Below are 54,580 nucleotides of genomic sequence, written 5' to 3'. Positions count from 1 at the left end.
AACGTGATGACACCATTTATAATAAGCCGCACGAGAAATTTCAGCCAAGCGGCATAAATTACTGACAGTATATAGATTCTGGGTGTCTGGATTAATGATCTTTGTCAATTCTTTGATGGCTAAGTATACTTCCTGTGGGATCTTTCGCTCCTTTCCAACTCTGCGAATTTTTTTAACAAGGCATTCTCCGTTGAAACATATTCCAATCTTGCTTTAAGACGTTTGATCTCTAATGATTGGCGTTCATTGGCAGATAGATGGCCATCGTCTGACTTAGCTTTACCACGACGGTCGACCAAGGCCTCTGGGCCTCCTTGTTTAAACTTCTTGACCCAAGCATAGACTTGTCCATAGGAGATATCGTACTGTTTTGTGGCACCTGTATAGTCCATGTCATTTGCGATGACCCACTCGGCAATCTCAATGCGTTCAAGTTGTGTTGTCTTGCGTCCGTTCTTCATGGCTAGATTCCTCCTAGCAGATACTAGTGATTTACCACTAGTATACCGAGAAAGCCACTGAAAAATAACTCCGGGATTTGAGACCTCGAATTTATCACAAAGTTGAGGCATTGAAATACCGCCTGCTAGATACTCTTGAACGACTTGTTCCTTTAATTCGATAGTATAACTTTTACATGTATGTTTGGGTTTTAGTGCGACTATACCTCCATGATGAAATAAATAATTCCAATGACTGATCGTTGTCGCTTTGATACCAAACTCCCGTTCAATAGAATTGGCCGATCGGCCGTTTTTAAGTAGGCCAATGAAATGAAGTTTCTCATCAATAGAATATCTGGAACCTTTTCGGCCCATAAAAAATACTCCTTCCTAAGCAAACAGGTTTTAATTATTTACCTGTCTACTTAAGTAGGAGTATAGCCTGTTTTCAGGCTCTTTTTTGTTGCTTTGGCAAAAGTAAGCTGATTGCCATAACGTTCGTTATCCGCGCAAAGTTTTGATAGCAAGGCTTTGAACAGCCTCCTTGTATTGAAATATTTATATATTGATATAATTAAAATGGGTAAAAATAAAACAAGGGAATAAATAAACGCTGGCAATGAAACAGAAAGGAGCAGAAACCTTGAAGAATCGTGAACAATTGATTATTTTGATAAGCCTCTGCCTAGGTCTGGTACTGGCTGGTTTCACGACAAATCAGGCCTCTGCACAGATTTCGCGCAATGTTCAAAATAATTTAACGACCACGCCAATCGATGATATGCGTGTCAATCCAGATACTGGGCGGCAATACCAACGTAATGAAGGTATTCTGACAGCTACGGGTGTCTATGATGCTGAAAAGCAGGGGACGAATAATAAAGATCTGGTGACTACTAATAATGATGAGATTACAGGTGGTGAGTCACCAATGCTGATTCGCCCATATACTAGCGGCGGTGGTTTCGGTAAAGCACCTTGGTTTAGTTGGAATTACCTGGAATCACCCTCGGGAAAAGCACCAGGTTTCATAGGCTTTGATAATGCCACCCAGGCGAACAATTTTACACCGACTTTTAATGGAAATAACTTCGTAAATAAAATGGATCGTACTGGGACAATGCCTGTTTTAGACAACGATAAAAGCTATGATAATGGTTACCTGAATGTTTCTGGAAATGTACCCGTATCTGTGAAAATAAGAAAGCAGAAAAATGCAGCATTACATTTAATGGCTGGTAATTGGGGCGTGATGATCCGAGTTAAAGTCCCCAAAGATATCGATCGAGTTTCTTTAGCCAATGCCATTGACTGGGAACGTGCCTATTTTAATTTATCGCTACAGACTGTTACGGGCGGTGACTGGACCGGCACTTATAATTTTCCACTACAGTTTGACCATCACGTTTATTTAGATCCAGATGATGAAACTGCCTTTTACTTGAAAGTTAAGGGTGTTCCTTACAAAATTACTCATACGGATAGTTTATTGTTGAATCCTAAAGCGACCTTTAATCTATTAAATTATGCCAGTGATGCGGTGGATTATAAAAATAATTTAACCGTTAACCAAAATGGCACCGGAACTCAAAGTTATCTCGAAGAAAATGGAAAAACAGCATCAGCACTTGGGTTTCAGAAGGCTTGGGCCTTAGGATCGGCGGTTAATAACCTTGGTAATATTGGTTCAGCTAGTGCACTGATTAATTTGGCCAGTGGTGAATTGTTTAATTACGAATTTGACCCTGGTTTATCGCAAACTTTTACTTGGTTAACTCAATTTTTTATTGAGCAAGGTTTCCAAGGCAATGCTAACATCAATTTCAATTTTGATTTATCAAAGTATAATGGCAATTTAACGGATGCTTATAAGGGCTTGACCAAGGCGCGCTTATTCCCATCGCCTAATTCTGACGGGCTTTTTAACCAGGATAATGGTTTGGGTGGCAATCGACGCGACATTGGAATTGATTTATACGGTACCGATCAATTAACGGACCCCTATAGTGTCGGTGAGTCAGCAATCACGCAAAATAATATTATTCATAACACCGGCACATTCAAGGGCAATACGCCGATGGATTACGCGGTCGTGAAGCGCGATCAGGTTGAGCATGGGACGAAATATCCAGTATACACTAACTTCTCATCTTGGAATGTTTTTATTGCCCCATTTGATAATATTATCGACCGAAAAAATGTGGGGCCTGATCAATCCGCTTTACCAACAGACTATGTATCCGGCTTTAATATTCGTAATCGTGTGGCTAACCCTGATCCAGCGATTGATGGTGTCGTTGTTAACCCAGCTTCCGATACGCCTTATACAACCACGGGGGATACCACTAGTACAGATTCCAACAGTCCTTATCGGCTGACGGATAACGGCTTGGCTGGTGTGGTGACGCCACAACGCTATACTAAAGCCTTTAGTTATTTTAACTTTGCCACGGGGCAAGTGGACCCGCAAGAAATTGTCAATGACCCTGATTTGAGACTACAGGCAACCCCAACAAATGCTAGTTCTGCGAACCCTGCCGGTGGTACTGTTGATGCTTTGCCAAGTGGAAATGTGACCTGGGCGTTGAACGGCACATATGGACCTTATAATGTACCAGTGGCGGGTAGCCAATTAAACGTGAATCAATTACTTGATCCAATATTGACTTCGGCAGTGCCAAATACCATTGTGGTAAGCCGGCAGAATTTACTCAATGGGCAAGCTCATGTCATTAATGCGGCGGGCTCATGGGTAGATGGTTTTCCGGGGCCGGATAGTTTAACGATCACTTCAAACGATACACCAAGTGTCACAACAACTACGGGTGATATCTTGAATCAGACCCAGGACAATCAGTTGAATTTAAGAATCGAAAATGATACGACCAATACACCTGGCGGCACTTTAGCAGTGACGACGGAAAACGAGCAGCACGTGGTCAATGCAACGATTGGATTGAACTTACAGAATACAAGTGGTATTTATACCTATCAGTTGACGCTGGCTCGGCCAAATGGCATTATCGCACAGGACAAAGCTGGCAACCGTTGGACAACGGCTTCTGGTTCAGACCAGGCGATGAAAGAAATTAGAATTTTGGTCGTCGATGATGCCCAAAGTTCGCTGCGGTTAGAGAAAGGTTTTGTGATTGGAACCCACACGACGACGACGGATACAAAATATGTCAGTCAAAATGGTGACAAAGTCATTGTCAATGTTAAGGGCAAGCAAACGAGTGATCAAGCATTGAATGGCGATATTTATTTGCAGGTTCCAACGATCAATGGTGCCACTCTTAATACGGCGACTGGCGTGACCGTGAATTACAATGGTCAAACTTATCCAACAACCTATAATTCGTTCGTAAGTTACCCAGGATTCAATGCTTACCAATGGACCTTGCCCAATGGCGGCAGCTTACCAGTAGATGCTGAATTTACGTACACCTATACGTATGACGTCACTGATATTAGCCAAGTGCCTGATCAGTCTGATATTTTAGATATGGCTTTTACGCTAGATGGGTTCACTTCTCGTTATTTGGGACAATCCAATCAAGTGACATTACTTAAAGCCAGTGGACCACAGCTATTAAGTGTCCCAGAGCTGGACTTTGGCACTAATCAGTTAGAAAGTGGCTCGCAGCCGCGTCAGCTTGAAAATAAAAATGGCACCCCAACTATTGAACTCTATGATAACTCAATAACCGATAGTTGGACTTTGAGTGCGGTCATGACACCGTTTACCAATCCGGACACCCAAAAACAATTAGCGGCAGACCAGTCGGCTGTTAATATTGAACTTGGCCAGGCGACAACAACAAATAACGGTAATCAAGACCCAAATTTGATTGTAAATCACACGGCGCAAAAACTGTTTGCAGATGGGAGCACACCAAGTATTTTATATGTTCTCGATCGCAGTCTGGAAGAAAGTAGTCAAAATCAGATCAGTCTGGCGTACCGAGATAATGCTAAACTAAATATCCCCGACAATGTCTGGCAGCAGATCATTCCGGGGAAATATGAAGCGTATATTAATTATCATGTGACGTTGGGACCTTAGAAATTTTGACGGTAGAAGTCATACTTGCGTTTAATTTCAAGAATGGGAGCACTTAACACATGTTCTTTGCCCACGGTATCTAATTTGAACGCCTGGTGAATCTGGGCCATTAAGTGGGCATCAGCTTCAAAAAAGTGGGTTGGCAGCGGTGTATTTAAGGGTTCAATACTTACTTGCTGCAACTTGCTTAAAGTAGCTTGATATAAGTCTTGTAAAACATCAGCATAGGCTTGGTCCACATACTTGAGTTCAACATGTTCCATTTGGTCGTAATAGTCTTGATCGGTTAGGCCACGTAGCTGCTTAACTAATTCTTGCTCGTCATAATAATGTGCATAGTATTGGTCCCAGTCCCGGGTGGCATAGCGGTTAAGGCGCGTCAATACTTGTTGACCTTCAGAAGTCAGGTTAGCCGCTGCTGACCAATGCAGCGCTGGGTCACGCAAATAAGGATGCAGTAAGATTTGAAATAATTGATCATAAAAGGAATTTGGTTGGATCTCAGGTTCAATTTCAGGTTCATAATCAGGACCAATGCTTTGTTTTTCCGGTAAATCAGCAAGGCTTAAGTCAGCAGATTGTAGTGCCTGTAAGAATTCACGCTCTAAATCAGCCGGCTGACCATTGCTTAGCAGGGCTTTCATGAGTGCTTGGTCAGGGTCAATATGATATTGACCGATGATTTTAGCAAGTTGTTGATATTGGCTTCGCAAACCATTCAATAGTGGCTTTTGATTGGCATAATAAAAACCTTGTTCTGCCAGCATTTCTGTTACTTTTTGTAATTTATGTTCTAGCAAACTGACATTTTGCACCAGATCAGCATCTTCTTTTGGAAAAAAGAAAAGGTGCAGTACCATATTATTTTGTTGGATCTCAATTTCTAAAGCCTTACGTAATAGCGGCCGCCAAGACTCGAAATAAGTTTGTTCATATATATTAAAAACTTTGGGTGTAAAGTCGTGGTCACTTTCAGAGTTATAAATTTGCACCATCTGCTCACCTTCCTACTATAATAGAATATAGGAGTTGTGATCATATGACCATTAGGTATTATCCTAAAAAGATATTTTTTTAGGCTGACAAATCTCAATTGATGGTATATAATCATCAATCCATTCTAATTTCACCTGTTTGGAGGTTGACTGCTATGTTAAACGACCATCAATTAAGTTCAAATGATCATTTATTATATTTAGGTGAAGATAATGAAATCAGTGTTTCAGTCGTATTTTATGATTTGACGACCGTTGAATTTGAACGCCAAATCAAACGACTTTTTCAGGCTTATCAACGACTATTACCTGCTGATGCAACTTCGGGTCAGGAACAAACGACACTCGCACAGGTACTAGGACATTTAAATTTAAGATTAGAACCCAAGATTCGGGGGATCAGTACGGCAAATGATATTCATTTACCAATTCTAAAGAAGCATTTGATGGCGCTAAGCATTGACCACTTACATCGTGAATTAGCCAGAGTAGGCGTAGCCATCAATAAGTTTGCCTTTTATAATCAAACAATGGCTTATTATTTTGATTTTGGTAAAAATAAATTATTGCCATTCCATACAAAATCACTAACACTTTCAGCATAATCAAGTCAAGGAGGTCAGGTATTATTTTAGATCAAACATGGTTGGCACAGTTACCCGTTCACGATATTCAACAAGTAACACCAGTGGGCGGCGGTGATATTAATGATGCGTATCATTTGCAGACTAGAGACGCAGATTACTTTTTGCTAGTGCAGCCTGGTCAACCTCAATCCTTTTATAATCATGAGATCGATGGATTAAATTTATTGGGCGCGGTGGTCAATGTGCCCCACGTGATTGCCAGTGGTCAGATTGAAAGCGATGCTTATCTTTTGATTGACTATATTCCTAGTGGGCAAGGTGACCAAGCTCAATTAGGCCAGATGGTTGCCCATTTGCATCAAACGATAAGTCCTAATGCCCGTTTTGGCTACAAAACAAGTTTTTACTCGGGAAACTTTGAGGTCCGTAATGATTGGTCTGATAATTGGTGCGACTTTTTCCTACAGACGCGTTTACAACCGTTGGCTCAAAATTTACAGCAAAAAGGGTTATTTCTACCAGAATGGCAAGTTGAATTTCAGCACGTCGTGGTTAAATTTCAAAAATTAATGCAACAGCATCAGTCTAAGCCAGCTTTGTTGCATGGCGATTTGTGGGCAGGTAATTATCTATTTGCCGATGATGGAACGCCGTATTTGATTGATCCATCAGTTTGGTATGGGGACCGTGAATTTGATCTAGCACTAACAACGGTTTTTGGAGGGTATAATGAGAGATTCTATGAAGGGTATCAGCAAGTTTATCCCTTAGCAAGCGGTTGGCAAGCACGCATTGAATTTTATCGGTTGTATTATTTGATGTTGCATACTTATTTGTTTGGCGCTGATTATCAACCTAGTGTTAGCGCAATTTTACAACAGTATTAGGCAGATTAAATCGTGATTAGATATGATAGACTAATTATCATTGTATTATTGGTTTACATGCCGTACGTATATGTTATGCTGACATTAGCAAAAAAAAAAAGGAAGATATTTATGAAGCGGGTTTTGTTCGTTTGTTTAGGTAATATCTGTCGTTCGCCTATGGCAGAAATGATGTTCAAGCAATTGATCAGACAACGTCATCTGGAAAAACAGATCAGTGTGGATTCTGTGGCAACTTCACGTTATGAAGCGGGCAATCCAATTCATTTAGGTGCACGTAAGGAATTAAAGCAACATCAGATTCCCTGTGAAGCACATCAGGCACGTAAAATTACGTCACGTGATTTTGATGAAGCCGATTTGATCATTGGTATGGATTATCAGAACATCAGCACTTTGAAACGTCTGGCGCCCAATACGGTGGATACAAAAAAAATTCACCTAGCAGCTGATGTCTTGCCAGATGATGCGTCATTTGAAATTGCTGATCCTTGGTATACTAATAATTTTGATCAGACTTATACTGATTTGGCGCGTTTATTGCCTAAATGGTTAGATAAGATCGAAACACGGCTGCCACATGGCGATTTGGCACTAGAGTTTTAGGGGTAGAGCTACAGTATATTTGGGGTTGCTGAAACTATCACTTCGTTGGGTGGTCAACGTCGTGATGGTTTTTTTGTTGCCATTCTTTGCGAAGAATACCATATTTCACACTATTCCAATAGCGGTTTTGCCAGAAGCGGACTTGACGAATCTCCGCTTCTTTTTTTAAGCCTAAACTTTCGGCCAGATGAATCATGCGTAGATTGCCTGACCAGGTCGTTAATCCAATATGTGGTAGTGCGATTTGATCAAAAACCTTGGTAAGCCACTGTCTTAATGCTTGCTTGCCAATACCTTGATGCCATTGACTGGGTGCATAAATAACGATGCCTACCTCCAGCCAGCGTTGTAAGCTGCCATCGACATAATGTGCCGAGACTTCACCGACAATTTGGTCGTCAACGCTGATCACTTGACAAAAAGGGTCATGTAAATAACGCTGACTTGTATAAGTCAGAAACTCATTTTTGCTAGGTAAGTGGTCGTGAAAATAAGGGCCATTCCATTGCGTCCATTCAGCTTTAGGATCACTAAAAGCTAATTGCCAGAAGTCTTGCAGTTCACTTGATTTTAGTTGTCGAATTTTAATTTGCATGGCACATACCTCATTTAATCTAAGTTTACGCTTAAGCTTCTACGGCTGAAGGGCGGATCACAATTTCAGCACCATCACGGGTGATCAAGCCAAACACATGTTGCTCTGGATTTTCAGCTAACGTACCAAAATCAATCGCTGGTAAGCCATCGATTTCAGTCAGACCTTGATAACGATTTAAAATAAATTTTTTTAGAATATCTGCTTGATGCGTGAATTCAGTGACTTTAGATGCTGCGGCTTGTAAAGTGTAGCCTTCGTCTAAAAAGTGTTTGATAGAGGTAATGGCAATGACAGTTTTAAAATTGTAAGTTCGTGTTTCGCCTTCTTTTTTTGCTAAGGGTTTAATATAACCGCGCTTTTCCCAATAGCGGAGTTGACGTGTGGAAATGTCGGTCATTCTAGCAATTTCGCCAATACCGAAAATCAAACGGTCAGTGCTTAAGAAAGAAAATTGATGTTTACCATTTAACATACGCACAGAACCTTTCCGAAATTTACTACTGTAATTATAAGTTATTTAACGTCCATGTCAAATTTGTTTATTTATATGTCAATTTGATTGACAATGTTTTCTGAAAGTATTATATTAGTCAGCAGACTTTTAATAAGTAAAGAGGGCATATAAATGGCAAATTCACAAGTAACTGATGTTAATGGCAAGCCTTATAACCGCATGCTGCTATTAATGACGGTCATTGTTGGTACGTTTACAACGGTGCTGACGCAAACACTATTGGCAACAGCCTATCCAACTTTGATGAAGGCTTTTGATATTTCAACATCTACGGTTCAGTGGCTGACAACTGGATTTTTGCTGGTCAATGGGATCATGATTCCAATCAGTGCATTCTTGATCAATCGGTTTAATTCAAAGTATCTTTATATTTCAGCGATGACAATTTTCTTCATTGGCACGGTCATCTGTTATATTGCACCTAGTTTTGCCATTTTATTGACAGGACGTTTGATCGAAGCGATGGGTGTTGGGTTATCTATGCCTTTAATGCAGACCGTATCACTTTCGATTTTTCCACCAGAGCGGCGGGGTGCAGCCATGGGTATGGCCGGCTTAGCCATTGGTTTGGCGCCAGCGATTGGCCCAACTTTATCTGGGTGGGTCATTGATAATTATAGCTGGCGGACTTTATTCGGCATGATTCTACCGATTGCCGGATTAGTTATCTTTGCCGCATTTTTCTTCATGAAAAAAGTATTAGAAACATCAAAACCAACACTAGATGTTTTATCGGCTTTACTATCCACAGTCGGCTTTGGCAGCTTACTATATGGCTTCTCAGAAGTTGGTGATAAAGGTTGGGGCAGTGCCATCGTCATTTCCACCTTGATCATCGGGGTCATTTTTATTGTGCTGTTTGGCTGGCGCCAACTCCGTTTGGAACATCCATTTTTGGAATTGCGGGTCTTTACGAATGGGACATTTACAATTTCCGCAATTTTGAGTTCCGTGGTAAATATGGCCATGGTCGGTGCCGAAATGGTATTGCCCCTATACATGCAGACGGTTCGTGGTGATACGGCGTTACAATCTGGATTGACATTATTACCTGGAGCGTTGATGATCGGTATCATGAGTCCAATTACGGGACAACTATTTGACCGCTTAGGCGCTAAACGTTTAGCTATGACCGGGTTAACACTTTTGACATTAGGGACGATTCCTTTCGTATTCTTAACAGAAAACACCCCAATGATCGAAGTAACGATCCTTTATGCCGTTCGGATGTTTGGGATTTCAATGGTTATGATGCCAGTGACAACTGCTGGTATGAATGCCTTATCTTATGACTTGATCAGTCACGGTACTGCTGTCAATAATACGGTGCGCCAGGTCGCTAGTTCGGTGGGGACCGCTATTTTGATTTCAGTATTGTCCAATGTGACCAACAATCAAATGCCTACAAAACATGTTCTGAAAACCACACCATTACTTTACAAAGACCAGGCTATGGCTTCTGTTTTGAGTGGTTATCATGCTGCCTTTGCCGTAGCTGCTTTATTCTGTGTGGTCGGCTTGGCCATCAGTTTCTTCTTGAAAGAGAAACGCAATCATCAGGAGGTGGCTAAATAATGATTATCTTCCTATTAATACTAAGCGTCATTTTATTCGCAATCTTCATGATTGGTTTTAAACCCGGTATCTTAAAATCAGTTTTAGTGGCTTTATCATTAGTTCTGATGTTGGGGGCTATCACTATGTTTGTCGCTAATGATCAATTCCATTGGGGCATGAAAGAAACCACCGAAGTCGTGGATAAGCCCTTGACTGCCGCGGCCAATATCAATGGCACCAATACAATATTGTATAAACCTCTGGGGAATGGTCACGAAAAGATCTTTATCTATAAAACAAATGCGCAGCAAAAGAAAGTGACCACGACATCAGCGGATGTTAAGGTAACTAATAAACTCGTGCGTAGTGCCCAGATCCAGCACCCCGTGTTAACACAAACCACTTATCGGTATACGTATAAAAATAGTGGCTACCGGTTGCTCTTTGCGGGAACCAGCAGTAATAACCGTTACAAGAAACGGACCAATACATTTAAAGTGCCGCAAACCTGGGTTGTTTTGAGCACGAACCAAACCGCAAAATTGCAAAAACAAGCAAAAAATCAGAAAAAAGTGATGGCCGCAAAAATGAAGCAGGTCATCCAACAGCAAGTGCAGCAAGCTCGGCAGCAAAATCCTAACATGACAGCACAAGAGCAAAAGGTGCTTGTCCAAAAGATCGAAGCCCAGGCTAAAGCACAAGCAGCACAACAAGTTAAAACACAATTAGAACAAATGAGTCTAAAGTAAGTTAAAATATATATATAGAAAAACACCATTATTAAAAATGATTAGTAATGGTGTTTTTTTGTTTTGACAAATAAATCTATGAATGTTAAGTTGTTATTCAATGAATATTTAGATAATAGTTCCAGCAACCATCTTCTATTATTATATTTAAAATATTTAAATATCTATAAGGTGGTATTTTTTTGAAAAAGCATTTTGTATTAAAAGTTTTATTAGCCTCAACTGAAGGAGTTATGTGGGTGATTGGTTAGGAAATTTAATTTTATGATAAAAACTAGTAAGCAGGATCAATATTTGGCAGTTTTGTTGAGTATTGTCGTTAGCCTGATTGCATTTGAATCTCAAAATGTTGGTTTGTTCATTGTTGTTGCTGTTTTTGGCCTTATATGGCTCATTAGTGAGGTTTATTTTTACGCCAAATTAGGCTATATGATTTTACGTTATGGTCGTGAGGGTCAACCAGATCCACCAGCTGATTTTGAAAGTCGAATGCATTTGCCCATGGCATGGTTTGTACCAATGGCGATAGGCCTACTATTATTAAGTGCTTTTTTATTTCAAAATTGGTGGCTTGTTTTGTTAGCTTTTGGCCTAGCCCTATTATTATTTTATCGGTATCGATGGCGTTACCTTTCTGAAAACAGTTAATTTATAAAATTCGATAACATATAAATGCTGATACGTCTATTGGGATAGGCGTATTTTTTGTGCGTGAAACATAGTAGATAGCCGATTATAAGATTGGGCGCATTTTAATTGGTATTGACTAGTATATTAATTAAGACTTATCGTTTGGATTATTCATATTTCTTTAGACCGACTAATGGGGTGGGGATTAATGCCTAGATAAAAGTTAAGTGTTTGTGTTAAATGGTCACGTTTTTGCTAGTAACACAGGCTGGCCTACGCTTAGTTTAAGGGCAATCCCTATATTTTTTGTAAACGCTTACTTTTAACTTATTTTATGATAAGCTTTAGTTGAATTTTGATCCTACTCACTGAGCAATTGATTCAAATGGAGGTGGCGTTTATGGAGGAGCGAATTATTCAAGCAATTGAAGCCATTGTTGGTGCGGAAAATATACAAACAGAGGCGACCGATCTTTATACTTATGGTTATGATGCCAGTCCGGAGTTTCATCATGAGCCCGATCTAGTAGTAGCGCCAGCAAGCAAAGATGAAATTATTCAAATTTTAAGTGTGTGCCGTGATAATAGGGTACCTATCGTTGCTCGGGGAAGCGGCTCTAATTTAAGCGGTGGCACAGTGCCGATTGCTGGGGGCATTGTTTTACTTTTCACTCGGATGAATCGAATTTTAGAATTCGATCAGCAAAATTTAACATTAACGGTTGAGCCTGGCGTGATCACGCAAGAAATTAATCAATATATCGCAGATAGTGGCTTATTTTTCCCACCAGATCCTGGTTCTATGCAGATTTCGACTATTGGCGGTAATATCAGTGAAAATTCGGGGGGCTTACGTGCTTTAAAATATGGGGTTACCAAAGATTATGTTTTGGGGTTAGAAGTCGTGATGGCGAATGGTGATGTTATCGAAACCGGCGGTAAACTAACTAAAGATGTGGCTGGATTAAATTTGACGCAGTTAATGATTGGCTCTGAGGGAACTTTGGGCATTATTACCAAGGCTATCTTGAAATTAATGCCTAAGCCAGAGGCAAATAAGACCATGATTGCGACCTATCGAACGATGACGGCGGCGGCCCAATCGGTCAGTGACATCATTGCGGCTAAAATCACCCCGGCTACGATGGAATTTTTAGATCAAGTGACGATTAAGGCAGTAGAGGATTTTGCCCATGTGGGTTTGCCGACAGATGCGGCTGCGATGCTATTGATTCAACAAGATGGGCATCCGCGTGAGATCGATGCCGATATTGAAACAATGGCCGCAATTTGTCGTGATGGTGCCGCCATTGATGTGCAAGTCGCCAGGGATGAAGCCCACGGCGCACAATTGATGGCGGCGCGCCGGACAGCGCTTTCGGCATTAGCTCGTGTCAAACCAACAACGGTTTTGGAAGATGCCACGGTACCGCGCTCAGAGATTGCGGCCTTGGTCAATTTTATTAATGAAACCGCCCAAAAATATCAACTATACATCGGTACCTTTGGGCATGCTGGTGATGGCAATATGCATCCGACGTGTTTGACGGATCTACGTGACGAAGCGGAAATGAAACGGGTCCACCAAGCGTTTGCTGAAATCTATCAAAAGACGATCGAATTGGGCGGCACCGTTACCGGTGAACATGGGGTCGGTTTAGCTAAATTACCCTATTTACCTTGGAAATTAGGTGCTGGTGGCATGCGTGCCGATCGCGCCATCAAAGCAGCATTAGATCCAGATAATATTTTAAATCCACAAAAGCTTTATTAAACCTAGGGAGGGTTTACTATGACAGTGCGTCAGCCTAAAACTGAGATCCAACAAGCATTTGATGCGCGCATGGATCGAGATAAATTATTGCAGTGTATGCGTTGTGGTTTTTGTCTGCCAACTTGTCCCACGTATATTACATCTGGTTTTAAAGAGTCCCATTCACCTCGGGGGCGGATTGCCTTAATGAAGGCAGTAGCTGACGGTGAAAAAGAACCTGATGAAGATTTCTATCGTAGTATCGAGCTATGTTTGGATTGTCGGTCTTGTGAGGCGGTTTGCCCTTCTGGCGTGGCATATGGTGAATTGATCGAAACTGCCAAGCAAATTTTGATTGATCATCATAAACAATCGATCAAAGAAAAAGTCATTCGCGCTATGACGGTACGCGGCTTGTTTCCCCATCCGGGTCGCTTGAACTTTGTCGCCGATTTTGTCTCATTTTATCAAAGCAGCGGTTTACAGAAATTGACCCACGCCATGCGGATCATGAATTTGTTTCCAGCCAGTTTGAAAGCAATGGAGGCTGTGGTTCCAGATGTTCATACCTACAAGCAGCCGGTTGATGCTGCCAAATATCAAGCGGATCTACCACCAAAGAAATATAAAGTTGCTTTCTTTGAAGGTTGTTTAATGGGTTCCATGTTTAAGCGAACCAATAGCACGTCAAAAATTTTATTAGAACTGGTCGGCTGTGAAGTGGTTTCACCAAAACAGCAGATTTGTTGTGGTGCTTTATCTGATCATAGTGGTGAAAAGGCAATGGCTCGTGATTTGGCTCGTCAAAACATTGCGGCTTTTGAGAATTTAGATGTTGATTTCATCGTTAACAACGCAGGCGGATGTGAAGCCGAATTGATTGAATATCCGCGCTTGCTAGCTGATGATCCTGACTGGTTACCGCGGGCGCAAGCTTTTGCAGCCAAAGTCAAAGACGTCACGCAGATTTTAGCACTGGTAGGCTTAGACCAATTTCATTTGGCATTACCAGAAATGACCGTCACTTTCCAAGATTCCTGCCACCAACAAAATGTGATGAAAGTTGCAGCAGAGCCACGCCAATTATTACGGGCTATCAAGGGTGTTCATTTGGTGGAAATGGAAGCACGGGTGAGCTGCTGTGGTTCTGGAGGTATCTATAATATGGTTGAGCCAGACGCATCCGGTCATATTTTGGAATGGAAAATGGCTAAGGTCGCTGCTATTCCAAAAGTACAGCGCATCATTACAGCCAATCCTGGCTGTTTTATGCAAATGCGTTTAGGTGTCGAACGTGCTGGTTTGGCGGGTCAAGTTCAAGTACAATCTATGACTGATTTCTTATTAGATGCGGTAAATTATACCCGTTACCATCATTAAACCATTTTTATTTTTCTAAAAAGATACTCATATTTTTGGCATCAGTGCGGTAATCCTGTTATGATAGTCCCAGAAAATAAGTAAGGGATAAGGACAATCATGAGGCGAAAAGTATTTTGGGTGATTTTGGCAGTAATTGTGCTGACGTTAGGTGCTTATTTGGGGTACCACAGTCAGGATGAACGTAATTATGCAAGGCAGACACAGTTGGAACGCTTGAATCATCGGGCGGTCTACCAGCATGAAGTGGCATTAGCACAGCTACGTGCGCGGCAAGATCAAGCCAAGGCACGGGCTGAAGCTGATCCAACTCATGGCTGGCAAAAAGTAAACGGCCCCGTACAATTACCAATTTTAATGTATCATAGTATTTCAACGGGTAATTCTTTGCGGATGCCACCAGAACAATTACGTCAGCAAATGACATGGTTAAAGCAAGAGGGTTATGATACACTTACGCCAGAAGAAGCTTATTTGGTATTAACGACCAATAAAAAACCAGCCGATAAAATCGTCTGGATCACTTTTGATGATGGTTATCGTGATAATTTGATTCAAGGACTGCCGATTTTTAAGGCACTGCACATCCATGCCACAATCAACGATGTGACAGGCTATCAAATGTTGGGGGATTCTTTGAGTATCAATGACTTGAAAACATTAAAGGCTAATGGCATTAGCATTGAGAGTCATACTGTTTCACATAAAGAATTGCCAACTTTAGCACCGAATGTGCAGCAGCAAGAATTGACTAATTCTAAACAGGAACTAGATCACGTATTACATCAGCGCACGATGGCTATTGCTTATCCAGTTGGCCGGACAACACCAGAAACACCGGCGATGGCCCAACAAGCGGGCTATCAATTAGGTGTGACAACTAAAGAAGGTTTAGCTCAAGCGAGCCAAGGGTTACTGACACTAGATCGGGTACGCATCAATCCGGGCGTTACCCGGGATCAATATTTAAACTTGTTGCGGACCGGTTTTTAATGTAGCGTTTTTGACAAATAAATCATATCTTTTAATTCATGGCCACCCTCAATAATGGGATGGTCATAATTTTGTTTAAAGAAGTTTTTGATGCGATGACTATATTGGTAGCCGAGTTTTTGATAGAAAGGCAAGGTCAAGGGGCTTTCACCTGTTCCCAGGGTTAAAGTTTGATAGCCTTGATTTTTAGCATAGTTTTCCACTGCCTGCATCAGTTGGCGGCCAAACCCCTGGTGCTGTTTTGCCGGAACAATGGCAATGTTTTTAAGTTCTAATGTTTTTTCTGACTGGGGTACAGCCAGAGCAACGCCAAGCAAACGTTGCTCGTCAAAGAGGGCAAATAATGGGCCTTGATTTAAGTATCTTTGGACCATCTCAGCCTGTTCATCACCAATTAATAAGATATCCATAAAGTCAGCTTGATCTTGGAAAAATATTTTAATTTTCATGAGGGGCTCCTAGTATTAATTTTTTGATAAAAATTTGGTTTTTGCGTAAGATAGGTGTGTGTGCAAGAGGAGGGAAGCTTTGTGTCGAAACGAACCTTACAGATAGGTGTTCTTAATGTCATGCATGATAAGGCGGCAACGAAGTTTGACTTGACGCAGGCTTTATCGCATTTTGAGATACCCGTTCAATTGCACTTTTATTATCCCACATTACACTATCGCGGTCGATCTGTGCCAAATGATGTCAAACAATTATTACAGCCACTAGATCTTAAGGCGGTGGCGCGCTTGGATGCCTTCATTATTACTGGTGCACCGTTGGAAACAATCGATTTTGCGGCCATCACTTATATTCAGGAAATTCGTGAGCTTTTGCAGGTCTTGCAGCAGCTGCCTAACCGGTTATATTTATGTTGGGGCGGCATGGTGGCGTTACATGAATTATATGGGATTCACAAACACAATTTGCCCCATAAGCTGTTTGGCGTTTATCCCCATCATATTGTGACACCCAGTCCGTTATTGGCAGGGTTGCAGGAAGGCTTTTTAGCACCGCATGCGCGCTATGCCGAGATGTCTCCAAGTGAGATTGAGCAACAGCCCCAACTTAAACTACGAGCTGTTTCTAAGCAAGGACAGCTGTTATTGGTTGAAAATCATGATGCCAGTGAGGTTTTTGAGTTTGCGCATCTGGAATACGGGCAAAAAGGGCTATTAGCAGAATATCAACGCGAGACCGCTGCTCATCCAGAGCGTACTTATCGCAAACCGGTTCATTATTTTAAAGATCCAGATCATTTAAGCGGGCCACAATTTCTATGGCGGGATACGCAACGACACTTTTTTTACAATTGGCTGAAATTAGTGCAGGGAAATGTTGGTAGATAACTGTCAGAACGTTTGATAATTGGAGGTTTTAAGTATGGTCAAAGCTGCAAATAATATTACTGAATTGATTGGCAACACACCGTTAGTCAAGCTAAATCAGGTGGTGCCAGCAGAGAGTGCTGATGTCTATGTTAAATTGGAATTCTTTAATCCTGGTGGTTCCGTCAAAGATCGAATCGCGGCGGCCATGATCATGAAGGCAGAACAGACGGGCAACTTAAAAGCGGGTCAAACGATTATTGAGCCAACGTCAGGTAATACGGGTATTGGCTTAGCAATGGTAGCAGCCGCAAAAGGCTATCATTTGATTATCACAATGCCAGAGACAATGAGTATTGAACGCCGTAAGTTGATGCAGGGCTATGGGGCTGAATTAATTTTGACACCAGGGGCTGATGGTATGCCTGGCGCAATCAAAAAAGCTGAAACATTGGCACAAGAACATGGCTACTTCATGCCGATGCAGTTTGACAATCCTGCTAATCCAGATATTCATGAGCAAACAACGGGTCCAGAAATTATCGCCGCTTTTGAAGGTAAAACGCCGGATGCTTTCGTCGCTGGCGTGGGTACTGGTGGAACTTTGACAGGCGTCGGCAAGGCTTTACGCAAAGTCAATCCTAATGTTAAGATCTATGCATTGGAAGCAGCCGAATCGCCCATGCTAAAAGAAGGTCACGGTGGTAAACATAAGATCCAAGGTATTAGTGCGGGCTTTATTCCTAAAGTTCTAGATACCCAGCTTTATGATGATATTGTAGAAGTGACTAGTGAGCAAGCACTTGAAATGGCCCGGAAAGTAAGTCATGAAGAAGGCTTTTTGCCAGGCATCTCTGCTGGTGCTAATATTTTTGGTGCCGTTGAATTGGCTAAAAAATTAGGCGCTGGAAAATCAGTTGTTACCATAGCACCAGATAATGGCGAACGCTATTTGTCCACGGACTTGTTTAACTTTTAGAGCATACATTTAAACCAAAACTGTTCGTAATTAATAGGTGGTGAGAGTGAGACAAAAGGCGCTCAGCACCTGAGCACTAACAAGAATTGCGAAAAATGGTGGGCTTGCCATTTGAGCCATTCGTGGTTAGGTGAGGGTGTTGCCTTTTGGCACACGTTTAAAAATTTAATTGTTCGTAAACACATAGTGGCTGAAAACAAAACGTTAATTTTGTCCCAGCCACGTCACCTTTTTTGAGGACTGATAATATCATGTTCATTCAATCAGGTTCAGAGTAGTGCTGGTAGCTATCATATAATGAATAGGCGAGGTGATAATATGGGTGAAGCCATGGAAAGAGTATTTCAGAAATCAGAAAATATTGATCAAGGAATTCGTAAAGGGCTCATTTTCAATTGGATCAATTTTGTGATTTTAGTCTGTTCGATCGTTATTGCCTGCGTGGGGTTGAATTTAAATTCAACGCCAGCAATTATCGGAGCTATGCTGATTTCTCCGTTAATGGATCCTATTTTAGGTATGGGCTATGGCATTGGCAGCCAAGATTTGAGGTTGACAGCTAAAGCAGTCAAACTTTTTGTCTTAGAAGTTGTTACTGCCCTAGGTGCTTCAATGCTGTATTTTTGGATCTCACCGTTAAACGATGCTGGTCAACAAATTATCAGCCGTAGTAATCCAACAGTCTGGGATATTATGATAGCCATCTTTGGTGGGTTAGCCGGTATCATCGCCAAGGCCAAAAAAGACTCTAATAATATCATTGTTGGTGTTGCTATCGCTACGGCGTTGATGCCGCCACTATGTACAGTTTCATTTGGGTTAGTCTATCAAGATTGGAAAATTGCCATTGGCGCCGGTTATTTATTCTTATTGAATGTATTTTTCATTATGTTCGTGACAATTCTAGCTACGGCGCTTTTTAGTTTATCTCATCGCGATCAAAAAGCGATGTCGCTCAAAAAAAGATTGATTCTATTGGCGATCGCCATGATCATTTCAGTACCAAGTATTTATTCAGGTGCAAGTCTCGTTCAAAAATCATTGAATGAACAGCATTTAAATAGTTTTATTAACGTAGAGTTATCTGACTATGTGGTAACCGATCAAACAATTGATTCGGCAAACCAACAAATTGAGTTAACTGTGATCGGCCCTTATTTGAATTCTAAAAAAATCGATCAATTGGAACATGAATTAAAAAAATTCCAATTAGGCGAACAAAAACTCAAACTGACTCAATTTCAAAGTGATAAATTTGTGACAGCACAGCAAATGAAACAATATGTCAAAGACAATCAGTCGAAATTAAGCGACCAATATGGCACCGTTGTCCAACGAGGTGTCGATTCAGCTTCTAAATTACAAGAATTATTAGATTCAAAATATCCCGATATGATTGATTCAGTTTCCAGGGATCAACAAAATTTAGTTGTGACAGTCAAGCCTCAGACATCTACTGAAGTTAAGCGTCAAATAAAAACGTACACGGAAACGATTATTAGTAAGAAAATGACAGCACAGGTGGCAACGAAACCATAGCAGTACGCTGTGCTAGTTATAAATAAATTTGCAAAACATATTGTGAAACCCCTCCCAAAATGGTTATAATAATTGTTGTGACAGATAATAATTACTATTAATTTATTTAAAGGGGGATTTTTTTATGGAGAAACCTGTTGAAACATTAGAGGGATGGTATTGCATGCATTTATTGTGGTCAATTGAGACCTCAAAGTGGCGGCAACTACCAGCAGATACAAAGCAGGCCAGGGTCCAACAGTTTCAAAAGCTACTGCAGCAATATTCAGATCAGGAAGCTCAGGGACAGGGCAGTCATTATTTATTTAATGTTTCTGGACATAAGGGCGATTTGGGCTTGATGATTTTAAGAGAAACATTAGATGAATTGAATGAAATTGAACTTGAGTTAGCAAAATTGCCATTATTTGATTGTCTCAAACGGGGGCGTTCTTACGTATCTGTCACCGAAGTAGGTACCTACACCGGCAAGCCTAAGTCAGAAAAGGGCTGGGCTTATGTTAATAAACATTTAAAACCAGAATTACCACAGAAACCTTATATTTGCTTTTATCCGATGTCTAAGTTACGTGTTCCGGGGGCTAACTGGTATACCTTAACTTATGAACAGCGGCAACAATATATGCATGACCATGGCGTTGTTGGTAGAACCTATGCTGGTAAAATTTGGCAATATATTACTGGATCTATTGGGTTAGATGATTATGAATGGGGGGTAACTTTGTTTGCTGATACACCATTGATGTTCAAAAAAATTATTGCCGAGATGCGCTATTATGAGGCTAGTTCCGTTTATGGTGAATTTCCTTATTTTGTCATTGGCACGCATTTAGACTTTGAACAATTGGATCATTTCTTTTTATCAGGTTGGGAGGCATGATTTAGTGTGATCAATACAATGGGGAAAATTCGAACGCACTTTTGGATTTATGCAATTGCCGTTTTTATTTCTCAATTAGATGGCGGTACGGTTTCAACACTATTGCCCTCAATTACCAAGGCTTTTGATTTGAGTTCCATCACCGCTTCTTGGATCGCAGGTATTTATACATTAGGGTTGGTGGTCGGGACACCGATTGCATCAAACTTATCCGATATTCATGGGGCAAAAAAAGTATTCCTGGGTGAGCTCATTATTTGGTTTATTGGGACGTTGCTAACTGCTTCTGCACCAATATATCCTGTATTGTTGCTCGGACGTTTCATTCAGGCTTTGGGGGATTGTGGCATTATCGTTTTATCGATCAATATTATGTTACATAGTTCAAATCATCAACGCCAAGGTCGACGTGTGTCCGTTGTTGGCATCGTATCTGGCTTATCTTCAATTTTTGGACCCATTTTCGTGGGTCTGACGCTCGCTATGACCGAAAATTGGCGGACATTTTATTACAGTCTGTTACCGTTCATCGCAATTTTATTTTTACTAGTCTGGTATATTTTGGATAATGAGACTCAAACTAATACTTGGCGAACTGACTTCTTTGGTCTATCTACGTTTACCGTGTTTATGACTTGCATTATGTTAATACTGACTTTTGCCCAGCGCTTCAATCTTTATAGCTATGCAATTTACGCTTTAGTTTTTATAGGCTTGATTAGTTTGGGGTTATTCCTACGTGCTGAACATCATGTCAAAGCTGACCAACTGCCATTTTTACCGATTCAATTATTGAAAAAGTCAGCTTATAGTTTAACACTTTTGCTTGGTCTATTAGGCGGCACTTTGTTTTCTGTTTTTATTTACATTCCAACCTATATCCATACGGTTTTTCAATTACCAATGCGTCTTTCTGGAATGACTTTAGTTATTACCGGATTGGGTAGTGTGATTGGCTCGTGGATCGGCGGTTTATTAGTGGATAAACTAGGTAATAAAAAGACACTGATCGTTGCGGCAAGTATTATCGGATTGTCGGGCTTATTACTTGCGCTTAACTTAGAAAACTTGGGATTCTTTGCTGCCGTTTCATTTTTCTTGGGTATCGGGTTAGGTAGCTTTATGTCGGCACCACTGCAAGTTATCGCTGGTAGAATGGCTGGTCAAGGCAATCATATGCAAGCGATTGGTGGTCTATCTACGACCAAAAAAATTGGTGCGACGATCGCACCTTTGATTTATGCTTCAGTGATTCAACTTAATTTTAATCATGGTCAGACAGGGGCCAAGATGTATCAAGGTATTTTCATTTTATTAGTTGTCATTGCGGTACTAAGTATCCTGATCACAAGTCTTATTCCATTCAAGAAAGAAGAAAAAATATGAATCATAAAAAGGCAATTTTATTGATGGCTTATGGGACACCTTATGACTTAACAGATATTATGGCGTACTATACGAATATTCGGCATAACCATCAACCAACCCCAGAGCTTTATAATGACTTGGTTGCACGCTACAAAGCGATCGGTGGCACATCGCCGTTAGCAAAAATTACTCAAGCTCAGGCTGATGCATTGCAGAAAAAGTTGAACAAGACGTTTCCTGATCAGTACGAGGTTTTTGTTGGCTTGAAATATATTCACCCATTCATCAAAGATGCTGTCGATCAAATCGCAAGTCAAGGCATCCAAACCATCTATGGCATACCACTTGCGCCACATTATTCGACTTTTTCGACAGAAGATTACCATAATCGTGCGAAAGCAGCTCTAGCAGCCTATGATGGCATCAAATATATTCCAGCTAAGAGTTGGTGGGAAAATGATGATTTGATCCATTTTTGGAGTGATCAACTGACTGACTTAGCATCACTGACCGAACAAGAAACCACGCAAGTTATCTTTAGTGCACACAGTTTGCCACTAAAAATTATTGAAACTGGGGATCCTTATAAAGCACAAATTGAAGCAAATATTCATGCGATTGCTGCTGCGGCTGACTTAAAGGCAAATCAATATACGATTGCCTGGCAAAGTGCCGGCCGAACTGGCGACCAGTGGATCGGGCCGGACTTCGTCGAGGTTGCCAAAGATTTGATTCAAAATAAAGGTTTTAAACATATTGTTTCTGCTTCGATCGGTTTTATTAGTGATAATCTTGAGATTCGTTATGACGTAGACATCGAATTGAAAGCTGCGATTGAAAATAGTGGGGGGACGTTAACACGACTACGGATGCCAAATGCTGATGAGCCCTTGATCAATGCGCTAGAATCCGAAGTTGAACGATTGTACACGATGGAATCTTAAATGCTAACTAAAAAACCGTCATTCTCAGATGTTTGATATACCTGAGAATGACGATTTTTTGATTTATTAAATATAATGGGGGCGGGACAAAATCAACGTTTTGTCTACGGCCCTGATTGTTTCAAGGACGCTTGTATCTTAAACGTGTTCCAAAAGGCAACGCCCTCACTCAACGACGAATGGCTCAAACGGAAAGTCCACCATTTTTCGTAATTCTTGATGATGCTTGGGCGCTGGGCACCTTTTGTCTCACTCTAATATAATTCAAATTAGCCGATCACTTGAACTGTAGCTGAAGTCACACCATAACTTGGAATAGCGCTATTTGGCATTGCGACATCCAATTGTTGTGGGTTGCTATAAGCAAAAGTACCAGTATCGTTTACCACTCGGTCTAAGACCGTCCCGTCTGCAAGGGTGATACGTAAATGAGTCCCTCTAGGGAAAACAGATAGGTTCGCAGCGACACCGCCGTAGCCCATGTTTGAGCCTAAAACAGCTGGATCATAAAATGAAATTTTGTAAGTACCAGCATTTTGAGCACTTGTGTTCGCAGTATTTGTTGTTTGCGCTGCTGTGCTTTGAGGAGCTTGTTCAACGGCAGCTGGTTGTGTTTGGGCTGCTTGTGCTTGTGCAGCGCCGGCTACATGAACTAATTCACCTGGGTAAATTAAGTCAAAGCCGCCAACTTCACGGTTGTTCAACTGTTCCAATGCGGAAACTTGCATGCCGTAGTTACCGGCAATGCTCATGTAAGTGTCACCAGCCTCGACCGTTACCGTGCCGTTGCCATTGTCGACTGCAGCTTCTGCTTGGTTTGCACCTAATGCTGTCAATGCAATTGTACCGGCGAATAGTAAACCTACTAGTGCTTGTTTTTTCATGAATATAAAAACTCCTTCTTCTCTTGAGTTGCTAACGACAGTAACCCAATCGACAAACGCGTTCGTCAAAGTTACGAGCTATAGAATAACTGGTTAATGTAACAAGCACGTTACAGAAGCGTTAATATTGAGTAACGCGAACATTTGTTTTGTTACTAAAAAGAAATAAAAAAATTCAAAATCCTGATAAAATAGGATTTTGAATTAAATGGATTGTGCATAAATGTTTAAAGTTTTTCATGAAAGCGGCTTATAAAATACTCGATATAGCGTAATTTTTTTCAAAAAAGTTATTTTTTGGTCAATTGGGTTTCCAAAATTTGATAAATTCGAACAACATCATCTTTTGTGCCGCGAAGTTCATAATCAGTGATGAAAGGGGCATGAAATTCTGCCGCATATTGCTTAGCCGTTAAGCAATATTGGTTATTAAAATTCTTGTTGCCGCTGCCAATGATGCCCAGACAGTGGCTGGCGTTGTTGCCATATTCAATATATTCACGCATGGCGTTTGTCATGATCTCTTCTGTCCCATTGTCAATACCATTGCCGCCTTCAAGATAAGTTGGCACAAAACAGAAAAAATCTTCATTTTCTTGAGTTTCTGGTGAAGCTTCGCTGATCTCTTTCAAATGAATTTCGGGGTGATTTTGATCATGTTGATGTTGTGCTGCCGCGTAGTCTTGTAGGTTTTTAACAAACGCACGCGTATTGCCTGAAATAGATATGTAGAGAATGTTCATCATATAAAATCACACTTTCCTAGGGATAATAAAACTATAGCAGTTATTTTTATAGAAGTTAAGGGTTGTTAAGTTAGATGGCTTGAGGTGAAATACTTGCATCTCTGACCTTAGGCGCATACAATAATGTTAGAAAATGAATTGTATACAATTTATTTTAGTGGTATTTGTCACTTTAGTTTAAGAGGAGGGCGTCAAATGCAAATTAACATTAAAGCAGCTGCTCGAGCTTATTTAGCCGATAAAATTGATTCAGGAAGCTATGTCTTCTTGGCTACAGACGATGGTTCTAGTAAATTTTCCAAATTAGGCGGGTCGTGTGCGATTGGCAATAAGTTTCAGCTAGTTGTTGGAACACATGCCGATGACGACTATCAGACACCTGTTGAAAATAACACTGATTATCAATTATATATTTCTGATGGTGAAAAGCCATATTTAGGTAATGGGTTGAGTTTGGATTATAAAAATGCCGGTTTGGTATTGAAAGATGATGGTGGCTTGATTGATGGTGGGGTGACCGTTACAAAAGTTGATCAGGCAGCGTTAAGTCAAAGCGACGCTCGGCGCAAAGAAATGAACGATCTTGGCGGTAAAATCTGCTAGATGCACAGACATGGTTAAATCACATTAATAATTGTATATGAAAAGTAGCTGAAAACGAATGTATGTTTTCAGCTACTTTTCTTTTACTTTAATCGCATTTAAAAATGCTAAAGTGGTGCCCCTGCCAAGGAACTTTATTATAACATTTTAAATCTAATTTGTTTTGACCTGCTTGCGCGATTGCAGAAATGCTATACTAATTAAGTTAGTAATTTTTGAAAGAAGGATTCTATGGATGCCACACGCCGCACGTCTAAGCAAGGAAACAACAATCGAACTGGAGGCACCAAACACCGTGCATTATTATGGGTATTTACAATTATTTTGATGTTTACCTTTGCAGGTTTTGTGGGGACATACCTAGCACACAAAACGGTGCTAAATGAGTCGTTTACTCAGTCAGTCGTTAACCAGCCCAAAAATCAAAAAGCATTGGTGACTGAGTTACAGCAGCAGATCAATCAATCTGGGACTCAAAATGGCCTATCTCAGGAAATAACAGGTCATCTGATCGATCAACCCTCTGTTGTGCAGATTGCTGATAAAACGATCCATAATGTGTATCAAGGTCAAACTGATCCGGTCCCAACAACAACGATTCAGGCAATTATTCGTGAAAAAATCAAAACACTGATTCCGGACACCTTATTAAATGTTAATTTAGATTCGATTTTAAGTGAGCTCGATGGCACAATTAAAAATTATCTGGATCGAAATATACAACCCCAGGCAACAGCATTGAGCCAACGCTTGCAAACTATCAAAAAGGCGATTCAAATGGCAATGATCGTCACAGGTATGATTGCAATTGTTTGTCTAGTGATTATTTTGTTAAATGCCGCTAGTATAACCCTGGGTTTGCGGTACTTAGGCTATGGGCTTACTGGGGGCACATTGATCAGTGGAGTGGGCACGTTCATAGCACGTATGCGTTTGATCCCAACTGTGACAAACATAAGCCGCCAATTGCAAGGTATATTAGATAGTTGGATTGATAAGGCAGTTGGGCGAGTTTATATGCTCAGTGGCATTTTTATTGTTGGTGGTCTTATTTTGGTACTCATCACGAGTTTGATTTATCATCGTCAGGCTAGCAAAAACTAACTAGCTTAACTTTTCCATTGGGTGAAGGTATTGTCTTTTGGAACCCGGTTAAAATAAAACTGTTTGCAAACAAATAGAGGGGTAGCTACAAAACATTATTTTTGTTGCCGTCCCTCTATTTAAATTTGCACCAGCTAGCCTAAATTATCCTAACCGAGTTATAAAGTCATCCTTAAAATTTCAGGTTCAGCTACAAGATATTGATCGACTTCATTGAGAAACCTTTGAAAATGTGGTGTTTGGTTATGTACCGCAACAGCCGCTTCATCTTGCCAATGTTCAATAATTTCATATTCATTGTCTGTGCCAAGCTTTTTGTAATGTCCATAGCTCAAATTACCACTTTCTGCCCGCGATCCAGCGACGAGATCTGCGATAAAAGCTTCATAAGCCGATAACTGATCTGGTTTTACTTTTAATGCAACATTGATAACTTTCATGAATACGCATCCTTTCCAAGGCAATTATCACATAAATGAAGCTGCTGGAAAAGTAGGTTTCAATTAGTTTTAATTTTGTTCCATACTTTCGGAGCGTTGGGCGGCGGCGGCACGAACAAAATGAACCGTCAACCCTAAGGCTAAGCCGACCAAAGCAGGAACGACCCAATCCATGCCCATATTTGCGAACGGCAAGTATTGCTGCAAACGAGCAACCCCTTTACCAAAAGTACTTTGACTGACGACAGCCGGGAAAGCAACGACCATATCAGATAAAGCTGGAATTGCCGTGAATAAGACAACAAAGAAGTATACAACTGAATCACGATGAAATAATGGTGATGTCAAAGATAGTAAGATCAAAACCATCGCAAACGGATATAAGAACATGAGCATTGGTGTTGACCAAGCAATGATTTGATCAAGACCAAAGTTAGCAGTTAAGAATGAAGCGGCACACATAAGTCCCAACCAAGTTCGGTAGCTGACTTTAGAGAAATGTTTATGGAAGTCTTGGGCAAAAGCGGCTACTAGACCGATAGCTGTGGTCAAGCAAGTCACTGTTAGCAGAGTTGCTAGAACAGCGTGACCAAAGGCACCCATATAGTGGGTCACAATTTGATTGAATACGACTCCGCCATCAGCTGAGACTTTAAAATAGGCTAAAGAAGTTGCACCCATTACAATCAAACCAAGATAAATCAAACCGATCGTTCCGGTGGCAAAAACACCAGCTTTGGCAGTAACAAGGGAAACACGACTAGATTTATGGACACCAAGACCCTTTACCGCAGTAACCACGGTAACTCCAAAAGCTAATCCTGCCAAAGCATCCATTGTGTTGTAACCTTGTAAGAAGCCGTTAAAAAATGACGCATGTTGGTATGCAGTGGTTGAAACTTGCGCGGAAGCCGTGCCTAGTGGTTTAACAAAGCCTAAAAAGAAAACAAAAAATAATAGTAATAGAAACAGTGGATTTAAGACTTTACCTACACTTGCCATAATGCGGTTTTGCTTGTATGAGAATAAGTAAGCTGCACCAAAGAAAAGCGCTGAAAAGATCAGTAGACCGACATGGGTTAACTGATTTGGAAGCAATGGTTGTACCCCTACGGAAAAAGGAATCGTTGCCGTCCGTGGTGTCCCAAAAAGTGGGCCGATCGTTGCATGAATTAAGACCATGAAAGCTAATGCGAAAGCTGGCCCCAGAGGTTTGCCAATATCATAAACACCTTCAGAATGCGTGACACTAATTGCAAGTACAGATAACAATGGCAGTACCACTGCGGTGACTAAGAAACCTAGGGCAGCGGTCAGCCAATGACCGCCTGCTAGTTGTCCTAAATGTAGGGGAAAAATTAAATTGCCCGCACCGAAAAATAAACCAAATAATAATGAACTAACTACAAAATAGTCTTTGGCAGATAGCTGCCGTTCCTCTAAGCTTTTCATGTGAAAATCGCTCCTCATAGTATTGTCGTTGATGCTTGAAATAATTGCTGATAATCTGAATCTGATCTTCCATGAAACCATCTCCTTGACAATAAAAAAACGCCCTCTAATGAAATAAACTCTTTACTTCATTAAAGGACGATTAGAATAATCCAACGTGGTACCACCTTAATTTACAGCGATATGGATCTATCGCTGCCTCGATTCACGCACAGATAACACGATGCGCTAACACGATAATGGGTGTCCCCAAGATACTTACTGGCACTTCAGTATCTAGCTCAACAGGGATTTTCATCTTAAGCTTAAAGGCTTCCTTGCACCTAACGAAGCTCGCTGACAGGGCTTAAGACTACTCTTCTGTCTCACAGCATTTATTAATCAATTGTTAACAGTAGTATAATTTTATTCATATCCTATGTCAAGCCGTTTTTTAGATTTTCTCGGCGATATTGTAAAATAAAAGACAGCTATGGACAAGGAGGACGCCTATGAGTGAAACAGTGCAATTTGATAAACAGCATTGGCACTATTTGACAGATTTATCTCAAGATCGGGGTAAAACGCTGTTAGAGAAATATCAGCTGCCAAAGAAATTTTTAAAATACACGCGAGATGTTAAGGAACGTGCCAGACTAGAATATGATGCTGATTCGGGTTTTTGGCTGCTGATTTTTCGCATCATTCATCATGATAATAAGTTGGGTTATGGGACCGTTCCAATTGCGTTTATTTGTGATGATACAGATTTGTTTGCCATTCAGCTTCATGGTGGTCAAGATATGGCCCAGATAAAAGCTGCTGTTTTAAAATTAATCGAAGAAGAAACAACTAGCTCAACATTATCGGTTTTGTATCAATTGCTGACTTTATTGACGGAACAGTTTTTCGACGCAATTGATGCCATCAATGATCGGCGGACAAAATTGGAGAATCGTAAAGGCCGACCAACCAATAAAGCAATCAACCAACTAACCGAGTTAGGCAAGAGTTTGGTCTATTTAACAACTGCAACGAATAATAATTTGGTAGCGGTGCGGCAATTTAAGTTATCAGCTGAAGGTAAAGATCAATTGATCGAATTGAAGGATTTTGAACGCAGTCATTTAAAAGATGCGATTATTGAGTTGGAACAGGCTCAAGATATGGCTCAATTAGCGACAGATGTGATCGATCGTGTTTCTAATGCTTATAACAATATCTTAAATAATAATCTAAATGAAACGATGCGCTTTTTAACAGTTTGGTCAATTGTTTTAGCAATTCCACCAATAATCTCAGGTTTCTATGGCATGAATGTTAAATTGCCGCTAGCTAAGCAGCCCTTTTCGTGGTTATTTACAATAATTTTGTCTTTGGCGGGCGTTGGCATCATGATTTGGCACCTTTATCGGCGACGTGACTTATAAATTATAAATAATCAAACTTTAATAATTGTTTATTATATTTTGATGTACTATAATTAGGCTGAGAGATAGGGGACATTGCAAAACAAACTTGTCATATGACGAGGAGGCTGATTGTCAATGCCACAACGAAGAAATCCACTTTATTATTTCTTAGTTATTTTTATATTGTTTTTTGGTAATTTTTTCTATTTGAACCATGCTGTTGTGCAAGCAGAAACAAGTACAGTTGAATTTTCGATTTTGCCAGCTGGACCATCTTCGGATGATGAGCAGTGGCACGAGGATGATGATGCAACCTCAACACAGAAAAATCCAACGCCGACTGGTACTGACACCTCACAGTCGGATAAAGAAACAAATCAATCCGCAGATGATGCGAAACACAATAACAATTCTAGTAATAAACTGACACCAGGGTCTGGCAATACTGTTCCAACGCCAGGAACCGTCAATCCTAAAGATACCACAGCTACCGAAACCAAAGTACCTAATGATAATAATGGCGGAGGTACTTCTAGGGTGCAAAACGTTACGCCAAATCAGCCAATCACAGCAGGGCCAGGAGCGGGAACCTTTACCACTGCAGCACCTGCAACAACTACACCCACCCGGCAAACGCCGCCTAAAGAGGACAATGATAACGTTGGCCGCAACGGAACGTATTTACAATCGCTGATGGGTCGCTTACCACAAACAGGCGAAGTTCAAAATTATTTGTTAGTCGTGATTGGAATGGAAATATTGATTGTAGGGATACTGATCATACGTGCCTATTGGAAAAAAACAACAACTGATTCTTAGAATCAAACGCAAGCACCTAATGGTTGAATTAAATTAAAAAGGGCCCACAACTAAGGCATCTAAAACAAACACAAAGTTTTTTTAGATGCCTTAGTTGTGGGCCCTTTTTGGTACGACAAAAAACGGTTATTTTGTCATAAGCTTATGGTTTTAGTCTAGCTTCAAGAAGATACCGGCATCAAACATGGCATCAGTAAAGTCTTTAACATGATCTGTTCGGTTCCAATCCCGTTGTAATTCACAAGCTAATTGAGGAAATGAAATCAATTGTGCACCTGCTTGTTCTACCCGACGAAGCGCAGTTTCATGGGCAAGTGTTGAAGTACCGCCAACTGAATCAACGATAGGATAAACTTCGTATCCAGCTCGTAGGGCATCTAACGTTGGAAAGGTTAAGCAAGCTTCCGTCCATAAAGCGGTGATCAATAATTTCTTGCGCCCAGTAGCTTCAACAGCAGCAACGAAATCTTTGTCCTCCCAGGCATTGATCGATGTTCGATCGTAAGACTTTATATCGCCTAGAGCGGCTTTGAGTTGAGGAATGGTATCTTGATTACGGCCTGTTCTTACATTTACTGTAGATAGAATAATAGGTACATGATAAGCTTTGGCTAATTTAGCAACCTGGACTTCTTTTTGAACCAATGCCGCATGTGGCATTGACTCAATCGAATTAATTTGGGTTGGTTGGTAATCGATGATCAATAAGGCACTGTTTTCTGGTGTAATAAGGCTATCCGTTTGCGGATCACGTTGATCATAACTTGTCATATAAAAAGCCTCCCAATAAGTACGCTTAAAGCGCTATCTATTTGAACATAAGCAGTATAACATGTGTCTTTTAAAAGAGCATGAATTTTTACTTGATCAGAGCTTTAATGCGTTTTTCTTCGCCAAAGGCAACAACGAGCAATGTTAGGACACTCAAGATAACGGCAATATAAAAAATCAAAAAGGTATCATGCCAGCCATGAAGTACTTGACCGAAGATAGTTAAGCCATTTTTCTTAGGGTCGGCAATGGCCGCAAAACCAACTTGAGCCATTAAATCACCGAAAATATAGGCAAAGGTGCCGGTTAATCCATCCGAAACATTCAATGCGTTTTTTGGCACAAAACTAATGACCGAGACGCCAATCAATAATTGTGGTCCATAAATCAACATGCCCAAAAAGAATAATGAAGTATTAATAATCATTGGGGTGGTGCCATAGCGATAACCCAAAACAACAAAGGCAGTGAGAACCAAACAAATAATTGAAACCACCGAACGCCGGCCCTTTAATAGGTCGGAGAACCAGCCCCAGACCACACTGCCAACGATACCGCCAATTTGGAAAATAAAAAGGGTGTTGGCCCCTTGAGCGACCGTAAAATGAAGTTGCTGAACCGTGTACAATGGCGCCCAATTAACAATTCCGATACGCACGACATAGACGAATACATTAGCGATACATAATAACCAGATCCAAGGACTGCGAAGCACAAATGTTTTGAAAATCAACCATTTGCTCATGTTAGCTGCAGCTTGATCTGACTCTGGAATCGGTTCATTAAAAATTTTCTCGCTAGGATCCCAGCCAAGTTCTTGGGGATCATCAGCCCCAAAGAAGAGACCCCAGGCACCAACAAGGAGACCAATAATTGCCGGAAAAATAAACATGCCACCAACATGACCCCCGAAGAGCTTGTTCGCACCCCAAAGTGCAAAAATACCAGCCACGGCACCGCCCAATTCATGAGAAATATTCCAAATACCAATGTAGCGCCCACGAGAAGTAGTCGTTGTCCAGCGAGAGATGGTCGATAGTGAAGCCGAACCGCCGGGGGATTGGAAAAGCCCATTCAAGGACCAAAGGACGAGGATAAGACCCACTGGTGCTTGATCCATCAAAAATAAAACACCAATGATCAAAGTCATTAATGCACCTAATAGTAATAGGAATGACATAAATCTTTTGGTATTTTTACCATCTACAATATAGCCCAGAACCGTTTTTCCGATACCATAAGCTAATGAAAAACCATAACCGATCCAGCCTAAAGCAGTTGTTGAGATGCCATCTTGTTTGACCAATAAGGGCTGGGCAGCTGATAAATTATTGCGAATCAAATACATACAAAAATAAACTAAAAATACAACGGAAAAGGCTTTGATGAACTCTTTAAACCAGCGTTTTCGTTGCTCATCAAGGCTAATACCCAACTTCTTTGGCCGTACCAAGGCAAAAAAGTGCTGCATGATCATACCTCCTTTGTAACTGTTTACATAATTAGTATAACGCTAAATATGGTGGAGTGGAGAACTATGATTATTTTGATGGTTTTCTTTTAATGGTATTTATGTTATATTGAACACTTACTGAAGTAACCTATAAAAAAGTAAGTAAATAAACTCATGAAAGTGAGGAGATTTAATGATGACGATTGTGCTTGTATTAGCTGCCTTTACGATTATTTCATTAAGCGGCTCAAGTCTGGTGCGGCAAGAGGTTCCAGTAAAATCAAAACGTAAATAAAAATCAGAAATAAAAAGATCTATTGGCCAAAGCATTTTAATTGGGCTGATAGATCTTATTTTATTTGAAATTTTTAAGTTGGGCGGTCTCAGTTGATGTTACGACCAAATGAACCACAAATGCTTTTTTGTTTCGCACTACTTTTGAATGCCTTGATAAGTCTTTTGCAGGACTTGAGCTGATTCAGTTAATTTTTGACGATCGGCGTTGTTCAGATCTAACTCAATAATACGTTCCAAACCATTGGCACCAACAACTGCAGGTACGCCAATAGCGACATCTTCCAAACCATATTCGCCCTCTAAATGAATTGATAAAGCGAAAGGTGTCCGATCATCATTTAAAATAGCAGCCGTAATTCGAGTCAAGCTAGCGGCAATGCCATAGAAGGTGGCGCCCTTTTGATTAATGATACTATAAGCTGCATTTTTGACTTTTTGACCGATGGCTTCTAGGGTGTCTGCCTGTTGTGGCTTTGGAACCCAGGCCTTAATTGGTTTGCCGCCAATCGTGGTAAAGTCCCAAACTGGGAATTCAGAATCACCATGTTCACCCATGATATAACCAACAACGCTGCGAGCATCGACATTAAACCGTTGGCCAATTTCAGACCGTAGTCGGGCGCTATCTAACGCAGTCCCAGAGCCAATAATTTGATTACGTGGTAAACCAGTCGTTTTGTAAACAACTTCAGTTAGCACATCGACTGGATTACTTGCAATCAGAATAATACCGTTAAAATCGTTGGCCATGATTTGCGTGGCAATATCTTGAATGATAGCGGTATTCTTTTGAACTAGCTCTAAGCGTGTTTGACCTGGTTTTTGCGGAATACCGGCTGTGATCACAATGAGATCTGCATAGCGGCAATCTGTATAATTTGCGGCATAAATATTTTCTTGAGAAGTGTAAGGCAGGGCATCCATCAAATCTTCCACATCACCCTGGACACGTTTCATATTAATATCAATGATACCCAGACTTTTACCGACACCTGAAGTTAAGCAGTTGAAAGCAAAGCTTGAACCAATCGCACCATCGCCAATTAAAATAATATTTTTTGCGTTGATCATAATTAATAGCCTCCTTATGGTTTAGACACCCTTATTGTAGGCTAAACTTGCTGAAAGCGCACACATAAATAAGTAAAAATAGTTGTTCAGTGCTGGATATTCTGTTAATATTTCGTCATTCAAATTAAGGTCATGATTAAAATGAATTTAAATTTAGGTACTTATGAGTATGTTCAACGTGTCTATAATGAAAACATGCTCTTAAAAGCCTATAAATTGCCTTTGCATTTATCTGATGGCCGCCAAACACCGATTCAAGATGGCCTCATCACATTGTCATTGGAAATTATGGCACAGCATGTTATAAAAATTACGATTGTTACGACTAATCCTCGGTCTAGCATATATATGCAAGTGTTTGAAGGCTTTGAATTTGGTTTTGACGCTGTTGCAACTTGGATCCAGAATTATGAAATTTCTATCAAAACTCATGGACCTTCACGCGGTGTGGTCAAAGGGATCTTAGCTGATTATAATACTGACGCTAACGATAGATTGACGGTTTCATTAACCCGGATCGCTGTGGCCTAAATTAACGCGGTATCATGCCATGATAAATCGTAGTGTAGCGTTTACATTTTCTTTGTCAACGCGTTATACTTAAACCAATTGGACGTTGCAATTGGTTTGTTTATCGAGGAGGTCTATTGATCCATGGCATATCAAACAGTTAATCCTTATACAAATGAAGTCGTTCAGAAATATAACAATAGTACGCCAGAAGAAATTGAGGCGGCTTTAGCACAAGCATATGACTTATATCAAAGTTGGCGTGATGATCCGGTTGCTTCAAGGACAAAATATTTGCACAAGCTCAGTCAGTATTTCACGACCCACGTGGATGAGTTAGCCCAAGTTTTAGTGACTGATATGGGTAAACTTTATTCAGAGGCACAAGGTGAAGTGGCAATTTGTGCCGATATTGCTGAGTATTATGCGCAGAATGCCGAACGCTTATTGGCACCAAAGTCCATTCCGACAATTGCTGGACAGGCCCAAGTTTTGAATCGACCTTATGGGGTTTTGATGGCTGTTGAACCTTGGAATTTTCCATATTATCAAATTATGCGTGTCTTTGCGCCTTATTTTGCCGCCGGAGATCCCATGGTTCTAAAACATGCTTCAAATACACCGGGATCAGCTCTAGCTTTTGAAAAAGCAGTGCAAGCGGTGGGGGCACCAGCCGGTTCGTTTAAGAATTTGTTCTTAAGCTACGAACAGGTGTCCGATGTGATTGCCGATGAACGTATCGCTGGTGTTTGTTTAACCGGTTCTGAACGTGGTGGCCGTTCTGTTGCTAAAGAAGCTGGACAAAATCTGAAAAAATCAACCATGGAACTTGGCGGTAACGATGTGTTTGTGGTCTTAGATGATGCAAATTTGGCTGAGGCTGAAAAAATTGCTGCTTCTTCCAGACTTTATAATTGTGGGCAGGTATGTACTTCTTCCAAACGCTTTATTGTGACTGAGAAAAATTACGCTCACTTCTTAGAGAATTTGAAGCAGCAGTTTGCCGCCGTAAAAATGGGCGACCCGATGGATCCAGAAACCACCTTAGCACCTATGTGTTCTAAAAAAAATAAAAATAAATTACAGGAACAAGTTGACGAGGCCATTGCTGCTGGCGCAACTGTTTACTATGGTAACGAGCCAGTTGATTTGCCTGGGCAATTTTTCCAGCCAACGATCTTAACAGATATCGATCGTGACAATCCAGCCTACTATGCGGAAATGTTTGGACCTGTGGCTCAAGTTTACAAAGTCAAAGATGAAGCAGAAGCCATTAAGCTAGCCAATGACTCTCATCTAGGACTGGGCGGCATCGTCTTTAGTGGCGATCCACAGCATGGGGCTGAAGTAGCTGCTAAAATCGAAACCGGCATGGTCTTTGTGAATACCTATTTAAGTACGTTACCAGAACTACCATTTGGTGGTGTCAAACAATCCGGTTACGGACGTGAGCTGGGAGATGATTGTATCTATCAGTTTGTCAACCAAGAGCTCGTTGTCAAAAATCCGCAAGCCGGTTTACCTGATAATCGTTTCGGTGGTTTGATTGCGCCTGGTTTGATCAAGGATTAAAGCATTGTTTTTGACGACGTCTAATTAGTTCAAAGGGGTCGTTAAGCGATAAAAAAGCATCACGGACAGTCCTCTGATAACTATCCGCGGTGCTTTTTCAATTGGCTGTCGTTACGTGCTGTAAATACTGATAACTATCTAACATTTCTTGACAATCCAGTTGGTTTTTCAAGTTAATTTCAAAGATATTTGTGGCTTGGACATTCAGATGTGGCAATAGTGCGGCCCAATCAATTTTTCCTTGGCCTAATGGCAAGCTGTCATGGGTTTTACCCATCGAGTCAACTAAGTGATAGTGGACAATGTGGGGCGCTAAGCGTTGCAGACTTGTTTGTAGTCGTTGATTATTACCATGAAGGTAGATGAAACCATGACTGATATCGAAACACAAACGCAGATTGGCTTGGAAAATACGCTGGTCGATGGTTGAATCTCCAAAAGGAAAAACAGGAGAAATTGAATTTTCAAACATCACATGGTCGCCACCTAAGGATTGAAAATAAGCCAAGCGTTTAAAAACTAAGTTCCTTGCAGCTGTCACACTGGGATAAAATGTTTTAATGTAACTGATTGGCTCGTTGTAAGATCCATGAAGTAGGACTTGAACGTCGTGTTTGATAGCTAATTGAATCAGTTTTTCAGACCCGGACATGAGAAAGTTATATTCAGCGGTTGCCTTGGTGGCATCAGCAAACATTTCATTATGAATCTGCTGGTATTTCATAGGGTGGTGGATTACTATTTGATGAATCCCATGAGCCTTTACCAAATCGATCATATCCGCTAGATGAATGAGGCCATCACTGGTTAAGTCGTGGGTATCTGTATAGAATTCAAATACTTGAGGGTTGTATTGCAAGCGATTTTTAATTTGAGCCAAATCTGTACTGGCTTTTAAACCTAAATAGGGAAACATTATCTCACTTCCTTGGTTCTATCATACCAGTCATGAGTAAAAAAATAGTTACAAATATTTGTTTTTATGTTATATTAATTGCTGGTGCCAAACCTATAGATTTTAAAAAGACCGTTGTCATTGGATGACGGCAGAAAGTAGCCATGACAGATTAATTTCTGTGATGGCTATTTTTGTAGCTAAAATTTGAGACTGCGCTAAAAAACGAACAGCGACTGATTCGTGGCTAGGGGACAACGTTGCTTTTTGGAAACTATTTAAGCAGAAAAAATATGTTAACTACTTGTTGATTGAATGTATTTAATGCCTATGAAATACCTGAACTAGTTTGTTGGTTTAGAATTGACGATTTCTTTCAAACCATTATTTATAATCTCGTACTCTGACAGTTGTAAATTGAACTTTATTGTGTCGATCTTCTTACTATTTCTATCATATAAAAACATCTGAGATGTAAACTTAACGCCGTACATGCCTAACAAATTGACGATACAATCCAAAATTTGAACGTCTTCAAAGCTTAAGCCAGTGCTCTCTTCTGGAGCATGCTTCATGCTGATTACAAAACAGTCAGGAAAAAGTTCAGTTTGAACCCGTGATGACAATATCTTTCTAATAGTCAGCTGTTTTTTCAAAATATCGCCTACGTAATCTTTAATACCCATACTTTATTACCCCTTTGAATAAAAAATTTAGTTAGAAAGAAGTTTTTACTCTGAAAAAAGCGATTTTTACACTCATTTCCAGCTGAAGTTTTCAGTGTAAGTAATCAAAGTAATTAGACTTTAGTCGTCAGCTAGTACTGGATACTCAGCTCAGAATACAAACAATAGTGCCTCAGCTTAGTGCCTACTTATTTTTCAAAATATAACTCACTGCTTTAACTGTACGGATTTCAAGGCAAGTTTTTGACCACTTATAATTTAGTTTTGACCACTTGTTTGAAAAACGATTCATTCCGATAAAAAATAAGCTATTCTAAGAGTCAAGGAGTTGGTAAATATTGAAAACATTAGCCATGCATCATTTAAAGGGTAAGTATTATGATCAAAAAGTCACACATCAAGTTTGCTTACAATTTAAGCCTCGGCCCTTAGCCATTTTGTTAGGCCCCAATGGTACTGGTAAACCAGAAATCATTCGAATGTTGCTTTGAGATGAAATAGCGACATTCTACTTATTGGTATATTAATGATAACTTTATCGAAGCTAGCCAAAAAATTTGAATATGATGTGGGTGATTAGGTGCAAATCCAACTTGAATTAGATCCTGACTTAAATGATACAGAAATACAGATTATCATTAAAGCAAAAATATATTCGAAGACAATTGATGAATTGATTCAGTATCTCACGGCATTTCAGAGGCCAGCAGAAGTGATTGCTGTACCTGGAGACGACCAGATCAGTATGATCAAAGTCAAAAATGTCATTGCTATTGAGATATTTAAAAATGAATTAGACATTCATACGGTTAACGGGACGCTTAAGACGCAAGAGCGATTATATCGGTTTTTAGCAAAGTTGCCGCAACAAAATTTTGTGCAGATATCTAAGAGTTCAGCTATCAATGTAACGCATCTGATTCGGCTGGAAGCAGGTTTTTCCGGTAACATGACCGCAATTTTAGATCAAGAATATCGACAAAATGTGAGTCGAAAATATTTGCACGATTTGAAACAAAAATTAGGTGTGTAGGTGAATAAAAATGAATTTAATAATACGTAGAAATTTAAGCTATTTTATGACTGGCATTGGTTTTGGTGCAACGGTTTATTTATTGATGTTGATTTTTAATGTACAGCCGAACCACCCGAGTATTAGAAATGGCTTGAGTGTATTGCTTTTAAGTGGCTTGATTGGCTTGATTAGTCAAGTATTTATAAGTGAATGGTCAGTTGGCTTGCAATTAGTCAGCCATTTTATTGGGACACTGCTAATTGTGTTGGGTATGATGGGCCTCAATCACTGGCTTAGCATTATCGCGCTCAAGCGATTTTTGGGATTATTTGTTTTAGTCTATCTACTAGTATGGGGGGGTGTCTATTTACAGTTGAGGATAGATATCCACCAAATTAACGAGAAATTGATAGAAAACCATCAACATAAATCTAATAATAATTGATTATGACATTTGAGTATCATGCCGACTGTGCCGAATTTCAGGTGCACCAAACCAAAGAATCAATAGATTAATGAACAGCAAACAAGCCGTGGAAATAAAGACTGTATTATAGTCGAAGGCACCAGCGATAAAGCCGCCTAATAAAGAACCAAACATGCTCCCCAGTGCCTGAAAAGACTGATTCCAACTAAATAGATAAGAGGTCATATTGACCGGACTGTTTTTGGTGATCAATGTTTGAATCTCAGGGAAGAGTGCCCCATCTGAGACGCCGATCATTAGGCGAAAGAAGCCTAAAGCAAAGATGTTGAGAATCAAACCTTGAGGGAAATACATTAAAGTGGCGAAGATATAACCAAATAAAAGCACTTTACCTGACCCGTGTTTGTCACCGTAGCGGCCTAAACGCGGGGCGGCAATAATATTGGAAATACCTGGCAATGCGGCAATAATGCCGGCAACGATCGTAATCGGTCCAGTATGGTGCATCAATTCTTTAACATAAAGACTAATGATTGGTGCGATCGAGATATTGCCCAATTGTACGATCAAAGTTGAAATCAATAAAAGGATGATCAGACGGGAATTTGGCAGGGCACGCAGCGAGTACTTTGGGGCTTGACCATTGGTACCAGCAGTGATGGGCTGAAAATTTTCTTTGACTAAAAATAAACTCATTAAAAAAGTCACAAATAATAAACCACCTGTGATGAAAAAGGTCACGCGAATAGAAAAAACTTGAGCTAGTGCGCCACCAATCACTGGGCCCAATAACATACCCGAGGTTGAACCTGTAGTCAGTGTGCTTAAAGCAGAGCCGCTTTTTTCTAAGGGTGTCTGCGAAGCAATCAGTGCCTGGGCATTAGGAATATAGCCGGCAAAGATTCCTTGAATACCACGCATTAGGACCAAAAGCCAAACATTATTGACGAGTCCCATCAAACTTAGGGTGATTGCCATCCCCAAAGAGGCTCGCAGCAACATGATTTTGCGGCCCTTGCGATCGGCAAGCTTACCCCATAGTGGCGAAACAATCGCAACAACTAGGAAATCCGCACCGTAGACCAAGCCACTATAAATGGTTACCTGAGCTTTGCTAAAGTCGCCCATCGAACTAACATAAAGTGAAAGAAACGGCATGATTTCACTAAAAGCGACGCCGGCCACAAAAGTACAGAACCAAAGCACCATTAAATTACGATGCCAAGGACCCTGTTTTCTTGCTTCATTATCCAAAACAAAGACGCCTCATTTCTAAAAAGAATTCATAACCAACTATGATAGCACGAATTACATTTTAGACAACGGACGTCTAAGAGAGTGAGACAAAAGGTGCTCAGGCGCTGCCTTTTGGAACACGTTTAAGATACAATCGTTCGTGAAATAATTGCCAGCCACTTGAACATAAATAATATATTAATTACAGTGACCAGTCAGCCTTGAATTGATCGACAAATTGATGCATTAAATTAACGCGTTCTTGCGCTAATTTTTGCGCATAAACAGTGTTCATTTGTTCAGGTAATTGAAATAACTTTTCATAAAAGTGATTGATTACAGTCCCAGTTTGCCGATATTCAGCTTTATTTTTGAGTTGACGGGGTTTGATGTCTGGGTTATAAAGCGGTTCATTACGCTTGCCGCCATAATAAAATGCGCGAGCAATGCCAATAGCGCCTAATGCATCTAACCGATCGGCATCTTGTACGACTTTACCGATTGGACTCAAGTGATAATGCTGTTGCAGATTTTTAGAGAAGGAGAGGTGCGTGATAATATCAAAAATTTCATTGATCTGAGGCGGACTGAAATGTAATTTTTGTAACTGCTGCTGTAGTTTTTGTTGTGCTTTCAATGGGTCAGTTACGACTTTATCATCAATCAAATCATGGACATAGGCGGTTGTTTGTAAAAGTTCTGGGTCTAATTGCACGAAATCATGCTGCTGAATTTGTACTGCCATTTTGGCAACACGTTGGGCATGGGCAAAGTCGTGGTCAGGGGTTGCTTGCTGTAATTGTTGTTGGGTATACTGTTGGATTTGCATCAATCGGGTTGCGTTAGCCATTGATCAACCAATACCAAGGCTGCTGGCTGCCAGAATGCTCAAAGAGTTTCGGTGAAAAGTCACCCAAAGCAAAACCAATCAAGCCAATAATAAGCCCAGCAATAATTAAAATTAAGGCGATCCGCCAATAGTAATGCTTGATCCAAATGAGCCAATTTGTCATGCTGTACCTCCTTTAAATTTGCGATAAAGCCACTTTGTGAAGACGACAGAAGTTAAGCTAAATCGTTTAGCCGTGTGCCACGTCAATGCTAATAGTAGAATGCCAATACCTGTAATAATTAGACTAAAGCCACTTTGCGTCATACCAAAAGCAAGACTGGCTTTGAAGATAGCAACAATGGAAACAAGTGTGGCCAGGCTGCCGACTAGGGTAAAACTAACGCCAATAACGCCAGCAATGAAAGGCAGCAACCAGATCAAGATGTAAGCCACTAATAATAAAATCAAGAGCGTTGCTAAAATGGCTGCCCATAATGGGGCACCTAATATAATGATAGTTAACAGTAAAATAAACATGGGCTTAGATAACTTAGGCCGCATTGCTGGGTGGTCTTCAGCAACGATTTTAGCGGCAATGATTTTAGGATCATCTAAGTGGGCAATGACTTGTTCAGGACTAATAGCCTTATCATCCGCCTCATCACTGATCAATTCAGCATAGTCACTGACATAATCAGTATAATTAATGACGTTTTGTTTTTTGAGTGCTCGAAGAAAATCAGTCTGATTCATGGTTCGTTGTCACTTCCTTGATAAAATTATAAACATGTTCGACTGCTTGCCATTGCTTGAGAAAGTCTGTCAAATCAGTTTCACCAATTGCCGTAATGTGGTAATACTTCCGTAAACGGTTATTATAGATCTCACTGTAACTGGTGATTTTTTCTTGACGTTCCAAGCGTTTTAAAATTGGATAAAGGGTTGATTCAGAAATATCAATAATGGTGTCTAAGTTTTTGATGATTTCATAACCATACGAATCACCCGTTTTAAGCGCTGCTAGAATGCTATATTCCAGCAGACCTTTTTTTAATTGTGGGTTCATATAAGCCTCCTTACGCATAATACTATATAACACATAGTATATAAACGCAACTTTTCCATCAAAAAACTTGACAGCTTAATGCGATTAAATTATGATTAGTAAAAATTATAAAACTTCAAATAATTTATGTATTGCGGAGTAGAGTAAACCAAGTTTTGATTGCTCAGAGAGGGCTGTTTTGCTGTGAAGGCCTAATTAGAATTGGTTGAAAATGAGCTTCAAATTACAGGATTTCAGTGCAAGCTGAAACCACGTTTGACAGCGTTATATGTCCGAGCATATGATTGTGCTTTGAGGTGTCTTTTAGACACGAATTTGGGTGGTACCACGGTGTAAATTTCGTCCCTTACGTTTTCTCATGAAAATGTAAGGGACTTTTTTTGAAGTTTTAGAAAATAAGGAGTGAAACAAATGAAAACCAACAAAATAATCATTGGTATTTTAGCTATTATAACTGGTATTAGTAGTTTTGCTGTTTGGCAAAACAATCAAGTTCCATTGGCTCGAGCAGCCGCGACCAAAACAATTGGGGTCGCCCCAGGGCCTTATGGTGAAATGGCTCAAGATGTGATCGGGCCGTTGTTGAAAAAGAAAGGCTACATTGTAAAGACTAAAGAATTTAATGACTATGTCCAACCCAATAAAGCTTTGAACTCGGGTAATATTGATGCCAATTTATTTCAACATACAGCCTATTTAAAGACTTTTTCTAAAGCAAACCATCTTCATTTAACAGCCATTGGTAAAACCCCAACGTTAGGGATGGGCATTTATTCTAGTAAAATCAAGTCTTTAAAATCACTTAAAAGTGGCGATACGGTAGCTCTAGCAAATGATCCTTCCAATTTAGCACGTTCATTACAATTACTGCAGGCTAATCATTTGATCACGTTGAAAGCAAATATTGATGTGGCTAAGGCTAGCATTAGTGATGTGGCAAAAAATCCAAAAAACTTGAAGTTTAAAACATTAGATGCCGCACAGTTACCAACGGCTAGAAATACAGTCACAATTTCGCTGATTCCGGGGAACTATTCTTGGAATGCCAAGATCAAGCCAAGCAGTGCTTTAGCTTTAGAGAAACTATCTGAAGATTATAAAGAAGTTTTCGTTGTACGCACAAAAGATAAAAATAGTAAATTTGCCAAGGCTGTTCAAAGTGTCCTGAATAGTCAAGCCTTCAAGAAAGCTATTCAGAAATCAGATTTTAAAGATTTTGAAAAGCCAAATAATTGGAAGTAGGGATCAAAATGAGCCAAATCGAAATCAAAAATGTCTCAGTAACTTTTCAAAATAAAAAACAACGCATTACTGCTGTTTCCCAAGTTTCCATCGCGATCCAAAAGGGTGAGATATTTGGTATCGTTGGTTTAACAGGTGCAGGGAAGTCAACTTTGGTACGCACGATCAATGGCTTGCAGCGTCCAACTACAGGTGAGGTAATCGTAGATGGTATCAACATTACTAGGGCCAATAAATCGACTTTAACTCGAGCCCGTCAAAAAATCGGTATTATTTTCCAAAATTTCAATCTGGTCCAGAACCGAACCCTGGGCGAAAATATCGCCTTTGCGCTAAATGCAGGTGGCTATCCTAAGCGACAACAAAATAAAAAGATTACTGAGTTGTTAGATTTAGTTGATCTGGCCGATCGTAAAGACAATTATCCAGGACAACTCTCTGGGGGTCAAAAACAGCGTGTAGGGATTGCTCGGGCTTTGGCTAATGATCCTGATATTCTTTTGTGTGATGAAGCCACTAGCGCGCTGGATTTAGAGACAGCAGAAGAGATCGTTGCGATTTTGAAAGACATTAATACACGGCTGCATATCACAATCGTATTTATCACTCATCAATTAGAAGTTGCACGTAGTTTATTTCAACGAGTCGCGGTAATGGAAAATGGTCATATTGTGGAGCAGGCAACAGCGTATGATCTATTTGCGAATCCCCGATCTGCCATGGGGCGACGCTTAGTGGGGCGGTTCTTAGCGACAGCGTTACCTTCGGAAATTAGACAGCGTTTGGCTAGTGTACCCGGGCAATTATTGGCGTTAAGATATCGCGGTGAAGATTCATTAGATCCAATTATTACTAAAATTGCCGGAGAAATCGGTGTTAATGTGAACATCATTCAAGGTCGAATCGAATACGTTCAAGCTAAAGCAATTGGGGTGTTGACTGTTTTTGTAACTGGACAAGCGGCACAATTATTAGCTGCAATAAAAGCGTTTAAGCAGCAAGTTGATCAGGTGGAGGTGGTGCCCTTATGAGTGAAACGCTGCAAATTTTACAACAAAACTTAGGTCAAGCCTTATGGGAAACAGCCGAAATGGTCATAATTTCTGGTGTGATCGGTGTTATTTTTGGAACACTATTAGGCATTTTACTATATTATTATGCGAATCCTTTATTCTCGCCACATCCTTTAGTAAATGCTACCGTGGGGTTTGTGATCAATGCGATTCGCTCACTGCCGTTTTTAATTTTAATGGTCGTGCTAATTCCCTTAGCAAAATTGTTAGCCGGCGATCCCTACACACCCATGGGAGGTACAGTTTCGCTATCAGTGGCAGCAATTCCATTTTATGCGCGTTTAGCAGAAGGGGCCTTTGCGGACGTTGATCCAGGTGTTGTGGAAGCGGCAACGGCAACAGGCGCTAAATTCAGTTTGATTTTCCGCCAAGTTCTTTTTCCAGAAGCTCTGCCAGCCTTGATTCGTGGTATCGTTCTGACTGTGATCAGTTTGTTGGGCTATTCGGCAATGGTTGGCACGATTGGTGCTGGCGGCATCGGGAATTTAGCCATTCAATTTGGCTATAATCGTTACGAAACCGGTGTCTTAATATTTGTGATTATTATTTTGGTGATTATTGTGCAGCTCATTCAATGGGTCGGCGATCAGCTAGCAGAACATTACACAAAAGTTTAGTAATTTCTTAGTAACTTAAAGAACAAACATTAGGAGATGGCAGTTTGAATTTTTCTGAATCAGATATTTTACAACACTTACCGAAACAATTCTTTGCTAATTTGGTCAAAAAGGTTAATGCCAAGATTGCCTCTGGTGTTGATGTGATCAATTTAGGCCAAGGCAATCCTGATCAACCAACGCCTAAATTCATTGTGGACGCTTTAAAAAAAGCAAGTGAAGATCCCGCTAATCATAAGTATTCCTTATTCCGTGGATTACCTGCTTTTAAACAAGCAGCGGCAGATTTTTACCAACGAGAATATGGCGTGACTTTAGATCCTGAAAAAGAAATTGCCGTATTGGGTGGTTCCAAAACCGGGCTGGTTGAGTTACCGTTGGCTCTAATGAATCCAGGAGAGACGCTGTTATTACCTGATCCCGGTTATCCTGATTACCTGTCTAGTGTGGCTTTGGCACAAATTAAGCTAGAACTTTTCAAGTTGCGGGCCGAAAATAATTTTCTGCCTAACTATCAAGAAATCCCGGTGGATGTGGCCCAAGCCGCTAAATTTCTTTATCTAAATTATCCTAACAATCCGACCGGCGCCGTAGCAACGCGTGCTTTTTTCGAAGATACGGTGGCTTTTGCCAAGGCAAATCAAATTGGGATCGTGCATGATTTCGCTTATGGCGCCATTGGTTTTGATGGTAAAAGGCCGGTGAGTTTCTTGCAGACCCCAGGGGCTAAAGATGTTGGCATTGAGATGTATACTTTATCTAAATCATATAATATGGCTGGCTGGCGGCTCGCTTTCGCGGCGGGAAATGCCGATATCATTGAAGCTATCAACTTGATTCAAGACCATTTATTTGTCAGCGTCTTTCCAGCCGTGCAGCAAGCCGGGATTGCAGCTTTACAAAGTGACCAAAGTACCGTACGTACTTTAGTTGCACTTTACGAAAAACGACGCAATCAATTCTGGGCAGCGGCCCGTAAAATTGGTTGGGAGCCATATCCTTCTGGTGGTTCATTTTATGCTTGGATGCCAGTGCCAGCGGGCTATACTAGTGAAAGTTTTGCCGACTTGCTATTGAATGAAGCCGGTGTTGCCGTGGCTCCTGGAAATGGGTTCGGCGCAGGTGGCGCAGGCTATGTTCGTGTTGGTTTATTGATTGATGAGCCCCGATTTACAGAAGCTTGTCAGCGCATCGACAAGTTACATGTATTTGATAAAAATCATGTGCGGGTCTGATGAGCGTGAGACCAAGGTACCTGATGACTATAAGAAAAGCCCATCCACAAAATTATTAATGTTTTGTAGATAGGCTTTTTTTTGTGACCAACAACTGAGCAGGTCGTTGGATTTTATAAGCATAGTTTGCTGGAATTTTTAAATTGTTTTAAAAGCAGAACTGATTATTCACCGGGTTTATAAGCTTCATCAATGACTAGGACTGGTTTGATTGTCTTACCACTGCCAGAATCAGCATTAGCTTCGTTAATTTGGTCGAATTTATAGAACTTTTCAGTCTTATCGAAATCGAACATGCCTTGTTGCCAGAATTTAATTAATCTTGGCACGTCGATTTGTGGAATAGAGTCACCCATATTGACTCCAATAACGGATTTGTCATCGACACACAAGTCATTCCAAGTATCAACATCGATATGATGAGGGGTAACGGCGATACATGCACTGACGCCACCTTGGTTCAACGCTTTAATTGAGCTCTCCATGACAGCAGTTACACCGGTCGTGTCAACAGCATAATCAACGCCATAACCATTAGTCAATTTCTTGATAGCTGCAACGGGGTCTTCATTCTTACTATTGATGGCGTGAGTGGCACCTAATTCTTTCGCTAATTCAAGACGAGAATCAACGATATCAACGGCAATAACTTCAGTACAGCCAGAGATACGACCAGCCATCATTGCGGCTAAGCCAACAGCTCCAGTACCGAAGACAGCAATTGTTTCACCTGGTTTAGGTTTCAATGTATTTAAGACAGTCCCGCTACCAGTGACATAACCACAACCCAGTGGACCTAATTTACGTAAGTCAACGTCTTTTGGAACTTTAACACAATTGGCTTCACGAACAACGGTTGTTGTCGTGAAAGAAGATTGGTCAAACATATCAGAAACACGATGACCATCTTCAGTAAAGTGATCAGAACCATCTGGCCGGACACCAGAGAGGTTATTGTCAGCATAGTGTAGGCATTGGGTTGGAACACCTTTCAAACAGTTTTCACAGTTACGGCAAGCATAAAATGAAAGCACAACGTGATCACCGGGTTTGAAGTTTTGAACATTATCACCGACTTTTTCCACGATGCCAGAGCCTTCATGGCCTAAAACAATGGGATAGCCGATAACTGCATCACCCTTACGTAAAGCTTCATCTGAGTGACAGATCCCAGTGGCAACCATATGTACTTGGACGTCATCAGGGCCCATTGGTGCAAGTTCAATGTCATCTTTCATAACGAAAGGTGCGCCTTGTTTTTCAACAACAGCAGCTTTGATTTTCATGTTCTATCAGACTCCATTCAGTATTATTTCTGTTTACATTGAATATCATTTCACAATTGGTAGATCGTTGCAAGCGGTTTCTTATATCCTACAAAAAAAGCTGAATAATTGATACACGAATTGTCAATTATAACAGCATCTCAAGGTTTCTAGCATTATTTAAAGTATCATATTTACAGATTGAAGGGTGTGCTAACCTTTTTATTTTCAGCAGCAGAACGGTCTTTACCTGGGGTTGTATGGTACGCAGCCTTGTATTTGTCATAGAAAAACTTCTTATTGCTGATACCCACACTTTCCATGATATCAGCAATGGGCATCGTTGTAGATGTAACCATTGTGCGCGCGTGAATTAAGCGCTCCTGAGTTAAAGCGTCAGAAAAAGTTTTACCAACTTCTTGTTTAAATAGATTACTGAGGTAATTTTTGTTGTAATTAAATTTCTTAGCTAATTTATCCAAAGTAATATTTTGATAGTTACGATTGATTTCTTTTAGCAGTTTCATTACAAGCTGTTGTGAGACGGTCGTAGGTCGAGCTTTGATCTTATAATTGCGAACAATTTGGATAAATAAAATGGATAGATAATCTTTAATGATTGCGTTAGCAAAAGGCTTAGAACCAAAATATTCCTCAATGATATGATCTAAGGTGACTTGGATCTCACTGTTGCCATTGGCATCGCTTCTAAAAATTAGATAAGATTTTTGATTGGTTCGTTTGACAGCTCGATTGACTAAGAATTCATAGAAAACACTTTGGTTACTGCGCAGTTCATTTAGCATATCAATATTAATGTCTTGGTCACGAAATAGGATGTTGATCATGATATCTTCCTTGGATAACGTTCCAATCGAGTGACGACAGCCAACATCTAATAGGATTAAATCACCTTGTCCCAAATGAACAGATTCACCATTAACGACTTCATTAGCTTGGCCTTTTAACATATAATTCATTTCCAAAAATTCGTGGGCGTGGGTAGGGTAAGGGGCAAAGCGATTGTGTTTACGAACAAAGATATCTTTGTTTTTGAAATAGTAGTTATTCAGTACTGGTGTCTTTAACTCAATAGTCAAATTCTTATTAACAGCGGAATTTGGGATATCATTGTGAAATTGTTTGCTTTTGAGTTGCTTTTTTTCAATTGGGTTGATTCTAGTTAAATAATCGAGTATCTCAGCATTCATATCATATCGCTCCTGTATAAATGATACTTTTAATAAATTCATTTGTCATTGTAGCACAACTATGTAAGCGGTTAAACTTCAAATGTAATCAAATATGTTTGGAGGTAAATAAATTATGAGTGACGGAAAAAGTAGTTCGTTAAAATCAACCGTTACAGTTTCCATCACCAACTTCTTGGATTCGGGATCAATTGTTGCTGGTGCCAGTGGTTTAACTTTGTGGACCAAAGCACTTGGCTTATCAAGTTTTGAAGTTGGGTTACTAGGCGCGTTAAGTGCTAATGCTTTTGGTTCAGCCATCGGGGCTTTGATCGGTGGTCGTTTGTCAGATAAGTATGGCCGCAAAGTTATTTATACGTATGATATGTTAGTTTATATGGTCGGCACAATTTTGGTAGCGCTATCGCAAAACTTCGTGATGCTGCTTGCTGGCTTCCTTGTTACTGGTATTGCCGTTGGTGCTGGGGTACCCGCCTCTTGGACTTATATTTCTGAAACCTCTGAAGGTAATAATCGAGCAAAAAATATCGGAATTTCACAGTTTGCTTGGTCATTAGGACCTGCCATTATTTTCGTTGGTGGCGTACTACTTGCACCTATGGGTTTGATGGGTAATCGAATCTTATTCGCTTTCTTAACATTAGTAGCTTTCATTGCTTGGCGTTTGCAAAGCAAATTGGAGGAATCTCAAGAATGGGTCGATCAAAAAGCTCAAGAAAAACGCGAGGGCAAGAAAGAACATCCATACAAAGATCTTTTCTCCAATATGGTCAGTGTCAAATCACTGTTATTCTTGATTGGTGTTTACATGTTTTGGAATTTAGTCGCCGGTGCAATGGGCTTCTTCATGCCATACGTTTATGAAACTGCTGGTGGCTTGTCCAATATGCAGGCTAATTTATTACAAGCTGTGCTTTGGATCTTAACCGCCGCTGCAACTTACTTTGGGTTTGCGAAATATGGTGATCGGGCTAACCATCGTATCTTCTTCTTTGTTGGTGCGGCTATGGCCTTGGCTTCATGGGTTGTTTTGACCTTTGCCGGTATGAAGAGTTCGGCTAGTCTTTGGACATTCGTTGCACTTTGGGGCATCTCTGCCGGAATTGGTGCTCAAGCTTGGTATGCATTATGGGCAACTGAGTTATTCCCAACAAAATTCAGGGCCGGTTCGCAAGGCATTATGTTCTTCGTCGTTCGGGCTTCAGCAGGTGTTTGGTCTATCATCTTCCCAACGATTCTACAAACATTAGGTTTCCAAACTGCCGGTATCTTTATGATTGCTTTGTTAGCCGTTTCCTTGATCGTTGGTACTGTTTGGGCACCACATACACGTGGCAAATCCTTGGATGAGATTACTATGGAACGTTATGGTAAGGCTTATGTTTTAGACACGCATAAAGCTGCTAAGCATCAAGGGACAACCAGTCAAACCAAAGTAGATTCAGTTCCAAACGGATCAACCAATCGCGCTTAGAAAATTGCAGTAAAGGAGTTTTGTCAGTATGAGTAAGTCTTATGTTGCTGTCGACATTGGTGCGTCAAGTGGGCGCTTAATGTTATCCCATGTTGAAAACGGTAAAATGCAGATTGAAGAAGTTCATCGCTTTAAGAATGGTTTCAATCAAAAAGCTGGGCATGACCGTTGGGATATCGATCACCTAGTAAATGAAGTGATTGCTGGTCTAGAAAAGGTCAAGGCAAAGGGTATTGATGACGTTCAGCTTGGCATTGATACTTGGGCCGTTGATTATGTATTAGTCGATAAAGCTGGCAACAAACTAGCTGACCCCATCAGTTATCGGGATAAACGGACGTCAACAGCTATTCAAAAATTAACCACTGATCTACCACGTGAATATATTTATGAAAAAACGGGCATCCAGTTCCAAGATTTCAATACGCTATATCAGTTATATTCTGAGGATAAAGATTTGTTAGCCAAAGCCGATAAAATCTTAATGATACCTGATTATATTGGTTATAAATTGACTAATAATGCTGTAACTGAGGTAACGAATGCCTCAACAACTCAGATGTTGAATTTGCGTGAAGGTCTATTTGATAAAGATCTATTGAAGAAAGTGAATGTCACAACCGATCAATTTCCAAAGCTAGTTGACCCTGGAACCGTTTTAGGACCAGTTTGTGAGCAGTGGCATAAAGATCATGATATTCCACAAACAGAAGTGATTACGGTGGCTACTCATGATACTGCTTCCGCTGTTGTTGGCACCCCCGGTAAGGGTGAACATTGGGCTTTCTTAAGCTCAGGTACTTGGTCGTTATTAGGAACAGAATTGAATACGCCAGAGAACGGCTTAGATGCTTTTCATGAGAACTATACCAATGAGTGGGGTGCCTATGGGACTTATCGGTTCTTGAAAAATATTATGGGTCTTTGGATGGCTCAATGTATTAAACGAGAATTAAATGATCAGTATTCATTTGCGGAATTGGCTGACTTGGCTAGTCAAGAACAACCTTTCCAGCAATTTATTGATGTAAACGATAAGCGTTTCGAAAATCCAGAGAATATGATTCAAGAAATTCAGGATTATTGTCGCGAGACAGAACAGACAATCCCGGAAACACCGGGACAATTGATGATGGCGGTTTATAGTAATTTATCGTTGTTCTATGCTAATGAGATTGAAAAGCTAGGTCAAATTTTGGATGAACCAATTGAGAAGTTAAATATTGTTGGTGGCGGCAGTAACGTTGCCTTAATGAATCAATTAACGAGTACCTTGGCTAAGATCCCTGTTATTGCTGGTCCAAGTGAAGCTACGGCAATCGGGAACATTCTCGTTCAAATGATTACAACGGGTGAAGTTGCCAACTTAGCGGCTGCACGTCAATTGGTTGCCGATTCCTGTGACCTTAAGACCTATCAACCTGAAAATAAGAATTATGACGGTATCTTACAGCGGTATCAAGCTTTTTTGAAACATAAATTAACGCAAACAATTTAGGGGGGCGAGATTAGTGGCACGGATCGGACAAATTATGTATCTCCATAAGGATGCTTATGATGAGTATCAAAAACGGCATTCCGAATTGTGGCCTGAAATGAAACAAGCATTGAAGGCACACGGTGCAAGCAATTATTCTATTTTCTTGAATAAAGATAATGGTGAATTGTTTGCTTATCTGGAAGTTCCAGATGTTGCTAAATATAACGAAATTGCAAATACAGAGATTTGCAAGAAGTGGTGGGCTTATATGGAACCATTGATGGCTACCAATGCAGATAACAGCCCAGTTGCCACAGACTTAACAGAAGTATTTCACTTAGATTAATTAGGAGGCATTTTTGATGGTTAAAACACAAAATATCGATCAAGCATATGAAGCAGCAAAGGAACGTTACGCCGAAATTGGCGTAGATACTGAAAAGGCAATGGCACAATTGAAGAAAGTCAAACTATCGATCCATTGCTGGCAAGGCGATGATATTCATGGCTTCTTATTCCCAGGTGCTGAATTAACTGGTGGGATCGGTGTTTCTGGGAATTATCCGGGGATTGCTAGGACCCCTGATGAATTAACTTCAGATTTACATGAAGCTTTGTCACTCATTCCTGGCAGTCATAAAGTTCAACTGCATGCGATTTATGCGGTTACTGATAAGAAAAAGGACTTGGACGAACTAGAGCCAGAAGACTTTAAGTATTGGGTTGATTGGGCGAAACAAGAAGGTGTTGGTCTCGATATGAACGGGACTTTCTTCTCCCATCCTAAAGTTGTGAATAACTTTACTTTAGCTAGCCCTGATAAAGGTATTCGTGATTTTTGGATTGAACATGGGAAACGTTCTCGTGAAATTGCCAATTACTTCGGTGAACAATTAGGACAACAATCTATCAATAACTTCTGGATTCCAGATGGTTATAAAGATAATCCTGTTGACAAAGCCACTCCGAGAAAGCGCTTAATTGATTCATTAGACCAAATTATTAAGAAAGAATTACCTGAAAAGAATACAATGGAAGCCTTTGAAGGTAAGTTATTCGGTACTGGGATCGAATCTTATACGGTCGGTTCTCATGAATTCTATCAAAATTATGCGATCAGCCGTGGTAAGATCTGGACAATTGATGCTGGACACTTCCATCCAACTGAGGATGTTTCAGACAAGTTCTCTGCCTACTTCCCATTCGGCAAGGGCTTAATGTTACATGTTTCTCGGCCAGTACGCTGGGATTCTGACCACGTAGTTATCTTTGATGATGCTTTGATCCGCATTGCTCGTTCTCTAGTTCGTGATAATGAATTAAGTAAGACAAATATTGGCTTAGACTTCTTTGATGCTACAATCAACCGTGTTGCTGCTTGGGTCATCGGGGCACGTGCAACACAAAAGGCTCTATTGCAAGCTATGTTAGCACCAATTGACGACTTGAAGAAAGCCGAAGAAAACTTCGACTTTACTCAAAGATTGGCTGAAACTGAAGAATTAAAATCTTATCCATTTGGTGCTGTTTGGGACAAGTTCTGTGCTGATAACGGTACACCAGTTGGCTTAGACTGGATGAACAATATTCGTCAATATGAAAAAGATGTTCAATTCAAACGTGACTAGTCTTGATTTTTTTAAGTAAGGTACTTCAAATCCTTTATCCATGTACTTCCGACATTTTCACAGACAAAAAATGATATTAAAGAAGATTTATATCAAAAAGGAGTAATCAATTTGAATTCACGCAATGATTTTCTCAAACCAGGTAGTGACAAAGAAACTTTTGTCAATTCACCTTATGTGACTGAAATGCGTAAGATCACCAATGAATTGTATCGTCATGGCTGGGACGAACGGAATGGGGGCAACGTCAGCTATCGCTTGACTGAAGCTGAAGTCAGTGCTTATAGCGATGTCCATCAAGTTCTCCGCAATATCCCCATCGACTTTGATGCCAGTGCTTTGAAGGGGACTTACTTCTTAGTCACCGGGACTGGCCGCTACTTCAAGAACGTCATTGATTTTCCAGAACGAGATACGGGCTTAGTCAAGATCTCCGACGATGGTCATAGTGCCGACTTGCTCTGGGGCTTCAATGATGGCGGCCAACCTACCAGTGAATTTCCATCACATTTGATGACGCATATCCAAAGATTAAAGCAAGATCCAGATCAACGGGTAGTCATGCATTGCCATCCAACGAATCTGATCGCCATGTCTTTCACTGTCCCTCAAGACGAGAAGACATTCAGTCGGATCCTTTGGAAGATGCAGGCTGAATCTATCGTCGTGTTCCCTGAAGGCTTGGGGATCCTGCCTTACATGACACCAGGCACGAATGAGATCGGTCAAGCAACGGCTGATAAGATGGCCGATTTTCGGGTCGTGATGTGGCCGCACCATGGTATCTTCGCGGCTGGAGATTCCATTGACGAGACTTATGGTCTGATCGAAACTGTCGAAAAGGCAGCTCAGATCTATACTACGATCCAAGCTCAAGGCGGCGAATGTCTCGCTGAGATCTCAGATGCGGATCTGGTTAAGCTGGCTAAACGGTTTGACCTGACACCTAATCCTGAATTTATGGATGGTAAATCCATGATTCGTGAAACAGTAAAATAACCGGCAGTTCCATAAAAAAGTAATATTTGTCATAAAATAATCCCAATCCTGTAAATGACCAAAAGTAAAACTGATTTTGCTTTTGGTCATTTTTTGGATTAGTGTCTTTAGACCTAGTTGAGTACCATAAGGTACGAAACAGTAAACCACCCGCTATGCGGGTGGGTGTTCAATTGCTATGCAAAAAAGCCCTCTTTTCAGATAGAATATTGGATGTTCAGGCCAATCAATCTATTTGAAAGAGGGAAAAAACAAATGGCGAATCAATACAACAGTTTGGCACATACCAAATGGTTGTGTAA

General features: G+C 40.5%; 55 protein-coding genes and 1 other annotated feature. Of the genes, 34 read left to right on the top strand and 21 right to left on the bottom strand.

Annotated features, from left to right (window positions below; translation table 11 throughout):
* Window positions 1-119: 119 nt before the first annotated feature.
* On the bottom strand, window positions 120-818 hold the full coding sequence (locus FHQ08_RS08435) for a helix-turn-helix domain-containing protein (protein WP_230913969.1): 699 nt from the start codon (window positions 816-818) through the stop codon (window positions 120-122).
* A 244-nt stretch (window positions 819-1,062) separates the two neighbouring features.
* Here FHQ08_RS08435 and FHQ08_RS08430 point away from each other — a divergent pair, with 244 nt between their 5' ends.
* Window positions 1,063-4,509 carry a hypothetical protein gene (locus FHQ08_RS08430; protein ID WP_230913968.1) on the top strand — a complete coding sequence of 1,149 codons (3,447 nt, stop codon included), beginning with the start codon at window positions 1,063-1,065 and terminating at the stop codon, window positions 4,507-4,509.
* On the opposite strand, the gene FHQ08_RS08425 is transcribed toward FHQ08_RS08430, so the two are convergent.
* Window positions 4,506-5,504 carry a hypothetical protein gene (locus FHQ08_RS08425; protein WP_230913967.1) on the bottom strand — a complete coding sequence of 333 codons (999 nt, stop codon included), beginning with the start codon at window positions 5,502-5,504 and terminating at the stop codon, window positions 4,506-4,508. The genes FHQ08_RS08430 and FHQ08_RS08425 overlap by 4 nt on opposite strands.
* Window positions 5,505-5,659: 155 nt before the next feature.
* Between FHQ08_RS08425 and FHQ08_RS08420 the strand changes: the two genes are divergently transcribed.
* From FHQ08_RS08420 to FHQ08_RS08410, 3 genes are all read left to right on the top strand, one after another.
* Window positions 5,660-6,109: a hypothetical protein gene (locus FHQ08_RS08420; RefSeq protein ID WP_230913966.1), complete on the top strand. Its 450-nt coding sequence runs from the start codon at window positions 5,660-5,662 to the stop codon at window positions 6,107-6,109.
* A gap of 41 nt (window positions 6,110-6,150) precedes the next feature.
* Window positions 6,151-6,978, top strand: coding sequence for a fructosamine kinase family protein (locus FHQ08_RS08415; protein ID WP_230913965.1), 828 nt, complete (start codon window positions 6,151-6,153; stop codon window positions 6,976-6,978).
* Window positions 6,979-7,089: 111 nt separating this feature from the next.
* Window positions 7,090-7,584: a low molecular weight protein-tyrosine-phosphatase gene (locus tag FHQ08_RS08410; protein ID WP_230913964.1), complete on the top strand. Its 495-nt coding sequence runs from the start codon at window positions 7,090-7,092 to the stop codon at window positions 7,582-7,584.
* A 37-nt stretch (window positions 7,585-7,621) separates the two neighbouring features.
* Here FHQ08_RS08410 and FHQ08_RS08405 read toward each other — a convergent pair whose 3' ends face one another.
* Together FHQ08_RS08405 and FHQ08_RS08400 are read right to left on the bottom strand one after the other, a co-directional pair.
* Entirely contained in the window at window positions 7,622-8,179 is a 558-nt protein-coding gene (locus tag FHQ08_RS08405) for a GNAT family N-acetyltransferase (protein WP_230913963.1), read from the bottom strand.
* A gap of 31 nt (window positions 8,180-8,210) precedes the next feature.
* Complete coding sequence (locus FHQ08_RS08400) at window positions 8,211-8,654, bottom strand: MerR family transcriptional regulator (protein WP_230913962.1); 444 nt, start codon at window positions 8,652-8,654, stop codon at window positions 8,211-8,213.
* 153 nt (window positions 8,655-8,807) lie between these two features.
* Here FHQ08_RS08400 and FHQ08_RS08395 point away from each other — a divergent pair, with 153 nt between their 5' ends.
* The 6 genes from FHQ08_RS08395 (at window position 8,808) to FHQ08_RS08370 (ending at window position 15,758) form a co-directional block, all read left to right on the top strand.
* Window positions 8,808-10,271 carry an MDR family MFS transporter gene (locus FHQ08_RS08395; RefSeq protein WP_230913961.1) on the top strand — a complete coding sequence of 488 codons (1,464 nt, stop codon included), beginning with the start codon at window positions 8,808-8,810 and terminating at the stop codon, window positions 10,269-10,271.
* Window positions 10,271-11,002 carry a DUF4811 domain-containing protein gene (locus tag FHQ08_RS08390; protein ID WP_230913960.1) on the top strand — a complete coding sequence of 244 codons (732 nt, stop codon included), beginning with the start codon at window positions 10,271-10,273 and terminating at the stop codon, window positions 11,000-11,002. Before FHQ08_RS08395 ends, FHQ08_RS08390 begins: the two co-directional genes overlap by 1 nt.
* Window positions 11,003-11,266: 264 nt before the next feature.
* On the top strand, window positions 11,267-11,650 hold the full coding sequence (locus tag FHQ08_RS08385; RefSeq protein WP_230913959.1) for a hypothetical protein: 384 nt from the start codon (window positions 11,267-11,269) through the stop codon (window positions 11,648-11,650).
* Window positions 11,651-12,032: 382 nt separating this feature from the next.
* Window positions 12,033-13,406, top strand: a complete 1,374-nt coding sequence (locus FHQ08_RS08380; protein WP_230913958.1) for an FAD-linked oxidase C-terminal domain-containing protein — start codon at window positions 12,033-12,035, stop codon at window positions 13,404-13,406.
* Window positions 13,407-13,424: 18 nt separating this feature from the next.
* Complete coding sequence (locus FHQ08_RS08375) at window positions 13,425-14,765, top strand: (Fe-S)-binding protein (protein ID WP_230913957.1); 1,341 nt, start codon at window positions 13,425-13,427, stop codon at window positions 14,763-14,765.
* 99 nt (window positions 14,766-14,864) lie between these two features.
* Complete coding sequence (locus FHQ08_RS08370) at window positions 14,865-15,758, top strand: polysaccharide deacetylase family protein (protein ID WP_230913956.1); 894 nt, start codon at window positions 14,865-14,867, stop codon at window positions 15,756-15,758.
* On the opposite strand, the gene FHQ08_RS08365 is transcribed toward FHQ08_RS08370, so the two are convergent.
* A complete protein-coding gene (locus FHQ08_RS08365; protein ID WP_230913955.1) occupies window positions 15,755-16,207 on the bottom strand; it encodes a GNAT family N-acetyltransferase in 453 nt (150 codons plus the stop codon). The genes FHQ08_RS08370 and FHQ08_RS08365 overlap by 4 nt on opposite strands.
* A gap of 81 nt (window positions 16,208-16,288) precedes the next feature.
* Here FHQ08_RS08365 and FHQ08_RS08360 point away from each other — a divergent pair, with 81 nt between their 5' ends.
* The 6 genes from FHQ08_RS08360 (at window position 16,289) to hemH (ending at window position 22,784) form a co-directional block, all read left to right on the top strand.
* Complete coding sequence (locus FHQ08_RS08360) at window positions 16,289-17,095, top strand: homoserine O-acetyltransferase/O-succinyltransferase family protein (RefSeq protein WP_230913954.1); 807 nt, start codon at window positions 16,289-16,291, stop codon at window positions 17,093-17,095.
* A gap of 34 nt (window positions 17,096-17,129) precedes the next feature.
* Window positions 17,130-18,053: a cysteine synthase A gene (gene cysK, locus FHQ08_RS08355; protein ID WP_230913953.1), complete on the top strand. Its 924-nt coding sequence runs from the start codon at window positions 17,130-17,132 to the stop codon at window positions 18,051-18,053.
* A gap of 297 nt (window positions 18,054-18,350) precedes the next feature.
* Entirely contained in the window at window positions 18,351-19,592 is a 1,242-nt protein-coding gene (locus tag FHQ08_RS08350; protein ID WP_230913952.1) for a DUF389 domain-containing protein, read from the top strand.
* Between the two features lie 124 nt (window positions 19,593-19,716).
* Window positions 19,717-20,472, top strand: coding sequence for a hydrogen peroxide-dependent heme synthase (gene hemQ / locus FHQ08_RS08345; RefSeq protein ID WP_230913951.1), 756 nt, complete (start codon window positions 19,717-19,719; stop codon window positions 20,470-20,472).
* Window positions 20,473-20,478: 6 nt separating this feature from the next.
* Window positions 20,479-21,858 (top strand): MFS transporter, encoded by a 1,380-nt coding sequence (locus FHQ08_RS08340; RefSeq protein WP_230913950.1) that lies wholly within the window; start codon window positions 20,479-20,481, stop codon window positions 21,856-21,858.
* Complete coding sequence (gene hemH, locus FHQ08_RS08335) at window positions 21,855-22,784, top strand: ferrochelatase (RefSeq protein WP_230913949.1); 930 nt, start codon at window positions 21,855-21,857, stop codon at window positions 22,782-22,784. Before FHQ08_RS08340 ends, hemH begins: the two co-directional genes overlap by 4 nt.
* 269 nt (window positions 22,785-23,053) lie before the next feature.
* On the opposite strand, the gene FHQ08_RS08330 is transcribed toward hemH, so the two are convergent.
* Together FHQ08_RS08330 and nrdI are read right to left on the bottom strand one after the other, a co-directional pair.
* Complete coding sequence (locus FHQ08_RS08330) at window positions 23,054-23,668, bottom strand: LysM peptidoglycan-binding domain-containing protein (protein WP_230913948.1); 615 nt, start codon at window positions 23,666-23,668, stop codon at window positions 23,054-23,056.
* A 290-nt stretch (window positions 23,669-23,958) separates the two neighbouring features.
* Window positions 23,959-24,411, bottom strand: coding sequence for a class Ib ribonucleoside-diphosphate reductase assembly flavoprotein NrdI (gene nrdI, locus FHQ08_RS08325; RefSeq protein WP_230913970.1), 453 nt, complete (start codon window positions 24,409-24,411; stop codon window positions 23,959-23,961).
* 198 nt (window positions 24,412-24,609) lie between these two features.
* Between nrdI and FHQ08_RS08320 the strand changes: the two genes are divergently transcribed.
* Window positions 24,610-25,017, top strand: a complete 408-nt coding sequence (locus tag FHQ08_RS08320) for an iron-sulfur cluster biosynthesis family protein (RefSeq protein ID WP_230913947.1) — start codon at window positions 24,610-24,612, stop codon at window positions 25,015-25,017.
* Window positions 25,018-25,248: 231 nt separating this feature from the next.
* The gene (locus FHQ08_RS08315; RefSeq protein WP_230913946.1) at window positions 25,249-26,121 is read left to right on the top strand and encodes a hypothetical protein; all 873 of its coding nucleotides are present in this window, start codon (window positions 25,249-25,251) and stop codon (window positions 26,119-26,121) included.
* Between the two features lie 158 nt (window positions 26,122-26,279).
* Here the strand turns inward: FHQ08_RS08315 and FHQ08_RS08310 are convergent, their stop codons facing one another.
* Together FHQ08_RS08310 and brnQ are read right to left on the bottom strand one after the other, a co-directional pair.
* Window positions 26,280-26,561 carry a putative quinol monooxygenase gene (locus FHQ08_RS08310; RefSeq protein ID WP_230913945.1) on the bottom strand — a complete coding sequence of 94 codons (282 nt, stop codon included), beginning with the start codon at window positions 26,559-26,561 and terminating at the stop codon, window positions 26,280-26,282.
* A 69-nt stretch (window positions 26,562-26,630) separates the two neighbouring features.
* Window positions 26,631-28,013: a branched-chain amino acid transport system II carrier protein gene (gene brnQ, locus FHQ08_RS08305; protein ID WP_230913944.1), complete on the bottom strand. Its 1,383-nt coding sequence runs from the start codon at window positions 28,011-28,013 to the stop codon at window positions 26,631-26,633.
* A 131-nt stretch (window positions 28,014-28,144) separates the two neighbouring features.
* Window positions 28,145-28,391: a binding site (T-box leader), on the bottom strand.
* A gap of 113 nt (window positions 28,392-28,504) precedes the next feature.
* On the opposite strand from brnQ, the gene FHQ08_RS08300 reads away from it, so the two are divergent.
* Window positions 28,505-29,422 carry a magnesium transporter CorA family protein gene (locus FHQ08_RS08300; protein WP_230913943.1) on the top strand — a complete coding sequence of 306 codons (918 nt, stop codon included), beginning with the start codon at window positions 28,505-28,507 and terminating at the stop codon, window positions 29,420-29,422.
* Window positions 29,423-29,539: 117 nt separating this feature from the next.
* Complete coding sequence (locus FHQ08_RS08295; RefSeq protein ID WP_230913942.1) at window positions 29,540-30,223, top strand: LPXTG cell wall anchor domain-containing protein; 684 nt, start codon at window positions 29,540-29,542, stop codon at window positions 30,221-30,223.
* Window positions 30,224-30,373: 150 nt separating this feature from the next.
* On the opposite strand, the gene FHQ08_RS08290 is transcribed toward FHQ08_RS08295, so the two are convergent.
* The 3 genes from FHQ08_RS08290 to FHQ08_RS08280 form a co-directional block, all read right to left on the bottom strand.
* Window positions 30,374-30,994, bottom strand: a complete 621-nt coding sequence (locus FHQ08_RS08290; RefSeq protein WP_230913941.1) for an isochorismatase family protein — start codon at window positions 30,992-30,994, stop codon at window positions 30,374-30,376.
* A gap of 88 nt (window positions 30,995-31,082) precedes the next feature.
* Complete coding sequence (gene uhpT, locus FHQ08_RS08285) at window positions 31,083-32,465, bottom strand: hexose-6-phosphate:phosphate antiporter (RefSeq protein WP_230913940.1); 1,383 nt, start codon at window positions 32,463-32,465, stop codon at window positions 31,083-31,085.
* A gap of 414 nt (window positions 32,466-32,879) precedes the next feature.
* Window positions 32,880-33,815 (bottom strand): L-lactate dehydrogenase, encoded by a 936-nt coding sequence (locus FHQ08_RS08280; RefSeq protein ID WP_230913939.1) that lies wholly within the window; start codon window positions 33,813-33,815, stop codon window positions 32,880-32,882.
* Between the two features lie 141 nt (window positions 33,816-33,956).
* Between FHQ08_RS08280 and FHQ08_RS08275 the strand changes: the two genes are divergently transcribed.
* Both FHQ08_RS08275 and FHQ08_RS08270 read left to right on the top strand, forming a co-directional pair.
* Window positions 33,957-34,346 carry a hypothetical protein gene (locus FHQ08_RS08275; RefSeq protein ID WP_230913938.1) on the top strand — a complete coding sequence of 130 codons (390 nt, stop codon included), beginning with the start codon at window positions 33,957-33,959 and terminating at the stop codon, window positions 34,344-34,346.
* A gap of 123 nt (window positions 34,347-34,469) precedes the next feature.
* Window positions 34,470-35,897, top strand: a complete 1,428-nt coding sequence (locus FHQ08_RS08270; protein WP_230913937.1) for an NAD-dependent succinate-semialdehyde dehydrogenase — start codon at window positions 34,470-34,472, stop codon at window positions 35,895-35,897.
* Between the two features lie 97 nt (window positions 35,898-35,994).
* Here the strand turns inward: FHQ08_RS08270 and FHQ08_RS08265 are convergent, their stop codons facing one another.
* Both FHQ08_RS08265 and FHQ08_RS08260 read right to left on the bottom strand, forming a co-directional pair.
* Complete coding sequence (locus FHQ08_RS08265; RefSeq protein ID WP_230913936.1) at window positions 35,995-36,813, bottom strand: TIM barrel protein; 819 nt, start codon at window positions 36,811-36,813, stop codon at window positions 35,995-35,997.
* A gap of 323 nt (window positions 36,814-37,136) precedes the next feature.
* Window positions 37,137-37,478, bottom strand: coding sequence for a hypothetical protein (locus FHQ08_RS08260; protein ID WP_230913935.1), 342 nt, complete (start codon window positions 37,476-37,478; stop codon window positions 37,137-37,139).
* 338 nt (window positions 37,479-37,816) lie between these two features.
* On the opposite strand from FHQ08_RS08260, the gene FHQ08_RS08255 reads away from it, so the two are divergent.
* From FHQ08_RS08255 to FHQ08_RS08245, 3 genes are all read left to right on the top strand, one after another.
* Window positions 37,817-37,969: a hypothetical protein gene (locus FHQ08_RS08255; protein ID WP_230913934.1), complete on the top strand. Its 153-nt coding sequence runs from the start codon at window positions 37,817-37,819 to the stop codon at window positions 37,967-37,969.
* Window positions 37,970-38,058: 89 nt separating this feature from the next.
* On the top strand, window positions 38,059-38,511 hold the full coding sequence (locus tag FHQ08_RS13215) for a LytTR family DNA-binding domain-containing protein (protein ID WP_230913933.1): 453 nt from the start codon (window positions 38,059-38,061) through the stop codon (window positions 38,509-38,511).
* Window positions 38,512-38,521: 10 nt separating this feature from the next.
* Entirely contained in the window at window positions 38,522-38,938 is a 417-nt protein-coding gene (locus tag FHQ08_RS08245; RefSeq protein WP_269073913.1) for a DUF3021 domain-containing protein, read from the top strand.
* Here the strand turns inward: FHQ08_RS08245 and FHQ08_RS08240 are convergent, their stop codons facing one another.
* The 5 genes from FHQ08_RS08240 to FHQ08_RS08220 all read right to left on the bottom strand — a co-directional run bounded on the left by FHQ08_RS08240 (window position 38,939) and on the right by FHQ08_RS08220 (window position 42,054).
* Complete coding sequence (locus tag FHQ08_RS08240; protein ID WP_230913931.1) at window positions 38,939-40,174, bottom strand: MFS transporter; 1,236 nt, start codon at window positions 40,172-40,174, stop codon at window positions 38,939-38,941. It abuts the gene before it with no gap.
* A 184-nt stretch (window positions 40,175-40,358) separates the two neighbouring features.
* Complete coding sequence (locus FHQ08_RS08235) at window positions 40,359-41,006, bottom strand: HD domain-containing protein (protein WP_230913930.1); 648 nt, start codon at window positions 41,004-41,006, stop codon at window positions 40,359-40,361.
* On the bottom strand, window positions 40,999-41,169 hold the full coding sequence (locus FHQ08_RS08230) for a hypothetical protein (RefSeq protein ID WP_230913929.1): 171 nt from the start codon (window positions 41,167-41,169) through the stop codon (window positions 40,999-41,001). Before FHQ08_RS08230 ends, FHQ08_RS08235 begins: the two co-directional genes overlap by 8 nt.
* Window positions 41,166-41,741 (bottom strand): DUF1700 domain-containing protein, encoded by a 576-nt coding sequence (locus FHQ08_RS08225; protein WP_230913928.1) that lies wholly within the window; start codon window positions 41,739-41,741, stop codon window positions 41,166-41,168. The genes FHQ08_RS08230 and FHQ08_RS08225 overlap by 4 nt, the downstream gene beginning before the upstream one ends.
* Window positions 41,728-42,054 (bottom strand): PadR family transcriptional regulator, encoded by a 327-nt coding sequence (locus tag FHQ08_RS08220; RefSeq protein WP_230913927.1) that lies wholly within the window; start codon window positions 42,052-42,054, stop codon window positions 41,728-41,730. Before FHQ08_RS08220 ends, FHQ08_RS08225 begins: the two co-directional genes overlap by 14 nt.
* 402 nt (window positions 42,055-42,456) lie before the next feature.
* Here FHQ08_RS08220 and FHQ08_RS08215 point away from each other — a divergent pair, with 402 nt between their 5' ends.
* The 4 genes from FHQ08_RS08215 to FHQ08_RS08200 are packed head-to-tail and all read left to right on the top strand — an operon-like array spanning window position 42,457 to window position 46,221.
* Entirely contained in the window at window positions 42,457-43,296 is an 840-nt protein-coding gene (locus tag FHQ08_RS08215; protein ID WP_407929197.1) for a MetQ/NlpA family ABC transporter substrate-binding protein, read from the top strand.
* 8 nt (window positions 43,297-43,304) lie between these two features.
* On the top strand, window positions 43,305-44,327 hold the full coding sequence (locus FHQ08_RS08210; RefSeq protein WP_230913925.1) for a methionine ABC transporter ATP-binding protein: 1,023 nt from the start codon (window positions 43,305-43,307) through the stop codon (window positions 44,325-44,327).
* The gene (locus FHQ08_RS08205; protein ID WP_230913924.1) at window positions 44,324-44,986 is read left to right on the top strand and encodes a methionine ABC transporter permease; all 663 of its coding nucleotides are present in this window, start codon (window positions 44,324-44,326) and stop codon (window positions 44,984-44,986) included. Before FHQ08_RS08210 ends, FHQ08_RS08205 begins: the two co-directional genes overlap by 4 nt.
* A 44-nt stretch (window positions 44,987-45,030) precedes the next feature.
* Window positions 45,031-46,221 (top strand): pyridoxal phosphate-dependent aminotransferase, encoded by a 1,191-nt coding sequence (locus tag FHQ08_RS08200; RefSeq protein WP_230913923.1) that lies wholly within the window; start codon window positions 45,031-45,033, stop codon window positions 46,219-46,221.
* 164 nt (window positions 46,222-46,385) lie between these two features.
* Here FHQ08_RS08200 and FHQ08_RS08195 read toward each other — a convergent pair whose 3' ends face one another.
* Both FHQ08_RS08195 and FHQ08_RS08190 read right to left on the bottom strand, forming a co-directional pair.
* Entirely contained in the window at window positions 46,386-47,507 is a 1,122-nt protein-coding gene (locus tag FHQ08_RS08195) for an NAD(P)-dependent alcohol dehydrogenase (RefSeq protein ID WP_230913922.1), read from the bottom strand.
* A 173-nt stretch (window positions 47,508-47,680) separates the two neighbouring features.
* Window positions 47,681-48,697, bottom strand: coding sequence for an AraC family transcriptional regulator (locus FHQ08_RS08190; RefSeq protein WP_230913921.1), 1,017 nt, complete (start codon window positions 48,695-48,697; stop codon window positions 47,681-47,683).
* 115 nt (window positions 48,698-48,812) lie between these two features.
* On the opposite strand from FHQ08_RS08190, the gene FHQ08_RS08185 reads away from it, so the two are divergent.
* The 5 genes from FHQ08_RS08185 to rhaD all read left to right on the top strand — a co-directional run bounded on the left by FHQ08_RS08185 (window position 48,813) and on the right by rhaD (window position 54,278).
* The gene (locus FHQ08_RS08185) at window positions 48,813-50,171 is read left to right on the top strand and encodes an MFS transporter (RefSeq protein ID WP_230913920.1); all 1,359 of its coding nucleotides are present in this window, start codon (window positions 48,813-48,815) and stop codon (window positions 50,169-50,171) included.
* Between the two features lie 28 nt (window positions 50,172-50,199).
* On the top strand, window positions 50,200-51,669 hold the full coding sequence (gene rhaB / locus FHQ08_RS08180) for a rhamnulokinase (protein WP_230913919.1): 1,470 nt from the start codon (window positions 50,200-50,202) through the stop codon (window positions 51,667-51,669).
* A gap of 13 nt (window positions 51,670-51,682) precedes the next feature.
* Window positions 51,683-51,997 carry an L-rhamnose mutarotase gene (gene rhaM, locus FHQ08_RS08175; protein ID WP_230913918.1) on the top strand — a complete coding sequence of 105 codons (315 nt, stop codon included), beginning with the start codon at window positions 51,683-51,685 and terminating at the stop codon, window positions 51,995-51,997.
* A 16-nt stretch (window positions 51,998-52,013) separates the two neighbouring features.
* A complete protein-coding gene (locus tag FHQ08_RS08170) occupies window positions 52,014-53,279 on the top strand; it encodes an L-rhamnose isomerase (RefSeq protein WP_230913917.1) in 1,266 nt (421 codons plus the stop codon).
* 111 nt (window positions 53,280-53,390) lie between these two features.
* Window positions 53,391-54,278: a rhamnulose-1-phosphate aldolase gene (rhaD, locus tag FHQ08_RS08165; RefSeq protein ID WP_230913916.1), complete on the top strand. Its 888-nt coding sequence runs from the start codon at window positions 53,391-53,393 to the stop codon at window positions 54,276-54,278.
* Window positions 54,279-54,580 lie beyond the last annotated feature (302 nt).

It is taken from the genome of Agrilactobacillus fermenti, assembly GCF_021030645.1.
Taxonomy (GTDB): Bacteria; Bacillota; Bacilli; order Lactobacillales; family Lactobacillaceae; genus Agrilactobacillus; species Agrilactobacillus fermenti.
Note: the sequence above shows the minus strand (reverse complement) of the source record. Positions and strands in the feature narration are given on the sequence as shown.

Coding starts and splice junctions, on each gene's coding strand:
- FHQ08_RS08275 (WP_230913938.1), top strand. CDS start 33,957: ATGAATTTAAATTTAGGTACTTATGAGTATGTTCAACGTGTCTATAAT.
- FHQ08_RS08295 (WP_230913942.1), top strand. CDS start 29,540: ATGCCACAACGAAGAAATCCACTTTATTATTTCTTAGTTATTTTTATA.
- FHQ08_RS08225 (WP_230913928.1), bottom strand. CDS start 41,741: ATGAATCAGACTGATTTTCTTCGAGCACTCAAAAAACAAAACGTCATT.
- FHQ08_RS08405 (WP_230913963.1), bottom strand. CDS start 8,179: ATGCAAATTAAAATTCGACAACTAAAATCAAGTGAACTGCAAGACTTC.
- FHQ08_RS08430 (WP_230913968.1), top strand. CDS start 1,063: ATGAAACAGAAAGGAGCAGAAACCTTGAAGAATCGTGAACAATTGATT.
- FHQ08_RS08205 (WP_230913924.1), top strand. CDS start 44,324: ATGAGTGAAACGCTGCAAATTTTACAACAAAACTTAGGTCAAGCCTTA.
- FHQ08_RS08190 (WP_230913921.1), bottom strand. CDS start 48,697: ATGAATGCTGAGATACTCGATTATTTAACTAGAATCAACCCAATTGAA.
- hemQ (WP_230913951.1), top strand. CDS start 19,717: ATGGAGAAACCTGTTGAAACATTAGAGGGATGGTATTGCATGCATTTA.
- FHQ08_RS08435 (WP_230913969.1), bottom strand. CDS start 818: ATGGGCCGAAAAGGTTCCAGATATTCTATTGATGAGAAACTTCATTTC.
- brnQ (WP_230913944.1), bottom strand. CDS start 28,013: ATGAAAAGCTTAGAGGAACGGCAGCTATCTGCCAAAGACTATTTTGTA.
- FHQ08_RS08270 (WP_230913937.1), top strand. CDS start 34,470: ATGGCATATCAAACAGTTAATCCTTATACAAATGAAGTCGTTCAGAAA.
- FHQ08_RS08185 (WP_230913920.1), top strand. CDS start 48,813: ATGAGTGACGGAAAAAGTAGTTCGTTAAAATCAACCGTTACAGTTTCC.
- FHQ08_RS08265 (WP_230913936.1), bottom strand. CDS start 36,813: ATGTTTCCCTATTTAGGTTTAAAAGCCAGTACAGATTTGGCTCAAATT.
- FHQ08_RS08400 (WP_230913962.1), bottom strand. CDS start 8,654: ATGTTAAATGGTAAACATCAATTTTCTTTCTTAAGCACTGACCGTTTG.
- FHQ08_RS08385 (WP_230913959.1), top strand. CDS start 11,267: ATGATAAAAACTAGTAAGCAGGATCAATATTTGGCAGTTTTGTTGAGT.
- FHQ08_RS08260 (WP_230913935.1), bottom strand. CDS start 37,478: ATGGGTATTAAAGATTACGTAGGCGATATTTTGAAAAAACAGCTGACT.
- FHQ08_RS08365 (WP_230913955.1), bottom strand. CDS start 16,207: ATGAAAATTAAAATATTTTTCCAAGATCAAGCTGACTTTATGGATATC.
- FHQ08_RS08320 (WP_230913947.1), top strand. CDS start 24,610: ATGCAAATTAACATTAAAGCAGCTGCTCGAGCTTATTTAGCCGATAAA.
- hemH (WP_230913949.1), top strand. CDS start 21,855: ATGAATCATAAAAAGGCAATTTTATTGATGGCTTATGGGACACCTTAT.
- FHQ08_RS08390 (WP_230913960.1), top strand. CDS start 10,271: ATGATTATCTTCCTATTAATACTAAGCGTCATTTTATTCGCAATCTTC.
- FHQ08_RS08410 (WP_230913964.1), top strand. CDS start 7,090: ATGAAGCGGGTTTTGTTCGTTTGTTTAGGTAATATCTGTCGTTCGCCT.
- cysK (WP_230913953.1), top strand. CDS start 17,130: ATGGTCAAAGCTGCAAATAATATTACTGAATTGATTGGCAACACACCG.
- FHQ08_RS08395 (WP_230913961.1), top strand. CDS start 8,808: ATGGCAAATTCACAAGTAACTGATGTTAATGGCAAGCCTTATAACCGC.
- FHQ08_RS08245 (WP_269073913.1), top strand. CDS start 38,522: ATGAATTTAATAATACGTAGAAATTTAAGCTATTTTATGACTGGCATT.
- FHQ08_RS08350 (WP_230913952.1), top strand. CDS start 18,351: ATGAATAGGCGAGGTGATAATATGGGTGAAGCCATGGAAAGAGTATTT.
- FHQ08_RS08290 (WP_230913941.1), bottom strand. CDS start 30,994: ATGACAAGTTATGATCAACGTGATCCGCAAACGGATAGCCTTATTACA.
- FHQ08_RS08380 (WP_230913958.1), top strand. CDS start 12,033: ATGGAGGAGCGAATTATTCAAGCAATTGAAGCCATTGTTGGTGCGGAA.
- FHQ08_RS08310 (WP_230913945.1), bottom strand. CDS start 26,561: ATGAAAGTTATCAATGTTGCATTAAAAGTAAAACCAGATCAGTTATCG.
- FHQ08_RS08220 (WP_230913927.1), bottom strand. CDS start 42,054: ATGAACCCACAATTAAAAAAAGGTCTGCTGGAATATAGCATTCTAGCA.
- FHQ08_RS08370 (WP_230913956.1), top strand. CDS start 14,865: ATGAGGCGAAAAGTATTTTGGGTGATTTTGGCAGTAATTGTGCTGACG.
- FHQ08_RS08280 (WP_230913939.1), bottom strand. CDS start 33,815: ATGATCAACGCAAAAAATATTATTTTAATTGGCGATGGTGCGATTGGT.
- FHQ08_RS08315 (WP_230913946.1), top strand. CDS start 25,249: ATGGATGCCACACGCCGCACGTCTAAGCAAGGAAACAACAATCGAACT.
- FHQ08_RS08230 (WP_230913929.1), bottom strand. CDS start 41,169: ATGACAAATTGGCTCATTTGGATCAAGCATTACTATTGGCGGATCGCC.
- nrdI (WP_230913970.1), bottom strand. CDS start 24,411: ATGAACATTCTCTACATATCTATTTCAGGCAATACGCGTGCGTTTGTT.
- uhpT (WP_230913940.1), bottom strand. CDS start 32,465: ATGCAGCACTTTTTTGCCTTGGTACGGCCAAAGAAGTTGGGTATTAGC.
- rhaB (WP_230913919.1), top strand. CDS start 50,200: ATGAGTAAGTCTTATGTTGCTGTCGACATTGGTGCGTCAAGTGGGCGC.
- FHQ08_RS08210 (WP_230913925.1), top strand. CDS start 43,305: ATGAGCCAAATCGAAATCAAAAATGTCTCAGTAACTTTTCAAAATAAA.
- FHQ08_RS08235 (WP_230913930.1), bottom strand. CDS start 41,006: ATGGCTAACGCAACCCGATTGATGCAAATCCAACAGTATACCCAACAA.
- FHQ08_RS08375 (WP_230913957.1), top strand. CDS start 13,425: ATGACAGTGCGTCAGCCTAAAACTGAGATCCAACAAGCATTTGATGCG.
- FHQ08_RS08330 (WP_230913948.1), bottom strand. CDS start 23,668: ATGAAAAAACAAGCACTAGTAGGTTTACTATTCGCCGGTACAATTGCA.
- FHQ08_RS08195 (WP_230913922.1), bottom strand. CDS start 47,507: ATGAAAATCAAAGCTGCTGTTGTTGAAAAACAAGGCGCACCTTTCGTT.
- FHQ08_RS08420 (WP_230913966.1), top strand. CDS start 5,660: ATGTTAAACGACCATCAATTAAGTTCAAATGATCATTTATTATATTTA.
- FHQ08_RS08170 (WP_230913917.1), top strand. CDS start 52,014: ATGGTTAAAACACAAAATATCGATCAAGCATATGAAGCAGCAAAGGAA.
- FHQ08_RS08425 (WP_230913967.1), bottom strand. CDS start 5,504: ATGGTGCAAATTTATAACTCTGAAAGTGACCACGACTTTACACCCAAA.
- FHQ08_RS08300 (WP_230913943.1), top strand. CDS start 28,505: ATGAGTGAAACAGTGCAATTTGATAAACAGCATTGGCACTATTTGACA.